This window comes from Vibrio sp. 1457 (genome assembly GCF_033340195.1).
GTDB classification, from domain to species: Bacteria; Pseudomonadota; Gammaproteobacteria; order Enterobacterales; family Vibrionaceae; genus Vibrio; species Vibrio alginolyticus.
In genome coordinates this window covers 1-57,671 of the sequence record NZ_JAWOWA010000024.1, presented here as the reverse complement: position 1 = coordinate 57,671, position 57,671 = coordinate 1, and the positions used below count along the sequence as shown (strand labels likewise).

51 protein-coding genes (1 of these 51 running past the window's edge) are annotated in these 57,671 nt (G+C 46.3%); 17 read left to right on the top strand and 34 right to left on the bottom strand.

What is annotated here, in order from left to right:
• The 7 genes from prmA to R7Z41_RS19790 all read right to left on the bottom strand — a co-directional run.
• Positions 1–156, bottom strand: partial view of a 50S ribosomal protein L11 methyltransferase gene (gene prmA, locus R7Z41_RS19820; RefSeq protein ID WP_053307401.1) — the 5' portion only. Its footprint begins 732 nt before the window's first position; the window shows 156 of its 888 coding nt (coding positions 1–156); it begins with the start codon at positions 154–156; its stop codon lies beyond the left edge, outside the window.
• Positions 157–321: 165 nt separating this feature from the next.
• Positions 322–1,665, bottom strand: coding sequence for an acetyl-CoA carboxylase biotin carboxylase subunit (gene accC / locus R7Z41_RS19815; protein ID WP_005382509.1), 1,344 nt, complete (start codon positions 1,663–1,665; stop codon positions 322–324).
• A 14-nt stretch (positions 1,666–1,679) separates the two neighbouring features.
• Positions 1,680–2,141 carry an acetyl-CoA carboxylase biotin carboxyl carrier protein gene (accB, locus tag R7Z41_RS19810; protein ID WP_005386355.1) on the bottom strand — a complete coding sequence of 154 codons (462 nt, stop codon included), beginning with the start codon at positions 2,139–2,141 and terminating at the stop codon, positions 1,680–1,682.
• A gap of 61 nt (positions 2,142–2,202) precedes the next feature.
• On the bottom strand, positions 2,203–2,652 hold the full coding sequence (aroQ, locus tag R7Z41_RS19805; RefSeq protein WP_005382360.1) for a type II 3-dehydroquinate dehydratase: 450 nt from the start codon (positions 2,650–2,652) through the stop codon (positions 2,203–2,205).
• A gap of 303 nt (positions 2,653–2,955) precedes the next feature.
• A complete protein-coding gene (gene acs, locus R7Z41_RS19800; protein ID WP_005386359.1) occupies positions 2,956–4,908 on the bottom strand; it encodes an acetate--CoA ligase in 1,953 nt (650 codons plus the stop codon).
• 237 nt (positions 4,909–5,145) lie between these two features.
• Positions 5,146–5,775, bottom strand: coding sequence for a 3'-5' exonuclease (locus R7Z41_RS19795; RefSeq protein WP_025768818.1), 630 nt, complete (start codon positions 5,773–5,775; stop codon positions 5,146–5,148).
• Between the two features lie 33 nt (positions 5,776–5,808).
• The gene (locus tag R7Z41_RS19790; RefSeq protein ID WP_318136404.1) at positions 5,809–7,635 is read right to left on the bottom strand and encodes a DUF294 nucleotidyltransferase-like domain-containing protein; all 1,827 of its coding nucleotides are present in this window, start codon (positions 7,633–7,635) and stop codon (positions 5,809–5,811) included.
• Positions 7,636–7,868: 233 nt separating this feature from the next.
• Here R7Z41_RS19790 and R7Z41_RS19785 point away from each other — a divergent pair, with 233 nt between their 5' ends.
• Complete coding sequence (locus R7Z41_RS19785; RefSeq protein ID WP_005382367.1) at positions 7,869–9,056, top strand: 3-phenylpropionate MFS transporter; 1,188 nt, start codon at positions 7,869–7,871, stop codon at positions 9,054–9,056.
• A gap of 135 nt (positions 9,057–9,191) precedes the next feature.
• The gene (locus R7Z41_RS19780; protein WP_225478105.1) at positions 9,192–12,623 is read left to right on the top strand and encodes a PAS-domain containing protein; all 3,432 of its coding nucleotides are present in this window, start codon (positions 9,192–9,194) and stop codon (positions 12,621–12,623) included.
• A gap of 90 nt (positions 12,624–12,713) precedes the next feature.
• Here the strand turns inward: R7Z41_RS19780 and R7Z41_RS19775 are convergent, their stop codons facing one another.
• The 5 genes from R7Z41_RS19775 to R7Z41_RS19755 all read right to left on the bottom strand — a co-directional run bounded on the left by R7Z41_RS19775 (position 12,714) and on the right by R7Z41_RS19755 (position 17,288).
• Positions 12,714–14,099, bottom strand: coding sequence for a class II fumarate hydratase (locus tag R7Z41_RS19775; RefSeq protein WP_225478104.1), 1,386 nt, complete (start codon positions 14,097–14,099; stop codon positions 12,714–12,716).
• A 17-nt stretch (positions 14,100–14,116) separates the two neighbouring features.
• The gene (locus R7Z41_RS19770; protein WP_005382370.1) at positions 14,117–14,494 is read right to left on the bottom strand and encodes a hypothetical protein; all 378 of its coding nucleotides are present in this window, start codon (positions 14,492–14,494) and stop codon (positions 14,117–14,119) included.
• Positions 14,495–14,693: 199 nt separating this feature from the next.
• Positions 14,694–15,176 carry a hypothetical protein gene (locus tag R7Z41_RS19765; RefSeq protein WP_005382371.1) on the bottom strand — a complete coding sequence of 161 codons (483 nt, stop codon included), beginning with the start codon at positions 15,174–15,176 and terminating at the stop codon, positions 14,694–14,696.
• A gap of 108 nt (positions 15,177–15,284) precedes the next feature.
• Positions 15,285–17,012 carry a sodium:solute symporter family protein gene (locus R7Z41_RS19760; protein WP_005382372.1) on the bottom strand — a complete coding sequence of 576 codons (1,728 nt, stop codon included), beginning with the start codon at positions 17,010–17,012 and terminating at the stop codon, positions 15,285–15,287.
• 12 nt (positions 17,013–17,024) lie between these two features.
• Positions 17,025–17,288 (bottom strand): DUF4212 domain-containing protein, encoded by a 264-nt coding sequence (locus R7Z41_RS19755; RefSeq protein WP_005382373.1) that lies wholly within the window; start codon positions 17,286–17,288, stop codon positions 17,025–17,027.
• Positions 17,289–17,808: 520 nt separating this feature from the next.
• Between R7Z41_RS19755 and R7Z41_RS19750 the strand changes: the two genes are divergently transcribed.
• Entirely contained in the window at positions 17,809–19,560 is a 1,752-nt protein-coding gene (locus tag R7Z41_RS19750; RefSeq protein ID WP_005382374.1) for a potassium/proton antiporter, read from the top strand.
• Here R7Z41_RS19750 and R7Z41_RS19745 read toward each other — a convergent pair.
• From R7Z41_RS19745 to aspA, 4 genes are all read right to left on the bottom strand, one after another.
• Positions 19,557–20,186, bottom strand: coding sequence for a response regulator (locus R7Z41_RS19745; protein ID WP_005382375.1), 630 nt, complete (start codon positions 20,184–20,186; stop codon positions 19,557–19,559). The genes R7Z41_RS19750 and R7Z41_RS19745 overlap by 4 nt on opposite strands.
• A 194-nt stretch (positions 20,187–20,380) precedes the next feature.
• Entirely contained in the window at positions 20,381–22,213 is a 1,833-nt protein-coding gene (locus R7Z41_RS19740) for a protein-disulfide reductase DsbD (protein ID WP_138940505.1), read from the bottom strand.
• A 161-nt stretch (positions 22,214–22,374) separates the two neighbouring features.
• The gene (locus R7Z41_RS19735; protein ID WP_005382378.1) at positions 22,375–23,682 is read right to left on the bottom strand and encodes an anaerobic C4-dicarboxylate transporter; all 1,308 of its coding nucleotides are present in this window, start codon (positions 23,680–23,682) and stop codon (positions 22,375–22,377) included.
• A 176-nt stretch (positions 23,683–23,858) separates the two neighbouring features.
• Positions 23,859–25,310 carry an aspartate ammonia-lyase gene (gene aspA / locus R7Z41_RS19730; RefSeq protein WP_005382379.1) on the bottom strand — a complete coding sequence of 484 codons (1,452 nt, stop codon included), beginning with the start codon at positions 25,308–25,310 and terminating at the stop codon, positions 23,859–23,861.
• 431 nt (positions 25,311–25,741) lie between these two features.
• Between aspA and R7Z41_RS19725 the strand changes: the two genes are divergently transcribed.
• Positions 25,742–26,260, top strand: a complete 519-nt coding sequence (locus R7Z41_RS19725; RefSeq protein WP_033907286.1) for an FxsA family protein — start codon at positions 25,742–25,744, stop codon at positions 26,258–26,260.
• A 70-nt stretch (positions 26,261–26,330) separates the two neighbouring features.
• On the opposite strand, the gene trmL is transcribed toward R7Z41_RS19725, so the two are convergent.
• The 4 genes from trmL to R7Z41_RS19705 all read right to left on the bottom strand — a co-directional run bounded on the left by trmL (position 26,331) and on the right by R7Z41_RS19705 (position 29,813).
• Positions 26,331–26,810, bottom strand: a complete 480-nt coding sequence (trmL, locus tag R7Z41_RS19720) for a tRNA (uridine(34)/cytosine(34)/5-carboxymethylaminomethyluridine(34)-2'-O)-methyltransferase TrmL (RefSeq protein WP_025768811.1) — start codon at positions 26,808–26,810, stop codon at positions 26,331–26,333.
• Between the two features lie 136 nt (positions 26,811–26,946).
• On the bottom strand, positions 26,947–27,555 hold the full coding sequence (locus R7Z41_RS19715; RefSeq protein ID WP_005382382.1) for a superoxide dismutase: 609 nt from the start codon (positions 27,553–27,555) through the stop codon (positions 26,947–26,949).
• A gap of 174 nt (positions 27,556–27,729) precedes the next feature.
• Complete coding sequence (cpxA, locus tag R7Z41_RS19710) at positions 27,730–29,124, bottom strand: envelope stress sensor histidine kinase CpxA (RefSeq protein ID WP_054579327.1); 1,395 nt, start codon at positions 29,122–29,124, stop codon at positions 27,730–27,732.
• Positions 29,124–29,813, bottom strand: coding sequence for a response regulator (locus tag R7Z41_RS19705; protein ID WP_005382384.1), 690 nt, complete (start codon positions 29,811–29,813; stop codon positions 29,124–29,126). The genes cpxA and R7Z41_RS19705 overlap by 1 nt, the downstream gene beginning before the upstream one ends.
• Positions 29,814–30,003: 190 nt before the next feature.
• Here R7Z41_RS19705 and R7Z41_RS19700 point away from each other — a divergent pair, with 190 nt between their 5' ends.
• The 3 genes from R7Z41_RS19700 (at position 30,004) to pfkA (ending at position 32,782) form a co-directional block, all read left to right on the top strand.
• Complete coding sequence (locus tag R7Z41_RS19700) at positions 30,004–30,516, top strand: CpxP family protein (protein WP_206971024.1); 513 nt, start codon at positions 30,004–30,006, stop codon at positions 30,514–30,516.
• A gap of 111 nt (positions 30,517–30,627) precedes the next feature.
• Positions 30,628–31,536, top strand: coding sequence for a CDF family cation-efflux transporter FieF (fieF, locus tag R7Z41_RS19695; RefSeq protein WP_053350704.1), 909 nt, complete (start codon positions 30,628–30,630; stop codon positions 31,534–31,536).
• A 283-nt stretch (positions 31,537–31,819) separates the two neighbouring features.
• A complete protein-coding gene (gene pfkA / locus R7Z41_RS19690; RefSeq protein ID WP_005381521.1) occupies positions 31,820–32,782 on the top strand; it encodes a 6-phosphofructokinase in 963 nt (320 codons plus the stop codon).
• Positions 32,783–32,872: 90 nt separating this feature from the next.
• Here the strand turns inward: pfkA and R7Z41_RS19685 are convergent, their stop codons facing one another.
• The gene (locus R7Z41_RS19685; protein WP_017821828.1) at positions 32,873–34,255 is read right to left on the bottom strand and encodes an MATE family efflux transporter; all 1,383 of its coding nucleotides are present in this window, start codon (positions 34,253–34,255) and stop codon (positions 32,873–32,875) included.
• 240 nt (positions 34,256–34,495) lie between these two features.
• Here R7Z41_RS19685 and R7Z41_RS19680 point away from each other — a divergent pair, with 240 nt between their 5' ends.
• From R7Z41_RS19680 to R7Z41_RS19670, 3 genes are all read left to right on the top strand, one after another.
• Entirely contained in the window at positions 34,496–34,786 is a 291-nt protein-coding gene (locus tag R7Z41_RS19680; protein ID WP_005381516.1) for a co-chaperone GroES, read from the top strand.
• Between the two features lie 77 nt (positions 34,787–34,863).
• The gene (groL, locus tag R7Z41_RS19675) at positions 34,864–36,501 is read left to right on the top strand and encodes a chaperonin GroEL (RefSeq protein ID WP_042523711.1); all 1,638 of its coding nucleotides are present in this window, start codon (positions 34,864–34,866) and stop codon (positions 36,499–36,501) included.
• A 314-nt stretch (positions 36,502–36,815) separates the two neighbouring features.
• Complete coding sequence (locus tag R7Z41_RS19670; protein ID WP_005381507.1) at positions 36,816–37,379, top strand: VC2662 family protein; 564 nt, start codon at positions 36,816–36,818, stop codon at positions 37,377–37,379.
• Between the two features lie 100 nt (positions 37,380–37,479).
• Here R7Z41_RS19670 and R7Z41_RS19665 read toward each other — a convergent pair whose 3' ends face one another.
• On the bottom strand, positions 37,480–37,977 hold the full coding sequence (locus R7Z41_RS19665; protein WP_005381504.1) for an MgtC/SapB family protein: 498 nt from the start codon (positions 37,975–37,977) through the stop codon (positions 37,480–37,482).
• Positions 37,978–38,072: 95 nt separating this feature from the next.
• Entirely contained in the window at positions 38,073–39,095 is a 1,023-nt protein-coding gene (gene epmB, locus R7Z41_RS19660; protein WP_065274938.1) for an EF-P beta-lysylation protein EpmB, read from the bottom strand.
• A gap of 32 nt (positions 39,096–39,127) precedes the next feature.
• On the opposite strand from epmB, the gene efp reads away from it, so the two are divergent.
• Both efp and R7Z41_RS19650 read left to right on the top strand, forming a co-directional pair.
• Positions 39,128–39,694, top strand: coding sequence for an elongation factor P (gene efp, locus R7Z41_RS19655; protein ID WP_005381500.1), 567 nt, complete (start codon positions 39,128–39,130; stop codon positions 39,692–39,694).
• Between the two features lie 266 nt (positions 39,695–39,960).
• Entirely contained in the window at positions 39,961–41,364 is a 1,404-nt protein-coding gene (locus R7Z41_RS19650) for an SPFH domain-containing protein (protein ID WP_005386397.1), read from the top strand.
• Between the two features lie 102 nt (positions 41,365–41,466).
• On the opposite strand, the gene frdD is transcribed toward R7Z41_RS19650, so the two are convergent.
• Genes frdD through frdA form a run of 4 tightly spaced genes read right to left on the bottom strand, consistent with a single transcriptional unit; the run spans position 41,467 to position 44,799 of the window.
• Entirely contained in the window at positions 41,467–41,844 is a 378-nt protein-coding gene (gene frdD, locus R7Z41_RS19645; RefSeq protein WP_225478102.1) for a fumarate reductase subunit FrdD, read from the bottom strand.
• Positions 41,845–41,855: 11 nt separating this feature from the next.
• The gene (gene frdC, locus R7Z41_RS19640; protein WP_005381491.1) at positions 41,856–42,239 is read right to left on the bottom strand and encodes a fumarate reductase subunit FrdC; all 384 of its coding nucleotides are present in this window, start codon (positions 42,237–42,239) and stop codon (positions 41,856–41,858) included.
• Positions 42,240–42,241: 2 nt separating this feature from the next.
• Entirely contained in the window at positions 42,242–43,000 is a 759-nt protein-coding gene (locus R7Z41_RS19635) for a succinate dehydrogenase/fumarate reductase iron-sulfur subunit (protein ID WP_005381489.1), read from the bottom strand.
• Positions 43,000–44,799 (bottom strand): fumarate reductase (quinol) flavoprotein subunit, encoded by a 1,800-nt coding sequence (gene frdA, locus R7Z41_RS19630; protein WP_115386347.1) that lies wholly within the window; start codon positions 44,797–44,799, stop codon positions 43,000–43,002. Before frdA ends, R7Z41_RS19635 begins: the two co-directional genes overlap by 1 nt.
• 435 nt (positions 44,800–45,234) lie before the next feature.
• Here frdA and epmA point away from each other — a divergent pair, with 435 nt between their 5' ends.
• From epmA to R7Z41_RS19610, 4 genes are all read left to right on the top strand, one after another.
• A complete protein-coding gene (gene epmA, locus R7Z41_RS19625; protein WP_005381485.1) occupies positions 45,235–46,206 on the top strand; it encodes an elongation factor P--(R)-beta-lysine ligase in 972 nt (323 codons plus the stop codon).
• 9 nt (positions 46,207–46,215) lie between these two features.
• The gene (locus R7Z41_RS19620; RefSeq protein ID WP_017635567.1) at positions 46,216–46,590 is read left to right on the top strand and encodes a VanZ family protein; all 375 of its coding nucleotides are present in this window, start codon (positions 46,216–46,218) and stop codon (positions 46,588–46,590) included.
• 21 nt (positions 46,591–46,611) lie between these two features.
• On the top strand, positions 46,612–47,247 hold the full coding sequence (locus R7Z41_RS19615; protein ID WP_005381480.1) for a TetR/AcrR family transcriptional regulator: 636 nt from the start codon (positions 46,612–46,614) through the stop codon (positions 47,245–47,247).
• 144 nt (positions 47,248–47,391) lie between these two features.
• A complete protein-coding gene (locus tag R7Z41_RS19610) occupies positions 47,392–48,348 on the top strand; it encodes a DHH family phosphoesterase (protein ID WP_206954764.1) in 957 nt (318 codons plus the stop codon).
• 73 nt (positions 48,349–48,421) lie between these two features.
• Here the strand turns inward: R7Z41_RS19610 and R7Z41_RS19605 are convergent, their stop codons facing one another.
• From R7Z41_RS19605 to R7Z41_RS19585, 5 genes are all read right to left on the bottom strand, one after another.
• Positions 48,422–49,567, bottom strand: coding sequence for a murein hydrolase activator EnvC family protein (locus tag R7Z41_RS19605; protein WP_005381476.1), 1,146 nt, complete (start codon positions 49,565–49,567; stop codon positions 48,422–48,424).
• A 27-nt stretch (positions 49,568–49,594) separates the two neighbouring features.
• Positions 49,595–50,416, bottom strand: coding sequence for a serine O-acetyltransferase (gene cysE / locus R7Z41_RS19600; protein WP_005381475.1), 822 nt, complete (start codon positions 50,414–50,416; stop codon positions 49,595–49,597).
• 78 nt (positions 50,417–50,494) lie between these two features.
• A complete protein-coding gene (gpsA, locus tag R7Z41_RS19595) occupies positions 50,495–51,532 on the bottom strand; it encodes an NAD(P)H-dependent glycerol-3-phosphate dehydrogenase (RefSeq protein ID WP_005381474.1) in 1,038 nt (345 codons plus the stop codon).
• 195 nt (positions 51,533–51,727) lie between these two features.
• Positions 51,728–52,192 (bottom strand): protein-export chaperone SecB, encoded by a 465-nt coding sequence (secB, locus tag R7Z41_RS19590; RefSeq protein WP_005386410.1) that lies wholly within the window; start codon positions 52,190–52,192, stop codon positions 51,728–51,730.
• A 225-nt stretch (positions 52,193–52,417) separates the two neighbouring features.
• Positions 52,418–52,852, bottom strand: a complete 435-nt coding sequence (locus tag R7Z41_RS19585) for a rhodanese-like domain-containing protein (protein ID WP_005386415.1) — start codon at positions 52,850–52,852, stop codon at positions 52,418–52,420.
• A 547-nt stretch (positions 52,853–53,399) separates the two neighbouring features.
• Between R7Z41_RS19585 and gpmM the strand changes: the two genes are divergently transcribed.
• Positions 53,400–54,932: a 2,3-bisphosphoglycerate-independent phosphoglycerate mutase gene (gene gpmM / locus R7Z41_RS19580; protein WP_005381471.1), complete on the top strand. Its 1,533-nt coding sequence runs from the start codon at positions 53,400–53,402 to the stop codon at positions 54,930–54,932.
• Between the two features lie 82 nt (positions 54,933–55,014).
• Here gpmM and R7Z41_RS19575 read toward each other — a convergent pair whose 3' ends face one another.
• Both R7Z41_RS19575 and R7Z41_RS19570 read right to left on the bottom strand, forming a co-directional pair.
• On the bottom strand, positions 55,015–55,902 hold the full coding sequence (locus R7Z41_RS19575; RefSeq protein WP_005381469.1) for a DMT family transporter: 888 nt from the start codon (positions 55,900–55,902) through the stop codon (positions 55,015–55,017).
• A 132-nt stretch (positions 55,903–56,034) separates the two neighbouring features.
• Complete coding sequence (locus R7Z41_RS19570) at positions 56,035–57,450, bottom strand: SLC13 family permease (RefSeq protein WP_206971026.1); 1,416 nt, start codon at positions 57,448–57,450, stop codon at positions 56,035–56,037.
• Positions 57,451–57,671 lie beyond the last annotated feature (221 nt).

The window sequence follows — 57,671 nt, the reverse complement described above, 5'->3', positions numbered from 1 at the left end:
CCATAAGCGAGTTTCGCCAGGTAGAGGTTCGAATACAGGTGTATCCTGCGCGTCTAAGAATGTAACAGACAGCGCGCCAGTCTCTTCCATTAGCATATCGCCGATTTGCTCAGCGTTTTCATTGGTCGCGTTGAGTTTGATTTGAATCCAAGGCATTGGTTTTTGCTCTTAAAGTGAATGAAGTGGCGCAGAGTTTACCAGAACTCTACGATTTGTTTGAGTATATACCCAAATAAGCCGATTTATATGTTGAGCCGTTCGCGTACATATAAAACAAAAATGCCCACGGGAGTGGGCATTTTTTAAGACGTTTGCTTAGGTTTATTGTAAGCCAAGCTTCTTCTCTAGGTAGTGGATGTTTGCACCACCGTGTTGGAAGTTTTCGTCATTCATAATGGAGAATTGCAGTGGCACGTTAGTTTTGATGCCTTCGATGATCATCTCACCCAGTGCGTTCTTCATACGTGCAATCGCTACATCACGGTTCTCACCGTAAGTGATCAGTTTACCAATCATTGAATCGTAATGAGGTGGTACTGTGTAGCCTGTGTAGATATGAGATTCCCAACGTACACCCATACCGCCAGGAGCGTGGAAACGCTCGATCTTACCCGGGGATGGTAGGAAGCGCTCAGGGTCTTCTGCGTTGATACGACACTCAATCGCATGGCCACGGATCTTAATATCATCTTGAGTGAATGACAGAGGCTGACCCGCTGCAACGCGAAGCTGTTCTTTGATTAGGTCGATGCCAGTAACCATCTCTGTTACTGGGTGCTCTACCTGAATACGAGTGTTCATTTCGATGAAGTAGAACTCACCGTTCTCGTATAGGAATTCAAACGTACCTGCGCCGCGGTAACCGATCTCGATACATGCACGAGTACAGCGTTCACCGATGTACTTACGCATTTCTTCGGTGATACCAGGTGCTGGAGCTTCTTCCACTACTTTTTGGTGACGACGTTGCATTGAACAGTCACGCTCACCAAGGTGGATTGCGCCGCCTTGACCGTCAGCAATAACCTGAACTTCAACGTGACGAGGGTTTTCTAGGAATTTCTCCATGTAAACCATGTCATTGTTGAACGCCGCTTTTGCTTCAGCACGTGTCATTGCAATAGCTTGGATAAGGTCTTTCTCTGCGCGAACAACACGCATACCACGACCGCCGCCGCCGCCAGATGCTTTGATGATTACTGGGTAACCAATGCGCTTAGCAAATGCTTTGTTTTTCTCTTCGTCATTGTCTAGAGGGCCGTCAGAACCCGGTACACAAGGAACGCCTGCTTTCTTCATTGCATTGATAGCAGATACTTTATCGCCCATTAGGCGGATAGTGTCTGCCTTTGGGCCAACGAAGATGAAACCACTGCGCTCAACTTGCTCTGCGAAGTCTGCGTTCTCAGACAGGAAGCCGTAACCTGGGTGGATAGCCACAGCACCAGTCACTTCTGCTGCAGAAATGATGCGTGGAATGTTTAGGTAGCTGTCGATACCACGAGCAGGGCCGATACATACGGTTTCGTCTGCGAGTAGTACGTGCTTAAGATCGCGATCCGCTGTTGAGTGAACAGCGACGGTCTTAATACCTAATTCTTTACAAGCGCGAAGAATACGAAGTGCAATTTCACCTCGGTTCGCGATGACTACTTTGTCTAGCATAAGGCAAGCCCCGCTTATTCGATTACAACAAGAGGTTGGTCGAATTCAACTGGTTGGCCGTCTTCAGCTAGGATTGCTGTAACAACGCCAGATTTGTCCGCTTCGATTTGGTTCATCATTTTCATTGCTTCAACAATACATAGAGTATCGCCAGCATTTACTTTCTGACCCACTTCTACGAATGCTTTAGAGTCTGGGCTTGGAGAGCGGTAGAAAGTACCAACCATTGGAGAAAGAACTTGGTGACCTGCAGGTGTTGCTGCTGGAGCTTCTGCTGCTGGCGCTTCCGCTACTGGTGCCGCTGCTACTGGAGCAGGTGCCGCCGCTGGAGCTGCTGCGTAGTGAATTGGTGCTTGAGGAGCTGCAGTGCCATGACGGCTGATGCGCACTGACTCTTCACCTTCAGAGATCTCTAGCTCAGCAATGCCAGACTCTTCAACTAACTCAATTAGCTTCTTGATTTTACGAATATCCATCTTTTCTTTCTCTTTTATCTTGTGATTAAGACAACCCTCGTAGGGTTGCAGAGTGTTAGGGTTACTTTGCCTGTAGCTTATTGATCGCTGCAGACAGAGCAAATTCATAACCTTGTGCGCCTAAACCGCAAATCACACCCTCTGCTTTATCTGACAGATAAGAGTGATGACGGAATGGTTCACGTGCATGCACATTTGATAAGTGCACCTCAATAAATGGGATGGCGACGCCAAGTAATGCATCTCGCAGCGCCACACTAGTATGAGTGAAAGCCGCTGGATTGATGATGATGAAGTCAATCTTGCCATAGGCAGCGTGAATGGCTTCAATCAGTTCGTACTCACGATTTGATTGTAGGTGTTCCAGTTCTACCCCAGCGTTATGGGCTTGCTCTGTAAGAGTATCCACAACTTGAGCTAAGGTACTGTGACCATAGTGTGTCGGTTCGCGCAGACCCAATAGATTAAGATTTGGTCCGTTTAGAACAAGAATCCGTGACTTTGCAGACATTGTGTTGCTATCTTCCCTTATCGTGAGTGGAACGTTTATATTCCCAAATATACGATAGTTCAGCACGATTTTTTTGTTAAAACCGAGCAAATTTTAAAAAATCGACCAAGATTATAGCTAATTCATAGCAATTAGCAGCAATTTACTGGTCTAATCTCCTAATAGCCACTCTCGTTTCTGTAACCAAGTTAACAAAAACAACATAATTGCCATATTTTTTGTGTGGCCAATTTGTGCACTAAAGCAAAAAACCGCCATGAGTGATGGCGGTTTTTAAAGTGCTTTTAAAACAGTTGGTTGAATTTATGCCAATTCTGCTTTCTCTGCGATAAGTTTATCTACAACGCTCGGATCGGCAAGCGTTGATGTGTCTCCGAGGTTGCTGGTATCACCCGTTGCAATTTTACGCAGGATTCGACGCATGATCTTACCAGAACGAGTCTTCGGTAAGGAATCCGTCCAGTGCAGTACATCTGGTGTTGCAATTGGACCAATCTCTTTACGCACCCAATCTTTCACTTCTTTGTGTAGCTCTGCTGACGGGAATTCACCATCGTTCAAGGTAATGTAAGCGTAGATAGCTTGGCCTTTGATATCATGCGGAATGCCCACAATAGCGGCCTCAGCAATTTTATGATGTGCGACAAGAGCCGATTCTATTTCAGCGGTACCCATGCGGTGACCCGACACGTTTAGTACGTCATCAACACGGCCCGTGATCCAGTAGTAACCGTCTTCGTCACGACGAGCTCCATCACTAGTAAAGTACATTCCCTTGAAGGTTGAGAAGTAGGTCTGTTCAAAGCGTTCGTGGTCGCCATAAACAGTACGCATCTGACCTGGCCATGAATCAAGGATCACCAAGTTACCTTCTGCTGCGGTTTCTTCAATGATGTTGCCCATGTTATCAACCAGTGCAGGTTGGACTCCGAAGAATGGTCGAGTTGCTGAGCCTGGTTTTAAGTCTGTTGCGCCTGGTAGTGGTGCAATTAAGATACCGCCGGTCTCTGTTTGCCACCAAGTATCAACGATAGGCGAGCTCTCGTTACCAATCGTTTTGTAGTACCACTCCCACGCTTCAGGGTTGATAGGCTCACCTACTGAACCCATCACACGTAAGCTTGAACGAGATGTCCCTGCTACCGCTTCGTTACCTTTTGCCATTAGTGCACGAATAGCGGTTGGCGCAGTGTAGAGAATGTTCACTTGGTGCTTATCAACCACTTCACTCATACGAGCCGTGCTTGGGTAGTTTGGAACACCTTCAAACAGAATGGTTTTGGCCCCGTTCGCTAGTGGACCATAAATTAGGTAAGTATGGCCCGTAATCCAGCCCACATCCGCGGTACACCAGAAGGTTTCACCTGGTTGATAATCGAAGACATATTTAAAGGTCATTGCCGCGTAGACGAGGTAACCGCCTGTAGTATGTAGTACGCCTTTAGGTTTACCTGTCGAGCCAGATGTGTAGAGGATGAACAGCGGGTCTTCGGCTTTCATCTCTTCTGGTGGGCAAACGTCAGAAACGTTGGCTGTTGCTTCGTGCCACCAAACATCACGGTGTTCATGCCATTCAACATCACCACCTGTACGTTTAAGCACGACGACTTTATTGATGGTTTTTACGTCTGGGTTGGTTAGTGCTTCATCCACGTTCTTTTTCAGTGGAACAGCGCGTCCGCCACGTACGCCTTCGTCTGCGGTGATCACGACTTTAGCGTCAGAGTCGATGATACGGCCGGATAGTGCTTCTGGTGAGAAACCGCCAAATACTACGGTGTGAACCGCACCAATACGGGTACAAGCGAGCATAGCCACTGCAGCTTCTGGCACCATTGGCATGTATAGACACACCACGTCGCCCTTGCGTACGCCTTGCTCTTTCAATGCGTTGGAGAATTTACACACTTCTTTGTGCAGTTCGTTGAAAGTGAGTGTTTTGTCGTCGGCTGGATCATCGCCTTCCCAAATGATGGCGACGTCATCCCCGTGTTCTGCAAGATGACGGTCAATACAGTTAGCCGAGACGTTCAGTGTGCCATCTTCAAACCAGCGAATATCAACATGGCCAGTGTCGAAAGAAGTGCTTTTTACTTTGGTGAAAGGTTTGATCCAATCAACGATTTTGCCGTGTTCGTTCCAGAAGCCCTCTGGATCGGTTACCGACTGCTGATACATGGCTAAGTAAGTATCATTATCCGCGTGTGTATGAGTTTTAATATTTTCTTTTACCGGATAAACGTGGGCTTCGCTCATGGCTTCTCTCCTTGTGCCTTATTTCTCGGCCTTACACCAATCTAGATAAGATTTTGAATATATTTTTGTAGGGCTGTTTTTTGGTTCTAAATAACTTGGTCGTGGTAATGACGACGTTGTGCTTATAACTGTCAGTCACCGCGCGTATTTCCACAATTAGACTTTAGGATGAGAGTGATAGAAGCGCCGGGAAATCGCTGAAACAAAAGTATTTCTGGGAGCTAGGTCAACTGATTTTTATGTATACGGTGCGGTTAGGTTGGGTAAATCGCCTTTCGTTAAGCGGACAAAGACCAAAGCGGCAGAAATCGCGTCTTGCAAGGCGTCGTGTTTGTCTTGGATAGGAAGTTCGAGGTGTTTACAAATGGCATCCAGACTTAAGTCGAAATAGGCATTCGGCAAATGTCGTTCCAACTTATCGTGATAAATCTGACTGACCTCGATGAGTGGGTTAGGAAGTGGGAAGCCAAGTTGCCTCAGACAAGCAAGGTCTAAGATCTTTTTATCGTAACGAATGTGATAGCCCACAAGTGGTCGGTTGCCGATAAAGTCGAGCAGCTCGAGCAGCGCCTCTTTTTCACTGATGCCATCGACTAAGTCTTGGTGGCGAATTCGATGGATCTTGACCGAGCCAGAGTCGAGCGATTGCGGCGCGCGTAAGCGGACTTCAAATGGTTGACTGGTGATGATGCGGTTGTCGATGATCTTGGTGGCTGCAATAGTCACCAGCTCGGCGCGATTTGGGTCAAGGCTGGTGGTTTCGCAGTCAAGAGAGACGTATTCTGTTTTATCTGGCGTGCAAAACAGCGACTGATAAGGCGAGCCTTTCAATTTGTAGTACCAGTATTTGCGTTGTAACCAGTTCATTGCTTACGCCTCTGTGATTTATGAAAATCAGGGTTAATCACGAATTTGATAATGGAAGCCTAAAAATTGCTTAAATTTCTTCACCACATGTAAGCTGTGGCGAAGCAAATCACGCTCAGTTCTATCCAGTTGTTTAATATCAATGTTATTCAACGCTTCTTGCTTTTTGAGTTGCTGATTAAGGCGAAGTTTAAAAAACAATTTCAGTGCTTCGTTGAGATTATCTGCCGTTTCGGATTCTAAGATGCGCTTATTTCTCAGAGCTTCAATGCGCTCAAACGTGTTCTTCTCTTCAATGGCATATTCCAAAGACAAGGTGCGAATGCCGTGTACAATTGGGAAAATACCGCCGCGTTTAATGTCCAATCCGTCTTTAGCACTTTTTACGTTGCCAAACAGAGTTAGGGGCACAGAAAACTGCAAGGCAGGGCGAGTAAAGTCAGACAATATCAACATGCGATCTTTCATTGTGTCACGAAGATGCGCCGCAATTGGAGCCAGCAGCTCGCAATTCCCAGCAACAGCATGGGCGTCACTGAAAATGGCTAAGTCCATGATTTGTTGTGGTTCGGCTTTAGCTATCCAGTGGTTTAGGGTGCTTATCCATTCTTGCTGTGTTTTGACCCATTTCGGGTTGTTAACCATCACTTTACCAGGGCAAAGTGGATAACCGAGCTGTTGTAGGGTGTGTGTGAAGGATTGCATCACTTGTTCGCAATGAGGCCATTCCAGACCATCTTGAATAATCAGGGCATTGTCTTGATCGGTTTTGAGAATTTGCTCTCCTCGGCCTTCAGAGCCGAGTACGATCAAGCAACAATGGTCGTGCAAGGCTGGTGGTATTACTAACTCGAACGCTTTCTCGATAATTTGCTCGTTTACGGCTGAGATCAGCTCCATGATGAAGCGAGTGCGGATGCCGTTTTTCAATAAGCTCTCGACCAATTGACGTTGGCGGTTTGAGGCCAAAGCGAGCTCTTCCACGCTGTTTGCTCGAGCAATACTGAGCGTTAACACGTGAGAGTGGGTTGAGAACGCGCTAAGAATTTGGGTCATATCCAGCATGCCGACGGCTCTGTTGCCTTCACATACCATGAGGCGTTTCATTCTGTTTCTGGTCATTGTGATCATGGCGTTGAATAGAAAGTCACCATCATCAACGTGATAAACAGGAAAGCTCGCGATCTCACCCACTGGTGTGTCGAGCGCGCAACCATCCAACATCACAGAATGCAGCATATTAGTACGAGTCACTATTGCGTACGGGTGGGCTGATGGCCATTTTTCCAATCGTGGATCATCGCCATGGAGTTGAACCAATGCAGCGTCAATCCCATTTTCTTTTAAGGAACGTGTTACCTCGTTAATTGGTGTATTTGGTTCAAGGATCATCGGTGGGTGATAAATGCTGCGGTCAACTTTAGTGAGAATAAACTCCGCTAAGTTTTGCTGTTGATGGGCCGCTTCGATGAGCTCTTGCCGTTTCGATAAATTGTTATCGAAATAGGCTGCAAACTGGCCATTTTCGTTGTAAAGGGCAAGGAAAATTTCTTTCGGCAGTAGGTAAGAGAGCGTGTCCTCAAGCGCGATGTAGTGATGACGTACCTTGTCTTCAAGTAACGAGCGTACATCGAACATATCGTCGTTGGCATAATGTGCGAACACTTCCTGTTGATCGTTGGAGCGCTCTTCTACCGCGCCTTTGATCAGAATATGTAAGTGGGGGTTCTTCTGTCCGCAGGATAAAATAACATCTCGAGCTCGATAGTAGGCGACGTCCAGAGACGATCGCAGTCGCGTTTGTTGTGCTTCAGTTAAGCGATCGAACGGTGGAGATTGCATGTTAAATTTGTCAGGCATGAGAACACCCAATAATGATGGAAGGAACACTCTCTAAGTCTGACAAATTTCTTACCGGAAGCCAGACGACTTTGGTCTAAATTACGATGTTTTCGCTTGAAGATGCCAAATGTCGCAAAGTTAGTATTCCATCGAGGAAACGATAAGTTTCTTATTCTTCCCTTTTTATAATACGCATGGCGATCCATAATTCCCGGCTCGAACGTTGGTGTTCCCGTTTTAGGATATTAGTAATGTTGAAACCTTCTCCGTATGGCTGGATTTCCCAGTACTTTCTCGGATTCTTCTTTGCGTATGGCGTGTATCTGCCATTTTGGTCACTTTGGTTTAAGGATCAGGGCGTATCTTCGACAGATATCGGTTTGCTGGTCGGGTTAGGCCTTGCGACACGTTGTGTTGCCAATATCGTGATCACCCCACGAGTACACAAAGTCGAACATCTTATGCCTGCTTTACGTTGGTTGAGTTTCGCTGCCCTCCTTTTTGTTGGATTTCACTTTTTTACGGGTGGTAGCTTTTGGTTAATGGCACTAGCGACAGTGTTGTTCAATCTTTGTTGTGGACCGATTATTCCGTTGTCGGACGCGATGGCAAATTACTACGCTCGCCTGAAAATGCTCGATTATGGCCGCACGCGGCTATGGGGTTCGATCGCCTTTATCGCAGGCTCGACGGCAGTGGGCTACCTGGTGGCTGAATTTGGCTCCGATATGATCTTGTACACTGCGATGTTCGGCGTGTTTATCTCGTTGCTGTTTGCTATGCGACCGACTAACCCAATGCCTGTAACGCACGGTGGGCAAAGCGCAGAACGTCCAAAGCTGACCGCTCTTTTGACCGACAAGCCGATACTAAAATTCTTAGTGTTGGTGTCACTAATTCAGGGCAGTCATGCGGCTTACTACGGCTTTAGTGCGATTCACTGGAAGGCCGCTGGTCACTCGGAAGATGTCATTGGCTACTTATGGAGCTTGGGGGTGGCCGCAGAAGTGGCAGTGTTTGCACTGAGTAAGCGTTTATTCGTAGGTTGGTCAATACGCGCGCTGTTTATTGCTGCTGCCGTTGGTGTAATGATGCGTTGGGGTATTACGGCGTCGACAACATCAATTATTGCTTTGGTGATTGTTCAACTATTGCATGGTGTGACTTTCGCTACCGCACACATTGCCGCGATCCAATATATCCAAAACTCCGAAGAAAATAAGATCGTAGCGTTGCAAGCGTTGTATAACGCGATTCCGTTGGGCGCATTTATCGCGTTAATGACCGTATTGAGTGGCTGGGGTTATGAGCACTGGGGACCGCTTGTGTTCTGGGGCATGGCCGCGATGGGGTTATTGGCTCTGTTCATCAAGCTTGATTCGCAAGACCCACATCAGGTGGTTGATGTATCAGACAAGCCACTTGAAACACAGAATTAGACTTATGTAACAAAGGTTAAAAACTAAGCTTTGTCTCCGTTATCAAAGCAGTGTTAAATGAAACCTCTCCCTCATGGAGAGGTTTTTTTATTCTCTTGCTTTAAAAGTAGCAAGAAAGGCAAGAAAGGATATCGGATGCAAGGATGGCTGGTGGTTCCCGTTTCTTTAGCGTATTTGGGAGCTTTATTTATCATCGCGTGGTACGGCGACATTCAGAAAAGGTGGCTAGCGCGCTGGCGGCCTTGGATTTATAGCCTTTCCATTGCGGTGTACTGTACATCATGGACCTTCTACGGCACGGTCGGGCAGGCCAGCAGTAATCCTTGGTCTTTCTTGCCCATCTATATTGCTCCCATTTTAGTGTTTACCATCGGATGGCGCGTTTTAGCTCGGCTTATTTTGATTGCTAAACGGGAACACATCACGTCGATTGCTGACTTTATCGGAGCACGCTACGGTAAATCCCAAGGTTTGGCCGTGGTTGTTACGCTCATAGCGGTTGCGGGAATTTTGCCGTACATCGCTTTACAGCTGCGTGGTATCACTATGGGGCTTGAAATTATTGCACCAGAGCTGGCTACTGATTTTGGTTATCAAAACGATAGCGTGTCGTGGTTTGTTGTGGTCGCATTGGCGATTTTTACGATGCTATTCGGTACCCGCCACATTGATAACACGGAACACCATCGTGGGATGATGATGGCAATTGCCTTCGAATCCATTATCAAACTGCTGGCTTTTTTAGTGGTCGGTGTCTTCATTGTTTGGTTGGCGATGAACACCGAGAGTTTGAGCTTACTTGATGTTGCCGCGCAGACGTATCAGTCACCAAATATCCCGACTATATTGATTCATACTGTACTGACCATGCTGGCGATCGTTTGCCTTCCGCGACAATTCCATACGATGGTGGTGGAAAATGAACGTGCTCAAGATTTGCACGTGGCTCGTTGGTTGTTCCCCATTTATCTGATCTTAATGGGGATTTTTGTTTTACCTATTGCGTGGGTAGGGCAAGGCCTCTTGAGTGGCGCTTCGCCTGATACTTATGTCATAAGTGTGCCGATGTCGGTCGGGGCGAGTGAAATCGCCTTGCTTGCGTTTCTAGGCGGTACTTCAGCGGCAAGCGGCATGGTTATCGTATCGACGATTGCCTTAGCGATCATGGTCTCGAATGACTTGGTTATGCCATTGCTATTGCGTCGCATGCGACTGACGCAGCGTAACCACCACCATTTTTCTGAATTATTACTGCGGATCCGCCGTGGTTTGATTTTAGTTTTGTTGATTGGCGCGTGGTGTTTCTATCAAGCGTTGGACACCATTCATTCACTTTCTGCTATCGGCTTTCTCTCGTTCGCGGCTATCACGCAATTCGCTCCTGCGCTGGTTGGCGGTATGTATTGGCGTCAAGGGAATAAGAAAGGTGTGTATGTTGGCCTCGCGGTGGGTTTTGCTACCTGGTTGATTGCGTTAATGAGCCAAACAGACATGCTTGCCGGAGACGCCAGTAATAACTTCCTGATCTGGTTGATTACACCACCAGAGGTATTGGCTAGTTTTGATATCGCGATTTCAGATTGGGGGATGATCCTCAGCGTGGTCGCTAATGCAGTGTGTTTTGTTGTGGTTTCTATGGCTACCCGACCAAGCCTAAGTGAGCGCTTACAATCGGCATCATTCGTTGGTACACCGTTGCCTGAAAGCGAAAATATGAGTCTGTACCAGAGCCGCGTTACGGTTGCAGAACTGGAAATGCTAGCGTCCAGATTTGTAGGACGAACGCGAGTTAAAGCGGCGTTTCAAGCCTACTGGAGCCAGCAACGAGAAGAGTTGATGCCGAATCAGCAAGCGCCATCTTCTCTGATTCGGCATACGGAGCGTGTGCTAGCAGGGGTATTTGGAGCATCTTCTGCTAAGTTAGTGCTTACTTCTGCTCTGCAAGGAAGAAACATGCAGCTTGAAGAGGTGGCGACTATCGTCGATGAAGCCTCTGAACTGTACGATTTTAGTCGGGGTTTACTCCAAGGCGCGATTGAGCATATTGGACAAGGTATTGCGGTCGTCGATAAGCAACTACGCTTGGTAGCGTGGAACCAACGCTATTTAGAACTCTTTGAATTTCCGCCAGGCCTGATTCAAGTAGGTCGACCGATTGCGGATGTGATTCGGCACAATGCAGAGCAGGGGTTGTGTGGCCCTGGTGACCCTGATGACCACGTTCGTCGCCGTGTTTATCACCTTGAGCAAGGGACTCGGCACACCTCTTCTCGGGTTCGTCCCGATGGTCGCGTGATAGAGGTGCAAGGTAACCCAATGCCAGGTGGTGGCTTTGTGATGAGCTTTACCGACATCACCGTATTCCGTGATGCAGAGCAAGCACTGAAAGACGCCAACGAGACATTGGAAGAAAGGGTACGTCTGCGGACTCGAGAATTAGAACAACTTAACAAGCAGCTGGTGGAAGCGACGCAGCGCTCGGATTTGGAATCGAAGTCCAAATCACGGTTCTTGGCGGCAGTAAGCCATGACTTGATGCAACCGCTCAACGCGGCGCGTCTATTCGCATCTTCACTATCGGAAGTCGCCAAAGACAGCGAAGCCAAAAAGCTGTCAGCACACATTGAAAGTGCTTTAGAGGCTGCCGAAGACTTAATTGGAGATTTGCTGGATATCTCGCGTTTGGAATCGGGCAAGTTGGAAGTCAACGTGCATGGCTTTGCGTTAAATGATGTGTTATCGAATTTGAATGCTGAGTTTAGTGCGTTAGCCAAACAGCAAGGTATAGAGTTCACGATGATTCCGTCCTCACTCATGGTTAAGTCGGATCCCAAACTGCTGCGCCGTGTGGTGCAAAACTTCCTGACCAATGCGTTTCGTTATAACCCGAATGGCAAAGTCGCACTCGGTGTTCGCCGCGTAAAAGGGCGAGTGCGTATTGATGTATGGGATAATGGAGTGGGGATTGAAGAAGAGAAGCAGCAAGAGATTTTTGAAGAGTTTAATCGCGGAACTCAAGTTCGTTCCGACCAAGGCCTCGGACTTGGTTTGGCGATTTCGAAAGGAATTGCTCAGGTACTTGGGCATGAAATTTCGATGCGCTCTTGGGTTGGAAAAGGCAGTGTTTTTTCCATCACCCTAGATAAAGCTGATCATGTTCAGCCTCATCCAGTTCACGTGGCGATGAATAAGCAATCTGAACTCGGTCATCTGAGAATCCTTTGTGTCGATAATGAGCCTGACATTCTAGTCGGCATGGAAAACTTACTTTCCCGATGGGGTTGCGATACACGAGTTGCGATTGATTTAGTTGAAAGTCTACAAGCGCTTGAGGATGGTTGGATTCCGGATGTAATTTTCTCCGATTACCGACTTGATGATGGTCGTACTGGTTTAGAAGTGTTACAGCAATGCCGCCTGAGATTAGGCCACAGCTTTGAAGGCGTCATCATCAGTGCAGATCGTACCGATGATATGCTTGATGGCATCAAAGCAAATGGGTTCAGCTTTATTGCTAAGCCAGTTAAGCCGCTTAAGCTGCGTTCGGTGCTCAATCGAGTCGCTTAGGATTGGAGTGTTTGAAAAATCGCTATAAAAGAGACCTCCGAATGGAGGTCTCGATGTTTGTAATCTTAGTTGATAGGCTGAGTTTGCCGTTTATTCTGCGACGCCGCCTTGGGTCAGTTTGGCTGGATTAAGCAATCGCTCTAGTGTGGCTCTATCCAAATCAGTTTCTTCTTCCGCGACATCAATAATCGCGCGTCCCTGTTTGTAGGCTTTTTTCGCGACTTCTGCCGCTTTTAGGTAACCAATGACTGGGTTGAGAGCCGTGACCAAAATTGGGTTTTTGGCGAGTGCAACATCCAAGTTATCTTGGCGAACTTCAAACGTCGCAATGGCTTTGTCAGCTAAAGCGGTTGCGCTGTTAGAGAGTAACTCGATGCTCTCCAATACGTTATGAGTAATAACTGGCAGCATGACGTTAAGCTGGAAGTTGCCCGCTTGGCCTGCGACGGTAATGGTGGTGTCATTACCAATGACTTGCGCTGATGCCATAGCTGCGGCTTCTGGGATCACAGGATTTACTTTGCCAGGCATGATGGAAGAACCCGGTTGCAAGCCTTGTAATTCAATTTCACCTAAACCAGCCAATGGACCTGAATTCATCCAACGAAGATCGTTTGCGATCTTCATGATAGCAACTGCTGCTGTTTTGAGCTGTCCCGACAGAGCGACGATCGCATCTTGACTGCTTAAATTGAAAAAGAAGTTATCACTGGCCGTGAACTGAATACGAGTTGACTGGGTTAGGTTGCTAGCGAATAAGTCTGCAAAGCGTGGATCGGCATTGATCCCCGTTCCAACCGCCGTACCACCTTGGGCTAAGGCTTTTACAGCAGGAAGTGTTTGTTCAATCGCTTGTTTTGCATGCTCGATTTGGAACTGCCAACCGCCAAGTTCTTGAGCAAAGGTAATTGGCATCGCGTCCATTAAGTGGGTGCGACCGGTTTTTACAACATCTTTCAATGCTTGTTGCTTAGACTCTAGTGTTTGGCTTAGGTGTGACAGGGCCGGGAAGAGCTGTTTTTCAATGGCTAATGCTGCGCTAACTTGAATGGCCGTTGGTACCACATCGTTGCTGCTTTGTCCCATATTGACGTGATCATTAGGGCTGACAGTGCCGCCTAGATGCTGGGAGGCCAGTGTTGCAATTACTTCATTCGCATTCATATTTGAGCTAGTACCTGATCCGGTTTGAAATACGTCAATTGGGAATTGCTCAATATGATTGCCTTCGATAATTGCTTGAGCTGCGTCAGCAATCGCGTTGGCAATATCTCCCTCAAGCAGCCCTAGCTGTGCGTTGGTGAGTGCCGCAGTCTGCTTGATGTGTGCTAACGCTTTGATAAAACCAGATGGCATTTTATGTTGACTGAATGAGAAGTTATCGACGGCGCGTTGAGTCTGAGCTTGGTAGAGAGCATCTGCAGGGACCGTTACTTCGCCCATACTGTCAGTTTCTATGCGGAATTCGGTGCTCATGGTAGGGATCCTTTTGGTTAATCGAGTGAGATTTGAATCAGGCGTAATTGTTGTTGTAGTGCGAGAAATTTCACGTCGCCTTGTTCAAACTGGTAGTAATAGCGTTTGAGGCAGAATAATGGCGTATGGATAGAATCGAGACAGACACGACGGAAGATGCGACTGCGAGTTGAGTCTTGAATTGCGTCTAGTAAATGGAAATAAACCTGACGTAAAAACAGCTCACACAACAATAGATTTTCTTCATCGGCATCGTGTTCATAACAGGAAGACAACACCATGCCCCAATGAATATAGTCATGAATCACGTCTGGCTCAAAGCCATGTGGTGCGGCGAGAAGGAATCTATCTTGGGCTTTAAAAAATGCATTAAAGATGTCCCGTTTGTTGTCCATAACCACCTCTCATTAAATGTAATGATAATTATTATCAATTAACTTGTGAGTTGGCAACCCTTTTTAGAGTAAGAGGTTGTTGAAGAAAGACTTACGGAAACAAAAGCCGACGCAAAGGCGTCGGCTGAGTAGGAATTCATTTATGCTGAGTGAAACTAAGTCACTGTCGTTTGAATACCGGTGAATTAGCTTGTCGCCGTTATTCAGTAAATAAGGTTTCGTACTTCACAAATGCGGTTTGTGTTTCACCATAATATAGTGTGCCGCCTGATTGAATGACGACTCTTAACCAGCTTTCTGCAGATGCAGGCTTTGGTAAGGTGATGTACCAGCTTTGGCCTGCTTGATCTGCGGGCTTCATATCAATCGGTTGAGCGTTTTTCTCTTTGTCACTCACAATAGAAACTTTAACCCCTTCAAGTGGGTAAGCGGCGTTGAGTGACAATTCTAAGTTATTTTTAGTGAGTTTTTCAGAGCGAAATTTCACTTTAAAATCGCCATTTTCCATATCACACAGACCACTGGTGTAACGACAATTAGACTTACTCGCGAGTTTGTAAGTTTCCCCTTCTTGCGCCGCGTGGGGTTTCTCGCTGAGGGCCATATCGGTACCGAAGTAAGCGATCAAAGAGAGAACTGGCGCAATCAGTAGAGCGAGAATAAAGTGCTTGTTTTTGAACATCTTGGCTTCCTTGCAACGACATACTGCGAATATGGTAACTGAAAAGTGAGAATAAAAAAGCCCCGGACGGCTGGTTCCAAACGGGGCTTTTGTGGTTTTGATTAGTTTTTAGTGATCCACTGCACTACCAGCACCTACTGGCACGCGAACGTGTTCGACTAGGTCTTTTACTTCTTGTGGCGTTTCTGCTGTTACTTTGGAGACAGCGAATGCGACGATGAAGTTAAATAGTGCGCCAATAGCACCAAACGCGTTTGGCTCAATGCCCAGGAACCAGTTTGTTCCCCAGCTTTCTAGATATTTCCAATCAGCAACGAAAAGGATGCCTTTGTGTTGGAATACGTAGAACAGCGTAATACTGATACCCGCAATCATACCGGCGATTGCGCCTTCTTTGTTGATGCTCTTGCTGAAGATGCCCATCATCAATGCAGGGAAGATGGATGAAGCGGCAAGACCAAAGGCGAGTGCTACCGTACCTGCGGCAAATCCAGGCGGATTTAAACCGAGATAGCCTGCGGCTGCTATCGCTACTGCCATTGATATTCGACTAGCAAGTAGCTCTTTTTTCTCGGATATGTTCGGATTGATAACCCCTTTGATTAAGTCATGGGAAATAGCTGAAGAAATGGCGAGTAGTAAACCTGCTGCGGTAGATAGTGCAGCTGCAAGACCACCTGCTGCCACAAGTGCAATCACCCAGTTTGGTAGTTTAGCGATCTCTGGGTTAGCCAATACCATGATGTCGTTATCAACGCGCAGTTCGTTGGTGGACGCATCTGAAGTGTATTGGATATTGCCATCGCCATTTTTATCGTCAAAACCGAGTAGTCCAGTTGTTTCCCAGTTTTTGAACCACGCAGGACGCTCGTCATACGCTAGGTGCTGACCCGGAGCTGGATTTACCGTATTCATTAGGTTGAGACGAGCCATCGCTGATACCGCTGGTGCAGTAGTGTAAAGGATTGCGATGAAGATCAGAGCCCAGCCTGCTGATGTACGTGCGTCGCGAACCTTCGGCACGGTAAAGAAACGGATAATTACGTGTGGTAGTCCGGCAGTACCAATCATCAGTGACATGGTGTAGACAAACATATTAAGTGTGTCGCCACGTACTTGGGTCGTGTATTCACTGAATCCGAGTTCGGTCACCACTTGGTCAAGCCGATCGAGTAGATAGACATCGGTACCAGCCATGGTACTCCCTAGACCAATTTGTGGGATTGGGTTACCAGTGAGTTGCAGAGAGATAAAGATTGCAGGGATAGTGTAAGCAAGAATGAGTACGCAATATTGAGCAATCTGCGTGTAAGTGATGCCTTTCATGCCGCCAAGAACCGCGTACATGAAAACGATACACATACCAATTAATAGGCCAGTGGAGTAATCCACTTCTAAGAAGCGACCAAACGCAACGCCCACGCCTTTCATCTGACCGATAACATAAGTCACTGATGCGATGATAAGACAAACAACCGCTACGATACGTGCTGTGTTGGAGTAAAAGCGTTCACCAACAAACTCTGGCACCGTAAACTTACCAAATTTGCGTAGGTAAGGCGCTAGCAACAGCGCAAGCAGAACGTAGCCACCAGTCCAACCCATTAGAAATACTGAGCCGCCATAGCCCATGAAGGCAATTAAGCCTGCCATTGAGATAAACGACGCTGCGGACATCCAATCGGCTGCGGTTGCCATACCGTTTGCAATCGGGTTTACACCGCCACCAGCAACATAAAACTCTTTGGTTGAGCCGGCGCGAGCCCAAATAGCAATCCCGATGTACAGGATGAACGTGGCGCCAACGACCAGGTAGGTAATAGTTTTCAAATCCATCTGAGTGACTCCTTATTCGTCCACGCCGAATTCACGGTCAATTTGGCGCATCTTCCATGCGTAATAGAAAATAATTCCTAGGAAGGCATAGATGGAGCCTTGTTGAGCAAACCAGAAACCGAGTTTGTAACCGCCTAGTTGAAATTGATTTAGTACGTCGACAAATAAAATGCCGCAGCCGAAAGACACGACGAACCAGATGACCATTAGGCCGATCATGAGCTTCACGTTTTTGTCCCAATAGGCTTTGGCTCTTTCTTCGCTTTCAAATGCCATTGCCGTCTCCTTACGATTGGTATTGTTGTTAATGAAATGTTTCAATATGTACATTAGCAAGGTGTTGGCAATAACTCTTTTCAACTTTAGTCGGGGTGTTAAAAATGAAGAACCCCCATATTATGGGCTTTTGCAGCGAACAAAGGGGTAAAACGTTATGTTAATAAACTGTTAAGTTAGCCAAAGGTCTAAAGGTTGATTGGATAAACAGGCATGATTAAGACGGGCCATTAATCTTTTCTTCATTGAATTTGGAGATGCTGTGTAAGTATTGGTGGTGATCTTGTGGCTCTTAAAGAGAGAAGGCGTAGATAAGAAAGCTCACAAGTAATTTATTTACATAAAGTTTTCGCATCAAATCACCGTTTTAACGCACAATAAAGTAATATAGCTGAGTCATTCTCGTACAACCTCGCATTTTGAGACGGTGTAAAGGGGAGGCAGATTAGGGCATTACCTCATTAACGAAGTAGCCTTGCTCATCACAATTATTATCGTTTTTCATTAAGGGAGGGTGAGAATGGACGCAGACACCATTAACAGTTTTTTTCTAATAGGTGCGTTGTTAATCGCACTTAGCGTTCTTTTAAGCCCAGTGTCTTCTAAGTTGGGAATCCCAATTCTTTTGGTATTTTTAGCCGTTGGAATGCTAGCGGGGGAAGACGGCTTAGGCGGCATTTTATTCGATAACTTTTCGATCGCTTATTTGGTTAGTAACCTCGCATTAGCCATCATTTTGCTTGATGGTGGGATGAGAACGCGGGTCGCCAGCTTTAGGGTTGCGTTATGGCCCTCGGTCTCTTTGGCGACATTTGGCGTTGCGATCACCACCATTTTAACCGGGCTGATGGCAACGTGGTTATTCGACTTAGATTTATTGCAAGGCATATTGGTTGGTGCGATTGTTGGTTCCACCGATGCTGCCGCGGTCTTCTCTCTACTCAAAGGTCGTAGCCTGAACGAACGTGTTGGTTCAACGCTGGAAATTGAATCCGGCACCAATGACCCTATGGCGGTGTTTCTGACCGTAACTCTGATTGCTATTTTAGCGAACCCTGGCGCAGATTTAAGTGCGGGCTTTTTGGCGTTCAGTTTTCTTAAGCAGTTTGGTATTGGCGCGTTACTTGGCTTCGCTGGTGGCTGGATCTTATGGAAAGTTATCAATCGCAATCAATTACCAGATGGGCTGTATTCTATTTTAACGGTCAGTGGTGGCTTGCTTATTTTTGCTTTATCTAACACTTTGGGTGGCAGTGGTATTTTGTCGATTTACCTTGTTGGTCTTTTATTAGGTAACCGTCCAACACGCAGCCGCCACTCTATTCTTCATGTTTTAGATGGTATGACGTGGCTAGCTCAAATTGGTATGTTCTTGGTGCTTGGTTTGTTGGTTACACCATCCAATTTACTCTCTATTGCGTTGCCAGGTCTTGCGCTTGCTTTCGGGATGATTTTGTTTGCCCGACCAATCTCAGTTTGGATTGGTTTACTGCCATTCAAGAGTTTCACGCCACGTGAAAAGTGGTTTGTCTCTTGGGTAGGACTGCGTGGTGCTGTACCTATCATCCTCGCGGTATTTCCGATGATGGCAGGGTTGCCAGATGCTCAACTGTACTTCAATTTGGCATTCTTTGTAGTAATGGTGTCTTTGATAGTACAAGGGGGCACGTTGACTAAGGCGATGTCTCTTGCAAAGGTCGAGCTACCTTCTAAGCCTGAGCCAATTTCGCGTACGGGTGTAGAGATTTACCCGACCAGTGAGTGGGAGCTGTTTATCTATAGACTTAAAGCAGATAAATGGTGCATTGGTGAGCCATTACGTAGTCTTTCGATGCCGGAAGGAACGCGTATCGCCGCTGTATTTCGCAGTAAAGAGCTATTGCACCCATCCGGCAGTACGCGTCTTGAGGAAGATGATACCTTGTGTGTATTAGCACAAGAAAAGGATTTAGATGCACTGAGCTTACTGTTTAGTGAAGCCCCAGAGAAAGCGTCGCTAGCGCGATTCTTCGGTGACTTCTTCCTCGATATTGAAGTGAAGCTTGCCGATATTGCCGTGATGTATGGTTTGAATCTGGGGGATGAACCGCTGGATAAAAGTTTGAGAAACCTTGTCGAAGAGCAATTAGGTAGCACGCCAGTATTGGGAGACCATTTCGAGTGGCAAGGTTTGCATTGGATCGTCGCTGATGTTGTTGATCAGCAGGTCACTAAAGTCGGTATCCGATTGCCAAACGAAAAAAGTAAGTCTGACGATAAGACGTCAATCTAGTCGCTCATTTCCGTCAGCATAATCACGGCTTGCGTGCGGTTCTTTACACCGAGCTTACGGAAAATCGCTGTCATGTGCGCTTTTATGGTGGCTTCTGAAACATTCAATTCGTAAGCGATTTGCTTGTTCAGCAAGCCATCGGACAACATTCCCAACACTTTATATTGCTGCGGTGTTAGCGCAGCAATCTTTTCCGCTAAGTCATTACATGCCGCGTTATTGGTGATCAACCCTTCAGGGAAGTATGGGTCGCCATTCAGCACTTGATTGAGCGCGTTCACTAATTCGCGCATGTCGCTGGACTTGGGAATAAAACCAAATGCACCATGGCTTTTCACCTGCGTCACGATCGCCGGCTCTTCACTCGCTGAAACGACGACGATAGGTAAATCTGGATGCTCTGCTCGCAAATGAATCAAGCCAGACATACCATTTGCTCCTGGCATTTTGAGGTCCAATAGCACTAAATCTGGCTCTTCCTCTCGTTCTAACAAAGCCAGAAGTGCGTCGAGTGAGTCCGCTTCCAGCAAATTTGCACCACTAATAGCCATGTGGATAGATTGAAACAAGGCATTCCGGAAGAGTGGGTGATCATCTGCAATAATGATGGTGTAGGTCGAATCCATGACGTTAAACACTTTTGACTATTTCGTTAAATTTATTATTGTCCAGCTTTGAGAGAGTGGACAATATTTATTCGCTAAAAGTCTGAACCAAATCGACTTTTATTAGGAAAATTGCATATAAACGCAATGTTCTTATTCAAATCTGAGCAATAAAAAACGCCAGTGGACATCACTGGCGTTTGAATATCTGGTTATCAGAACTGCTTGATATGCTCTAAGAAAGGCTCGGCTTGCATAAAGCCCGTCAAACGAGCGTTTGAAACGTGTTCGCCACTGGCATCCCAAAACTCAATTGTTGGTAAACCAAGTACATTCATGTGCTTCAGTAGTTCGATGTCTTGCACTTGGTTTTTGGTCACGTCCGCTTGCAGAAGAACGAAGTCTTGCAGTTTTGCTTCGACGCTTGGGTCATGGAAGGTGTACTTTTCAAACTCTTTACATGCTACACACCAATCGGCGTAGAAATCGAGCATGACGGGTTTACCTGCCGCTTTCGCAAGTGCCAGTTGTTCTTCAAGCTCCGCCACGTTAGCAATGCGAGTAAAGCTAACAGTGGCTTGCTGAGTTTGTGTTGTGTTGTTGCCAAACCAGTAATTTAAGATAGGTTGTGCTGAGGCTAGCAAACCTAAGACGGCGATTATGCCCACGGCACTTTGTTTCCAGCCACCAAACTCTAGACTGTTTTTGATGTGGTATAGCCAACCAAAAGCAGCAATACCCAGTGCTGACCACAGAATCGTTGACCACATTTCTGGCATGATGCGTTCTAGTAAGAAGATAGGTGCGGCAAGCAGAATAAAGCCGAAGAGTGTTTTCACACGGTCCATCCAACCACCTGCTTTTGGTAGCAGTTTGTTGCCGAAGACTGCAACAAGAATAAGCGGAATACCCATGCCCATCGCCAGCGCGTATAACGCGATACCACCCGTCAGCAAATCGCCGCTTTGTGCCACGTAAAGTAGCGCACCAGACAGAGGTGCCGTGGTACAAGGAGAACAAACCAGTCCAGAAATCGCCCCCATGGCGAATACGCCTGCACTGCTGCCACCCTGTTGCTTATTACTTAAGTTATTCAACCATGTTTGAACGCTGCTTGGTAGCTGTAATGAGTACAGACCAAACATAGACAAAGCGAGTGCGATGAACAGTACGCTCAAGCCAATCAGCACATAAGGGTGTTGCATTGCCGCTTGGAACTGCATACCTGCAGATGCCACCACAAGGCCGAGTAGGGTGTAAGTCAGCGCCATGCCTTGCACGTAGACGAATGACAAGCCTAGCGCACGGCGTTGGCTTAGTTTGCCACTGCCAAGCACTATGCTGGTCAGAATTGGGTACATCGGCAGCACACAAGGTGTAAACGCCAAGCCCACACCAAGCGCTAAGAACAGAAGTGGTGTCCACCAGTTATCAGCAAGGTTGGCTGCAAGGCTATCTTGCTGTGTTACTGGCGCCGATGATGTGTCACCAGACGTAGATGATTGCGCCGCTGGTGGCGTTGCTGTTGGTGCCTGTTCTGCTTTTGATGCAGTTGTCGCCGTTGTTGAATCTGAGTTCGACGAAGTAAACGCGCTGATAGGAATCACGCGAGTTTCTGGCGGGTAACAGAAGCCTGCTTTCGCACAACCTTGGTATTGCACCACCACGCGCGCACCGTCTTGCCAATCATGCATTGGTACATTAACGAAGAGAGGTTGAGTATAGATATGCACGTCACCAAAGAATTCATCTTTATGCGGTGTGCCGTCTTCCATTTGCAGTTCGCCTAGCGATACTTTCTCACCAGCTACAGACAAGCGCTCTTGATATAGGTAGTACCCGTCACGTACCTGCCAATCGAGCATCAATTTGTCATCTTGCTGGTAGAAGTTAAATGGAAACGCCTGATCAACCGGAACAAAGCTGTCGCTGCTGCTACCAAAACTGTTGTTCTGGCTATTGTTAAACTGGTCTTTGCCAAATAAAGCTAAAGACGGAGTGGAAAAGGTAATGAGCCCTAAGAGTAAAACGGAAAGTAATGCGCGCATAAAAGAGTCAATTCATCTTAGATAATTGCCGTTAGTGTAACTCAATCAGACCCGGAGGCGAGTCAATAAGTTTCATGAAAATGAAGATTTATTGAGCATAAATCAAGACAACAGGCAATAAAAAAGGGAGCCGAAGCTCCCCGAGTAAGACTCTGTTTCTACTAGATCAGTAGACCACCGAATGCGAAGCCAAGTGCTACCGCAGAAGCGATGGTTACCACACCAGGTACAAAGAATGGGTGGTTGAATACGTACTTACCGATACGAGTTGAACCCGTGTCGTCCATCTCAACCGCTGCTAGAAGCGTTGGGTAAGTTGGCAGCACGAATAGCGCACTTACTGCTGCGAAAGATGCAACTGCGGTAAGTGGTGCGACACCGATTGCTAGTGCTGCTGGCATCAGCGCAACAGTGGTTGCACCTTGTGAGTAAAGCAGCATTGAAGCGAAGAATAGAACGAGTGCTAGCATCCATGGGTAGTCTGCTAGTAGCGCACCAGCCACTTCTTTGATGCCGTCAACGTGCGCGTTAACGAACGTAGAACCTAGCCATGCCACACCAAGAACACACACACACGCTGTCATACCAGAGCGGAATGTTGCTGCTGCTGGGATTTTGCCAGCATCGATTTTACAGCTCATTACGATAGCTGCCGCAGCTGCTAGCATTACCGTCATGATAGCTTCGTTACGACCTAGAGCAGGGTTCTCGATAAGGCCAACAGAGCCAGAAATTGCTGCTGCGTAACACACGACAAATGCGATTGCGCCTAGGAAGATGAATGTTGCTTTCTTCGCTGTTGGTAGGATTTCGCGTTTTGCTTCTGTATTTAGCTTGATTAAGCCTTTTTCTAGACGCTCTTGGTATTCAGCATCGTCTTTTAGCTCACAGCCCATGAAGTTCGCCACGAACGCACCGATCATGCACGCGATGAACGTCGTTGGGATACAGATTGCTAGTAGTGTTAGGTAGTCAACGCCAAATGGGTGCAGCATTGCCGCGAACGCTACAACAGCCGCTGAGATTGGTGATGCGGTGATAGCGATTTGCGATGCTACGACCGCGATAGACAGTGGACGAGAAGGGCGCACGCCTTGGCCTTTCGCTACTTCTGCAATCACTGGCAAAGTAGAGAATGCCGTGTGGCCAGTACCCGCCATTAATGTCATTAGGTAAGTTACGATAGGCGCATAAAAGGTGATGCGCTCAGGATGCTTGCGCAAAAAGTTTTCAGCAACTTGCACCATCCAGTCTAAACCACCCGCTACCTGCATTGCTGCGATAGCGGTGATTACAGACATGATGATCAAAATTACGTCAACGGGAATGTAAGCTTGGCTTGTTGGTACGCCCAAGATCAAAGACAACGCAATGACCCCAGCACCACCGGCAAAACCAATGCCGATACCACCGATTCTTGCCCCCAAATAGATGAAGAGCAGAACCACGAAGAGTTCGACCATGACCATATTGATACCTCTTTAGTTTTTTATTTGATTCTGATTTTTTGAACACTCAGGAACAGGAGTAAATGCTCAGAGAATGAGAACCTAGTGGTTTAGCGGCAATAAAAGCATATAAAAAATGTGGTTAACCGTATGAGAGCCTAAAAAAGGGGCCTGAGTGGCCCCCTTCGGATTCGTTATTACTCGTAACGTTTTGCTTTGTAAGTAGGATGCATGAAGTTTTCTACTGACAAGATTTCATCAAGCTCCTCTGCTGTAAGCAGACCGCGCTCTAGCACGACTTCACGAACACTCTTACCAGTTTCTGCACAAATCTTACCTACGATGTCACCTTCGTGGTGGCCGATGTATGGGTTTAGGTAAGTGACGATACCGATAGAGTTGTAAACGTAGTTTTCGCAAACTTCTTTGTTCACAGTGATGCCGTCGATACATTTATCACGTAGGTTCACACACGCGTTGTGTAGTAGAGAGATAGACTCAAACACACTTTGTGCGATCACAGGTTCCATAACGTTTAGCTGTAGCTGACCGCCTTCTGCTGCGAAAGAAACCGTGTTGTCGTTACCGAGAACTTTGAAGCAAACTTGGTTTACTACTTCTGGGATAACTGGGTTTACTTTAGCTGGCATGATTGAAGAGCCTGCTTGCATTTCAGGTAGGTTCAATTCATTTAGACCCGCACGAGGACCAGAAGAAAGTAGACGAAGGTCGTTACAGATCTTCGATAGTTTCACTGCTAGGCGTTTTAGCGCGCCGTGAGTCATTACGTATGCACCACAGTCAGACGTTGCTTCGATAAGGTCTTCTGCTGCAACAACGTCAAGGCCTGTTACTTCCGCTAGGTGTTTTACTGCAAGCGCTTGGTAGCCAGTTGGTGTATTTAGACCAGTACCGATTGCGGTTGCGCCTAGGTTGATTTCTAGGAGGAGTTTAGATGTGTAATCTAGAGCACGAATCTCTTCGTTTAGTGTTACCGCCCACGCATGGAACTCTTGACCGACTGTCATTGGTACTGCGTCTTGAAGCTGAGTACGGCCCATTTTCAGTACATCTTTAAACTCAACGGCTTTAAGTTCGAATGCGCCTTTTAGGTACTCAATTGCTTCCATTAGCTTGTGTACGCTGTTGTATACCGCAATACGGAAACCTGTTGGGTACGCACAGTTGGTTGATTGGCTCTTGTTTACATGGTCATTTGGGTTAACAAATTCGTATTGGCCTTTCTCTTTACCCATCAACTCAAGCGCAACGTTTGCGATCACTTCGTTCGTGTTCATGTTAACTGAAGTGCCTGCACCGCCTTGGAATACGTCTGATGGGAACTGATCCATACACTTGCCAGTTTCTAGGATCAAATCACACGCTTCGATGATGTAGTTTGCAACGTCTTTTGGAATAGCGCCAAGTTCTTTGTTTGCTAACGCTGCTGCTTTTTTGGTCATTACCATGCCGCGTACAAATTCTGGTACGTCAGAGATGGTCATATTAGAGATGTTGAAGTTCTCGATCGCACGTAGCGTATGAATACCGTAGTACGCATCTGCAGGGACATGACGTTGACCTAATAGATCTTCTTCAATACGAGTGGCTGGGTTTGCTGTTTTTGGAGCATCAGATAGGGTAGCCATAGCAGGATCCTTAGATGATAATTCTGATAATAAAGTTATTTATTAGCCATTTCTGCAATCTAGAATCCATTCATCAGAATTTTTGGCTGGAAAATCCGTCCTGACTTATGTGGCACATGATACTGCACCTAGCGCATAAAAATAGTAACTAGATCACCTTTTTCGTTTTTCATGAGTCAATAATTTGCAAAGTATGAACGGGTTATTAATAACCCTTTATGGGTACTCGATTTTCCTCGACAAACATGAGTTTTTAGAGTTCGAAATTAGCACTTTAAAAGCACGAAAAAATCGGTATGCAATTGAATGAAACGCGCTCCCGCTACTTTGTCTAAAAGAGAAGGAGACCAGTATGAACACGCTTTTTTACAACGATTCGTTTGAGCTTAGTCTGCTTTTACCATTACACTGAATTAAACAAAGGAGGGCGTGTGTTTCCTATCTTATTATTAGCGTTTATTTTTGTTCCGATCATTGAAATCGGCTTATTTATTCAGGTGGGCGGCTTTTTAGGTTTATGGCCGACCATTGCACTAGTCTTAATCACGGCATTTGTTGGTGCATCGTTGGTTCGTAGCCAAGGTATACAAACACTGATGTCAGTACAGGGGCGTCTTGAACAAGGTGAAATTCCAGCCCAGCAAATTTTTGAAGGCGTAATGCTCGCGGTGGCTGGCGTGCTACTGTTAACCCCGGGCTTTATGACCGATGCCCTTGGTATGTTGGTGTTGCTTCCTGCGCCACGCGCCGCGATAGCTAAATACTTGATGAGCAAAATGGTGGTGAAAACCATGCATGGCGGTGGCTTCCAAGGTGGTTTCTCTAACCAGGGGCCATTTGAGCAAGACCCGTTCCGTCGTGACCCATTTGATTCCCAGTCAGATAATGGCAATACCTTCGAAGGGGAATACGAGCGTAAAGACGATGATGATCGCAACAAGCTCAACTGATTGAGTTAGACAGTAAAGAAAATAAAAGGGCGCACCAATCGCCCTTTTCTGTATTTGGAATTCGTGCTGCTTACAATGCGCCTTCAAAGCCCATTTGACGCCATGCTTCAAAAGCAATGATCGCAACGGCATTCGAAAGGTTTAGGCTGCGCGCATCTGGCATCATTGGAATGCGAATACGCTGCTCCATTGGCAAGCTATCGATGATTTCAGCAGGCAAACCACGAGTTTCTGGACCAAACATCAAAACATCACCCGTTTGGTATTGTGCATCAACGTGGTGACCTGTGGTTTTGGTGGTGCAGGCAAACAATCGGTAGTTACCTTGCTTCTCTTTCTCTAAATATTCTAAGAACGCTTGATAGTTTTTATGACGCGTTACGCGAGCTAAATCATGGTAATCCAAACCAGCGCGGCGGACTTTTTTCTCTTCAAGATCGAAACCCAGAGGTTCAATTAAGTGAAGGTTTGCACCGCAGTTGGCGCATAGTCGAATGATGTTGCCGGTGTTCGGCGCGATTTCTGGTTCGTATAAAGCGATATCAAACATGGTATTGAAATAGAGTTGGTCAAAGAGAGGGGCAGTATATACCCAAGTCACCGAAATATGCGAGATTCAGCAAGATTGACCTGGGTATGAAAGCAGGCATTAGCGCGGATGTTAATACCGTAAGTAGCGATGCTCTTTATAAGAGAGCGTGAGCATAGTTTTCTTCAACTGCTCGCCAGTTGACGACGTTCCACCACGCATCAATATATTCTGGGCGACGGTTTTGGTAGCTGATGTAATACGCGTGCTCCCACACGTCTAATGCGAGGATTGGTTCACCGCGCACATCCACTACATCCATCAGAGGGTTGTCTTGATTACTGGTGGACGTAATGTGAATCTCACCATCTTTTACGATCAGCCATGCAAAGCCAGACCCAAAGGTATTGATGGCAGCTTGGGCAAACGCCTCTTTAAATTGCGCAAAGCTACCAAATTTATCGTTAATTGCTTGAGCAAGCGCGCCTTGAGGCTCTCCGCCACCGTTTGGTGACATGCAATTCCAATAAATGATGTGGTTGTAATAGCCGCCACCATTATTACGTACTGCTGGACTGAGCTTAGAGATATTGTCAAAGATCTCGTCTAATGACTGAGTTTCGAGCTCGCTCCCTTCAACGGCATTTACAAACTTATCAAAGTACGTCTTGTGGTGTTTGCTGTAATGCACTTCCATGGTTTTCGCGTCGATGTACGGTTCTAGTGAATCGTACGGGTAAGGCAGAGCGGGAAATGTATGTGACATAGTAAATCCTCCTTAATTGGAAAATTCACTTTAATGCTAACGATAATTATTATCAACTTTGATCTTTGTAAGGGTATTCTAAGAAGCCTCACCAATTTCTAAAGTGAGGGTGGGGCTGTGAATCACTCACTCTAGAAATATGGTGCGAATTATTGTTAGTTCATCAAATTGAGACTAACAATTGATCGGTAAGGTGATACTCATACGCAATCCGCCTAACGGACTTCGGCTGGCTGCGATCGTGCCACTGTGCTGGCGAATGGCACTTTCGGTAATGGTTAGGCCGAGACCTGTGCCGCCAGAGTGGCGATCGCGTGCCGTGGAAACGCGATAGAACGGGCGAAAAATCGCGGCCAGTTCCTCTTCTGGTACACCTTCTCCATTATCGTCAACCGTGATACGAAGCGTATCGTCATCGGCTTTGATGTCGATTTGTACCTCGTCTTTTCCGTAGTAAATGGCGTTACGAACGATATTTTCCACCGCACTCATCAGCAGTTTAGGGTTACCGGAAATATTGCGCTTAGGTAATTCTGAATAGTGTAGCTGTTTGCCCATTTGCTCTGCTTCAAACTGCGCATCTTTAATGATTTCTTCCCATAAACTTTCTAGTGGCTGTGTTTCGCGAGTCATATGACTGTTCGCCTGCATGCGAGAAAGCTCTAATAGTTCGCTGATCATCTGTTCCAAGCGCTGCGCTTCGGTATCGATACGAGTCAGTTCTGGGCTTTCGCCTTGTTTACGCGTCGCTAATGCGCTTGCCATGCGCAGACGAGTTAAAGGTGAGCGCAGCTCGTGAGAGATATCGGATAGCAAACGTTGTTGTCCTGAAATCATTTGATTAACCGCTTCGACCATCTGGTTGAAGCTGCTGCCTGCTTGACGAAATTCCGCCGTACCTTTTTCTAAATTTGGGTCTGTGACAAATTCACCTTTCGCCACACGTTGAGCAGCGGCTTCAAGACGACGTGCAGGCTGACTCAAAGCCCAAGCAAGCCATAACAGCAATGGTGTACTAACCAGCATGACCGCAAGCAAGAGCTGGAATGGGTGATCAAACAGACGCAGGAGTAGAGGTGGTGGCTCATTCCACTTGAAGCCCACGTACATCAAGATATCGGAACCTGCCAAAGTGATAGGAATTGGGCCCGCAATCATGTATCGACCATACAGCTTCTGCTTTGGATTATTGTAATCTTCGATACTGGTGACAAAGTTTTGCATGGCACGCAATTGAAAATTGCTGCGTTTTTCTGTCGTAAGAACATTACCGCTGTAGTCAGAAAAAAACACCCTCGGGCGAGGGTCGTGCTTGCCGTGGCGGTTGCCCTCGATACGAAAAAGTATGCGGCCTAAATCAGTTTGCTGGCTGTATTTTTGTTGGATTGAGTCACGCGTTTCTACCATACGTTTGTAGTGTTCTTCTGGAATATCGCGAGCTTTGCGTGGGTCCAAATGTGGCAGTGATAGCACGGCTATCAATACTAATAACATGGTGAACCAAAAAATGGCAAAGATGCGTCCATACAGGCTATTGATGTTTGGCAGTTTGATGCGTGATAGGTGCATTAATCCTCCTCAAGCAGCATGTAGCCACGACCACGCAGGGTTTTAATTCGCGGCTTGCCATTGCTTTGATCTGGTAATTTTTTACGTAAGTTCGAGACATGCATATCGATGGCGCGATCAAAAGCAGCGAGTCGTTTACCAAGCACATCTAAGCTCAGTGTCTCTTTGGTCAGCACTTGTCCTGGGTTTTGTACGAAGTGGGTGAGTAGCGCAAACTCGGTTGCTGTGAGGTCGAGTAGCTGTTGCTCACAATACGCTTCTTGCTTACCGGGATAGAGGCGGATTTCTTGATACTCAATGCAATCGCTGTTTTTGGTATTTTTTTGTGTGCTGCTAGTGCGGCGTAAAATCGCACGGATACGCGCCAACAGCTCTCGGTCACTAAAAGGTTTTGGTAAATAATCATCCGCGCCCAGTTCCAAGCCGATCACGCGATCAATTTCTTCCCCTTTAGCGGTCAGCATCAAGACGGGAGTTTCCCAATTTTCACGTAAGCGTTTCAGCGTTTCCATGCCATTGAGTTTTGGCATCATGACATCCAACAAAATCAAATCAATCTTATCATTGATCGCGGCTAAGCCGGCTTCACCGTCATTTGCTTCGCTGACGTCAAACCCTTCGAAACTGAGTACTTCTTTTAATAAGCTGGTTAGCTCGATATCGTCATCGATTAAAAGAATGTTTGCCATGGGGGCACCTATAGTAAGTTACCGATAGCCTAATATTACATTGGAATGATGCGCAACGAAGAGGAGAAAAATCACTCTTTACGATTCTTTACGCTCCCTATACGTCGCTTTACCTAGCGGGTCGTATTCTATACTCAAGCGCTGTGAGAACAGCTCAGAAGAACCACTCACCTGTGTAAGGAATCGTATTATGAAGTCTGCAAAAAAACTTGTGTTAGCTGCTGTTGTTCTACCTCTTACTCTTGGCGCCGCAAGCGCATTCGCTTACGGTGGTAAAAACCATCATAAAGGTCCTCGTGACGAATGCGGCATGGGTATGGACCGAGGTGTCATGCGTCAACTAGACCTGACTGATGCACAAAAAGATCAGCTAAAAGAAATGCGTGAAGCAAACAAAGCAGAAATGAAAGCAAAATTCGCTGATGGCAAAGAGGCACGTATGGCTGAGCGTCAAGCGCATCACGCAAAAGTACAATCGCTTTTGCTGGCGGATAACTTTGATGAAGCTCAAGCTAGCGAATTAGCAAAAGAGATGGTTGAGCGCCAAACGGAACGTCGCGTGCAAATGCTAGAAAGAAAGCACCAAATGCTTAGCGTATTAACATCTGAGCAGAAAGCGAAATTTGTTGAGCTACAAAATGAACGTATGCAAGAGTGTGGCGACAGAATGCACAAGCGCATGGAAAAGTCGCGCAATAATTAAGTCATGAATTGATGTTATATAAAGAGGCAGCCATTGGTTGCCTCTTTTTGATCTGGTTATTTCATGGTCATTCAATATACTCAACGTATGGTTTTAGTTAACTCTTTGATTATGAAACAGCAATACGCACGTTTAGTTACGACCGCCGCTTGGACTGCAACCATTGTGGCGACGCTTCTTCTGATAGTAAAAGTCATCACGTGGTGGGTAACCGGCTCAGTGAGCTTATTGGCGTCATTGATTGACTCCATGTTAGATATCGCGGCTTCGGTTGTGAATCTTGTGGTGGTTCGTTACGCCTTACAACCGGCAGACCGCGAACATGCGTTTGGACATGGTAAAGCTGAGTCCTTAGCGGCCCTAGCCCAAGCAATGTTTATTTCGGGCTCGGCAGTATTTTTGATTCTTAACGGGATTGACCGATTTTTCCGCCCGCATGCTTTACACGCACCGGAGTTAGGTGTGTATGTATCGCTGTTTGCGATTGTGGTCACACTTGGCTTGGTGATGTTCCAAAAACATGTGGTTCGCGTGACGGGGAGCCAAGCAATAGCGGCGGATTCTCTGCATTATCAGACTGACTTGTATATGAATGCTGCGATCATGGTTGCTCTGGGGCTCAGTTATTTTGGAGTGACTCAAGCGGATGCTGTGTTTGCGATTGGTATTGGTGTCTTCATTCTTTATAGCGCTTTCAAAATGGTCAGCGAAGCGATTCAAACCTTACTTGATAGAAAGTTGCCCGATGAAGAACTTGAGCAAATTAACCAAGCTTGTTTGAGCGTAAAAGGGGTATTGGGCGTGCATCAGTTACGCACGCGAATGTCCGGACCGACGCGCTTTATACAGTTGCATTTAGAGCTAGACGATAACTTACGATTAATTGAGGCGCATTACATCGCTGATAAAGTGGAAGATAATTTATTGGCTCTGTTTCCTGATGCGGACGTATTGATCCATCAAGATCCATTGTCTGTCGTTTTCGGACCTGAGAAAGAGCAGAAAGCGCAAGATTGGTAGGCTTGAAAAATCCATCAGTGCCCGACGACAAACAGGTACTTATTGACTATCTTTCCATCAATACTTATTAAGATTCGTGATCCTGATATGAATCAACAAAGTTTCATAGAGAAACTGTAATACTCTTACATAAGTAGAAAAGTTACATAAAAAAGTGCGTTTTCATTGGTAATCCTGTAGAGGAAATGTAACATAACGCACAGTTCTGGATTATGCAGGTTGCTTGGTAACAAGGGGCCTAAAAGAAAATTAAATAATTGATTGCCAAAGATCGAGGGTGAGCATGATTAAGAAGATCGGTGTTTTAACAAGTGGCGGTGACGCACCTGGTATGAACGCTGCGATACGCGGCGTAGTACGTACAGCACTATCCGAAGGATTGGAAGTATTCGGTGTGTACGACGGCTACCTAGGCCTATACGAAGGCCGCATCGAGAAGCTAGATCGTTCTAGCGTTTCAGATGTGATCAACAAAGGTGGTACGTTCCTAGGTTCTGCACGTTTCCCTGAGTTTAAACAAGTGGAAGTTCGTGAAAAAGCGATTGAGAACCTGAAAAAACATGGTATCGATGCACTAGTGGTAATCGGTGGTGATGGTTCGTACATGGGTGCGAAGAAACTGACTGAAATGGGTTACCCATGTATCGGTCTTCCGGGCACAATCGACAACGATATCGCAGGTACTGATTACACTGTGGGCTACCTAAGTGCACTAAACACCGTTATCGATGCAATCGACCGTCTACGTGATACTTCTTCATCTCACCAACGCATTTCAATTGTAGAAATCATGGGCCGTCACTGTGGTGATTTGACTCTGATGTCTGCAATTGCGGGCGGTTGTGAATACATCATCACTCCGGAAACTGGTCTAGACAAAGACAAGCTGATCAGCAACATCCAAGATGGTATCGCTAAAGGTAAGAAACACGCGATCATCGCGCTTACTGAGCTAATGATGGATGCTAATGAACTAGCACGTGACATCGAAGCCGCGACAGGTCGTGAAACTCGTGCAACAGTACTTGGTCACATCCAACGTGGTGGTCGTCCAACTGCATTTGACCGCGTACTAGCATCTCGTATGGGTAACTACGCTGTTCACCTATTGATCGAAGGTCATGGTGGTCGTTGTGTAGGTATCGTGAAAGAGCAACTTGTTCACCACGATATCATCGACGCAATCGAAAACATGAAGCGTCCAGTACGCAACGATCTATACAAAGTTGCTGAAGAGTTGTTCTAAGCAAGCTTGAAATAGATAAACAAAACCGCGGCTTTCCGCGGTTTTTTTGTATTTGAGAATCAACAAAAAGAAACTAGCGATAGACGAGTGTTAAGACACGCTGCTCTGCTCTATGAGCGTTAATTTTCGCTCGCGCAGCGCAAACAAGTAGCCCAGTAGCCCACCCAACGTATTCCCAACCGCGATACCGATAAACAAGCCTTCAATGCTGTAGATTTGGCTCCCGATCCACGCCGATGGCAAGGTAAAAATGAACAGCCGCATAAAGCTCCACTGGAATGCACGCAATGGCTTGTGCATCGCATTCAAACCACTGACTAACATCATCACGATGCCTTGGAAGCCATAACTAAATGGCACCACCAGTAAATAATGCCAAAGCAGGTTTTTCACCGCATCTTCCTGAGAAAACAGCGCAGCCAGAGGAATGCTCAGTGGCACCATCATCAAGAAGATAAACCCTTGGAATACCACTGCAAAACGCATGCTAATAAATAAACCGGAAAAGGCTCGTTGCGGTTGTTTGGCTCCTAAATTTTGTGCCATAAACGGTGTGAGGGCAGAGGTCAGCGACATCAATACTAAAATCAATATAGACTCAATACGCTGCGCTGCGCCGTAAGCAGCAACCGCCGCCGTACCGTGGTTGGATAACAGCATCATCAGAATGGCACCGGACAACGGATTCATCGCGTTTGATAGCGCTGCAGGGGTACCAATTTTTAGTGTCTGTTGCCAGTCTTGTTTCAGCAAAGCCCATTGGGGTTGAGCAAGCAATTTTTCCCGTTTAATTAGCACATAGAATGAGCCACACAAAGCACCTAACCAGCTAAAGGCACTTGCTATGGCTGCGCCTTGAATGCCAAGTTCCGGAAAAGGGCCATAACCGAAAATCAACAATGGATCGAGCATGCCATTAATCAAACCAGCCAACATCATGACTTTTGCTGGTGTTTTTGTGTCGCCAGTAGCTCGGATAGCACTGTTGCCCGCCATTGGGATCACTAGCAGAGGAATGGTGAGATACCAGACCTGCATATATTGCTCAATAAGAGGGATGAGATCATCAGACGCACCAAGAAAACGAAACAATGGCGCAATGGTGGTAAAGCCAATAGAAGACGCGATAGCCACAAGTAACACGGCTAATAACAAACCGTGGGTGGTGAACCGAGCAGCTTGTGGTGCATGACCTTGCCCAAGCAAGCGACCAATATTGGTCGATAGTCCCATGCCAATCCCCATCGTAATGCAGTTAACCGCAAAGGTGACAGGGAAGGTATAGCTGATAGCTGCTAGCGCTTGAGTGCCAAGCAACGAGATAAAAAACGTGTCCACCAAGTTAAACATCAAAATTGCGATCATGCCCATGGTCATGGGTACGGTCATTTTCCGCAGCGTTTCAGGAATGGGTGCGGTCAACAAACCATGCTTATCGGTCGCTTGGGGTTCCAGCTTGTTATTTTCCTGCATGTGTGACAACTATCTGGTGAGCAAACTGCAAGGATACAAGAAAGCGAGATGCCGAGCGAGTGAGCATTTCTAACGCAAACCGTTGCCTAGTTGTTCGTTATTTTAACTAAGTCACAAAAATTTTGTGCCACCCCCTTGGGATCGCTGCTTCGACCCCTTATATAGGGATCACGTGTCTGGGGCTACAGTCCCTAAGGACAATTATCAAATAAACATGGAAATTTTCAGGAGAGACGACCGATGAACATTCGTCCATTACATGACCGAGTTATCGTTGAACGTAAAGAAGTTGAATCTAAGTCTGCTGGTGGCATCGTTCTGACTGGTTCTGCTGCAGAAAAATCGACTCGCGGTGTTGTTCTAGCTGTGGGTAAAGGCCGCATCCTAGAAAACGGCACCGTACTGCCACTAGACGTTAAAGTCGGTGATACCGTTATCTTCGCTGAAGGTTACGGTACAAAAACTGAAAAAATCGACGGTAAAGAAGTGCTTGTCATGTCTGAAAACGACATCATGGCGATCGTTGAATAATAGCAATCATTGAGTGATTTTTTGCTCAGATTCAATTACGAAATTACACACAAAGAATTTTAGAAAGGAAATCAAAGATGGCTGCTAAAGACGTTAAATTTGGTAATGACGCACGAGTTAAAATGCTGGAAGGTGTAAACGTTCTGGCTGACGCAGTAAAAGTAACACTGGGTCCTAAAGGACGTAATGTCGTTCTAGACAAATCTTTTGGTGCACCAACTATCACTAAAGATGGTGTATCAGTAGCGCGTGAAATCGAGCTGGAAGATAAATTCCAGAACATGGGCGCACAAATGGTTAAAGAAGTTGCGTCTAAAGCAAACGACGCAGCGGGTGACGGTACAACAACAGCAACGGTACTAGCGCAATCTATCGTTAACGAAGGTCTAAAAGCAGTCGCAGCGGGCATGAACCCAATGGATCTTAAGCGTGGTATCGACAAAGCTGTTGCCGCGGCAGTTGAGCAACTAAAAGAGCTTTCTGTTGAATGTAACGACACAAAAGCGATCGCGCAGGTTGGTACTATCTCTGCAAACTCAGACGCAAGCGTAGGTAATATCATTGCAGAAGCAATGGAGCGTGTGGGTCGTGATGGCGTTATCACGGTTGAAGAAGGTCAGGCGCTACAAGACGAGTTAGACGTAGTAGAAGGTATGCAGTTCGACCGCGGTTACCTGTCTCCTTACTTCATCAACAACCAAGAATCAGGCAGTGTTGATCTAGAAAACCCATTCATTCTTCTAGTAGACAAGAAGATCTCAAACATTCGTGAGCTTCTTCCAACGCTAGAAGCTGTCGCGAAAGCATCTCGTCCACTGCTTATCATTGCAGAAGATGTAGAAGGCGAAGCGCTAGCAACATTGGTTGTGAACAACATGCGTGGCATCGTAAAAGTTGCAGCTGTGAAAGCACCTGGCTTCGGTGACCGCCGTAAAGCAATGCTACAAGACATCGCTATCCTAACTGGCGGTACTGTGATTTCTGAAGAGATCGGTCTAGAGCTAGAAAAAGTTGCACTAGAAGATCTAGGTCAAGCGAAGCGTGTTTCTATCACGAAGGAAAACACGACTATCATCGATGGTATCGGTGAAGAAGAGATGATCTCAGGCCGTGTTGCTCAGATTCGTCAACAAATCGAAGACGCAACTTCAGACTACGACAAAGAGAAACTACAAGAGCGCGTAGCTAAACTGGCTGGCGGTGTTGCAGTAATCAAAGTCGGTGCAGCGACTGAAGTTGAAATGAAAGAGAAGAAAGACCGTGTAGAAGATGCGCTAGCCGCAACTCGCGCAGCGGTTGAAGAAGGTGTTGTTGCTGGTGGTGGTGTTGCACTTATCCGCGCGGCATCTAAGATTGCTCACCTAACGGGTGACAACGAAGAACAAAACGTTGGTATCCGCGTTGCACTACGTGCAATGGAAGCGCCAATCCGTCAAATCACGAAGAACGCAGGTGAGGAAGACTCAGTTGTTGCGAACAACGTGAAAGCGGGTGAAGGTAGCTACGGCTACAACGCGGCAACAGGCGAATACGGCGACATGCTAGAAATGGGTATCCTAGATCCAACTAAAGTTACTCGTTCTGCACTACAATTCGCAGCATCGGTTGCAGGTCTGATGATCACAACTGAAGCGATGGTTACTGACCTACCGCAAAAAGACGCGCCAGCGATGCCTGACATGGGTGGCATGGGCGGTATGGGCGGCATGATGTAAGCCAGCTTATCTCATCGCTCTAAGGAAGCCCTTATAGCGGAAAGATAACCGACCAAACCTTTAAAAGTCGAGGCAGATGCCTCGACTTTTTTATGCGCGTCCTCTGAGAAACATGACGTTCTGGTGTGGCTTATCATGAGATTTTTGAGCGTAAAAAGTGCCATTTCAGAAGTAAAAAATCGAAGAGAAATATTTTTTCTTTTGAGTCAGATGGTTAAATCTGACCTATTGCTAACACTTTTTGAACGGGGACAGAGCAAAATCTGAACACTACACTATGTTGTAAATTGTTGCTTCCCATCATGGAGATGAAAATGAAAAAGCTTATGACGTCATTGGCGGTTGCAGCCGCTATCGCATCACCTGTTGCTTTTGCCGACAGTACACCTGTGATGTTCTCTACTATCGATAACACAAACGCACCTTCTAATTCTTCAGTTGGTGGTGTTCGTTTAGCTGTGTTGCATGGACAGGTAAATGAGGTTAAAGGTGTCGACTTTTCACTGCTTGGTATGTCAGAAACGGATCGTACGACAGGTGTGAACTTCGGTCTGTTTTTTGGCGCAGCAAAAGTAAATCAAGAAATGAAAGGCGCGTCTTTAGGCTTAGTTAACTGGAACCAAGGTCAGACGACGGGTGTTAACTTGGGTGCTGTTAACATTACGAACAACGTAAAAGGCTTGAACTGGAGCGCGGTGAACTATTCTGAAGGCTACACCATGGCGGATGTGGGCTTAGCGAGTATCTCTAAGAAGTCTAATTTCCAGTTTGGTTTCTTCAACATGACCGATCAAATCGATGGCGTGCAAATTGGTCTTTTGAACTGTGCGGATAACGGTTTCTTCAAGTGTTTCCCACTCATCAACTTTGCTAAGTAATCCCTGAGAAAGTCAGAATCTTTATATACAGAAAGCCCTCGATGTTCGTCGAGGGCTCTTTAATTACTGATGAGATGAAGTGAGTTTCTCGGGGCGTTAACTATTTAATTAATCGTGATGAAGTTTTGCGTTGTTGAATTCTTTGATGAACACCGCGGCGTAATGCTTTGATGTGGTTTTCTGCTTTATCCACACCTAACAACACGGTTAATGTCAGGAGAGTAATAACCACCGACTGCGTTAAATAACCCAAACCTATCATCAAACCTAAACCTGCTAGCACCCATATTACAGCCGCGGATGTTACGCCATGGATTTTTCCATCAAGTGTCATCATAACGCCAGCGCCTAAGAAGCCGACGCCAGTAATGATCTGACCAAGCACTCGTGCTTGATCAAGTGTATTTGGCGATAACGACACTGCCATCGACATAAACAGGTAGGTGCCTGAAATAATTAATATTGCTGTGCGAATGCCAACCGGTTTACCACGAGTTTGGCGCTCTATACCGATCATGAGCCCATTAATGGCGCAGCATAGTAGGGCAGGCCAACTGAATGGGCCAAGATCGAAAATTTGTTCGAATGCTGTATGCATCTTGACCTCCAAAAGTGCGGAGTATGCATAGACTTACCGTGCAAAGCGAACAAAAATAATCAATCTAGACGACAAATTTAATTGAGCGTCAGAGCTTACTCTAAATGCAAATCCAACGGCGTTTTACTTGGCCTGCCACCAATTTCTCGTGTGAGTTTTGGTACCAGATAACCCGATACACGCGTGATGAGTCCGCGCATAATAGCTTTCGCTTCTTCGTCCGAAATAAAATAGTGCGCTGCGCCTTGCACCTTATCAAGAACGTGGAGGTAATAAGGCAAGATACCCGCGTCAAATAAGGCCTCACTTAACGCCACTTGAGCTTCTACCGAATCATTCACGCCTTTCAGCAGAACGCCTTGGTTTAGAAGCGTAACGCCCGCTCTTTTGAGCTTGAACATCTGTTCAGCAAATTCGTCATTGATTTCGTTGGCATGGTTGATGTGAGTGACGAGGATGATTTGTAACCTTGATGCTTGCAGCAGTTGGCATAGTTCATCAGTGACTCGAGCTGGAATCACCACAGGTAAACGGCTATGAATACGCAGACGTTTGATGTGAGGAATATGAGCAATGTGCTCTAAAAGCCAATAAATCTCATCGTCTTTTGCCATTAATGGATCACCACCTGAGAAGATGACTTCGTTCAACTCTGGTTGTTGTGCCATGTACTCTAAGCACTTGGTCCAGGCTTGTTTCCCGCTTTTGTTCTCTTGATAAGGGAAGTGACGACGAAAACAGTAACGGCAATTTACCGCGCAGCCACCTTTGACAATCATCAGGGCGCGGTTGCGATACTTGTGTAGCAGGCCAGGGACTTCATTGTCCTGCTCTTCCAATGGATCATTGGAGTAACCCGGATGCACCTCAAATTCGTCGCTCAGTGGTAAAACCTGACGTAAAAGAGGGTCTTTAGGGTTGCCTTTCTCCATCCTATCGACAAAACTTTGCGGTACACGCTGTGCAAACAGCTTGCGCGCGGCAAACCCGTCTTGCCACGGTGAAGGATCAATTTCCAGTATTTCGAGCAATTTTGCAGGATCAGAGATCCCATTCGCCAACTGTTTGAGCCAGTTTTGCTCAACAGATTCGACTTTTCGGGTTATTATGTGCGGCATTGAATTTAGCTCTAAGAATGTAAGAGGAAAAAATGGCTACAGTTAGCACCAATGAATTTAAAGGCGGTCTTAAGTTAATGCTTGATAACGAGCCTTGTGTAATTCTGGAAAACGAATACGTTAAACCAGGTAAAGGCCAAGCGTTCAACCGTGTTAAAATTCGTAAACTTCTTTCTGGTAAAGTGCTAGAGAAAACATTCAAGTCTGGTGACACTTGTGAAGTGGCAGACGTAATGGATATCGACCTAGATTATCTATATTCAGACGGCGAATTCTACCACTTTATGAACAGTGAAACGTTTGAACAGATCGCAGCGGATGCAAAAGCGGTAGGTGAAAACGCTAAGTGGTTGGTAGAAAACAACACTTGTATGATCACTCTTTGGAACGGTAACCCAATTACTGTTACTCCACCAAACTTCGTTGAGCTAGAAGTTGTAGACACAGACCCAGGCCTGAAAGGTGATACTCAAGGTACTGGCGGTAAACCAGCGACGCTATCAACTGGCGCTGTTGTTCGTGTTCCTCTGTTCATCTCAATTGGTGAAGTGATTCGCGTAGATACTCGTACTGCTGAATACGTAGGTCGTGTGAAGTAAGCACTTTATATGATTGTTAGAAAGGTCGCTTCGGCGGCCTTTTTTATTGCCTGTGATTCTTCTCTTTTAATCCCTCTGCGTAAAACATCGATATCCTCCGCAAATTTTTGAGGATTTTGTATTATTCGTAAAAATCTTATTTATTCCATGAATCTGTCGATTATTCCTTAATGTAACATTTTGATACATTAGTACTTGTCGCTGAGTTGCATAGCAATCTGATTTTTATCGATTTAACTCAGTAACAATCCAAAAAGGAGAACAAAATGGAAAGCAGAGGTTTAGGAAGGGGTTTAAAGGTGGAAGAAAGACGTCAGTTACTACATAAAGGATTAAAAGCAGCCGTATTTGGCGTACCGCTGTTGGCAATAGGCTTAACGATTAATAGCTCGGTGCTGATGACCGATGCGGGTTACAGCTACGTGCATCAGAATAATATTACTGGTGAGTTGGATGTGTTTACTGAACCTGGCATTCATTTTCGCATGCCATTTCTGTCCAAAATCACCAAGTATGACCAAGTGATCACCGTGTCATTCGGTAACAGCAAGGGCGAAGATTTTTATCAACGCCTTGATGCGATTCAGGTTCGATTTGCCGACACCTATATTGGTCAGATCCCCGTAACATTCCGCTTTAAGCTCAGTAATGACCCTGAAGCGGTGAAGAAGATGCACAAAGAGTTCCGCAACAACAGTAACTTGATCGATGCGCTGCTTGTAAAGAACGCACGTAACGTAACGGTGATTACCGCAACCCAATACACGGGTGAAGAGTTTTTCCAAGGTGGTTTGAACCAATTCAAATCGAAACTTGGCGATCAGTTACGAGAGGGGATTTATCTAACAGAGCGACGTCAGGTTGAAGTGGAAGAGTTGGATCTTGCGCCTGTTGGGGCGAATCAAGCCAATCCGAACCAATTACAGCGCACCAATCAACTGGTTTGGAAAACCGTGCCTGTCGTAGACAAAACCGGGCAACCGATTCGTCAAGACAATCCGTTACAACAATACGGTATTCAAGTGACGCAGGTGACCATTGGTGACCCACAGCCCGAAAAGCAATTAGATCAGCTATTGGCAGATAAAAAGCGTTTAGTGGCGGATCGTATTCGCGCGATTCAGGAACAAGAAACGTCGAAAGCACAGGCAGAGACCGAGCAGTTACGCAAAGAGATTCAACGAACACGTGAGGTGCAAGACGCCCAGCGTGGTAAAGAACTCGCAATTATTGCTCAACAAAAAGAAGTGGAAGTGGCGCGTCAGATTGCAGAGCGTGAAATCGTTGAAGTGGAAAAAACCAAACGACTTGCTGAGGTCGAGAAGGAGAAAGAGCTAGCTATCGCAGAGGCTAACTTAGCGATTCAAAAAGCGAACGCACTTTCTGCTGAGTTTGAAGCGAAAGCGATATTAGCGAAAGGTCGCGCAGAATCTGAAGTCCTAAAAGGTAAGTATGCGGCGTTAGGAGCAAACCGTGAAGTTTACTTGGCAGAATTGAATCGAGACGTAGCGAACTCGCTGTACAACAATTTGCAAAACTTCCAAGTTCAGATGCCACAAAATTACATTGGTGGAAGTGACGAAACGGGCTTGAAAACAAACCTAGATGTGATTACTGGCTTTGGTGCTCTGGGTCTTATGGACCAGACAAAGAAGGTCGCACAGCAATAAGATCATGGGTGGTCAAAAGCTTAAAAAGCAAAAAGATCATAGGTAACCCAAAGCAATAAAAAGCTGGCATTTAGCCAGCTTTTTCTTTTTTTGGTCAGTCTCTTAAATCATGAAGATAAAGATAACTGCTAGTGTAGTGATGAGGCCTGCAAATGCATAGCATGCAATTTTACCAATCACACCAGTGTGGAACTTAAGGTCGTGCATGCCGTGGTGTACACGGTGCATTGCATGCCACATTGGCAATGCTAGCGTGCCAATGATGAATAGCGCACCGATGATGCTGGTTGCGAATGCAGAGACACGCTCGTAGCTCATCGCTTCTGCATCAATCACGCCTAGTGGGACCAAGATACCTAGCACAAGAACAGTGATTGGCGTGATCATCGCGAACCAAGTACCACCTGCGCCAAACAGACCCCACCAGATTGGCTCATCAGAACGTTTTGGTGATGTGTTTACACTATAATTCGGTTTCATTGCTCAGCTCCTTACACCACGATGAGAACGATCAGTGAGATGAACGCAACCGCGGCCCACTGAGTCAATACGATGATCTTCTTGTCCACTGGTTTGCCTTTCAAACGAATTGGCATTACTTGTGGCATCATGCTGAAGAAAGTTTGAGCGTGGAATAGGCTACCGAGTAGTGCAACGATGTTGATTGCGACTACGATTGGGTTCGCCATGAACGCTAACCAACCTTGCCATGCTTCAGGACCTTTCACCAAGCAACCTAAACCGAAAGTTAGGAACAGAGTGAATAGAATTAACGGAAGCACCGTAGCTTCACGTAGCATGTAGAAGCGGTAGAAAGGATGGTTCTTCCACCAAGTGCGTTTTACTTCACGAACGTAAGGTTTACGATTGCTCATCCTTATGCCTCCACTTTCTTTGGTGAACCATCAGGTTTCAACATAGCAATCACGAAGTCCATAGAAGACTCCACTTTGCCTTGGTTTACTGCCGCTGCTGGGTCAACGTTCTTCGGACAAACTTCAGAACAGTAACCAACAAACGTACAACCCCAAGCACCGTTTTCACCGTTGATAAGCTTCATGCGCTCATCTTTACCGTTGTCACGGCTGTCTAGGTTGTAGCGGTGGGCTAGCGTTAGTGCAGCAGGACCGATGAACTCTGGGTTAAGACCAAACTGAGGACATGCGGCATAGCACAGACCACAGTTGATACAGCCAGCGAACTGCTTGTATTTCGCCATCTGTTCTGGCGTTTGCAAGTTCGTACCGTCTTCTGGTTTACGATCGTTACCAATGATGTATGGTTTGATTGCTTCTAGGCGCTCGATGAATGGCGTCATATCAACAATCAAGTCTTTCTCGATTGGGAAGTTCGCTAGAGGCTCGATAGTCACGCCGTCTGGGTAGTCACGTAGGAAGCTCTTACAAGCAAGTTTCGGTACGTTGTTCACCATGATGCCGCAAGAACCACAGATCGCCATACGGCAAGACCAACGGTAAGACAGATCTTTGTCTAGGTGATCTTTGATGTAGCCAAGTGCGTCAAGCACAGACATGGTTTCATCGAATGGTACTTCGAATGTTTGCTTGTATGGTTCTGCATCTTTTTCTGGGTCGTAACGCAGGATGTCTACTTTTTGAATGCGATTTGCTGACATTATGCTTGCTCCTCTGCGTTCTTCTCTTCAGCCGCGGCTTTTTCTGCTGCTTCACCGTATAGACGAGCTTTTGGTTGTGACTTAGTGATGGTCACATTGCTGTAATCGATACTTGGTGCTGACTCTGGCTTGTAGAAAGCAAGTGAGTGTTTTAGGAAGTTTACGTCATCACGTTCTGTACAACCGTCGTCTAGACGCTGGTGCGCGCCGCGCGATTCTTTACGTAGAATCGCAGAGTGAACCATCGCTTCTGCGACTTCTAGGCCGTAACCCACTTCGATTGCGTATAGAAGGTCTGTGTTGAACACTTTACCTTTGTCTTTGATGCTGATGCGTTTGTAGCGTTCTTTCAACTCAGTGATTTTGTCGATAGTCGCTTGCATCAAATCTTCTTGGCGGTAGATACCACAACCCGCTTCCATGGTGTGACCCATTTCCGTGCGGATTTCTGCCCAGTTTTCGTCGCCTTCTTGGTTCATTAGGTTAGCGATGCGTTCTTCAACCGCTTTTACTTGCGCGTCAATTGCCGCGTCGTTCCAGCCTTTGAATTCTGCCGCACGTTTCACGGCGTTTTCACCTGCTACGCGGCCAAATACCACGAACTCAGCCAGTGAGTTTGAACCTAGACGGTTTGCACCGTGAAGACCAACAGACGCACATTCACCCACCGCGAATAGGCCTTTAATGCGAGTTTCACAACCGCCGTCCGTTTCAATACCACCCATGGTGTAGTGAACGGTTGGACGAATTGGAATTGGCTCTTTTGCAGGGTCCACGTTTACATAAGCTTTTGCTAGCTCACAGATGAACGGTAGACGTTCTTGTAGGTACTCTTCACCAAGATGGCGAAGGTCTAGGTGCACCACGTCACCCAGTGGGTGTTTGATGGTGTTGCCTTTCTGTTGTTCGTGCCAGAAAGCTTGAGAAACTTTGTCACGAGGACCCAGTTCCATGTATTTGTTCTTCGGTTGGCCAACTGGAGTTTCAGGGCCCATGCCGTAATCTTGTAGGTAACGATAGCCGTTCTTGTTAACGATGATACCGCCTTCACCACGGCAACCTTCCGTCATCAGGATACCTGTGCCAGGAAGACCGGTTGGGTGGTATTGAACGAATTCCATATCACGTAGAGGAACGCCGTGACGGTACGCCATTGCCATACCATCGCCCGTTACGATACCGCCGTTGGTGTTACAGTGGTAAACACGGCCCGCGCCACCTGTTGCTAGAACAACAGATTTTGCTTTGATAGTAACAAGCTCGCCTTCAGACATGTGAATAGCAATCAGACCTTGAACTTCGCCTTCATCAACAAGCAGATCCACCACAAAGTACTCATCAAAACGTTTGATGTTGCTGTACTTCATTGATGTCTGGAATAGCGTATGAAGCATGTGGAAGCCAGTTTTGTCTGCAGCGAACCAAGTACGTTCAACCTTCATACCACCAAAGCGGCGTACGTTGACTTCACCGTTCTCTTTACGACTCCATGGGCAACCCCATTGCTCCATTTGGATCATTTCGCGAGTCGCGTTCTCTACAAAGTATTCAACAACATCCTGTTCACATAGCCAGTCACCACCGCCAACAGTGTCGTTGAAGTGGTTGTCTAAGCTATCTTCATCCTTGATAACTGCTGCTGAGCCACCCTCTGCAGCGACCGTGTGGGAGCGCATTGGATAAACTTTAGAAATCAGAGCGACTTCTAAGTCTGGGTTTGCTTCAGCCGCTGCAATAGCAGTACGAAGACCAGCGCCGCCTGCGCCGATGACTGCGATATCTGTGGTGATAATTTGCACAGTTATCCTCCAGTGTGTGATTGCGGAAATCCGCTTGTTATTGTCATTACGAGGCGCTCCTTAAAAAGAACTCCCCAAAAGTAGTAGGGTTAGTGTAGATGAGCCACATGGCAGAAAAATTGATGTAATTGGGTTTTTGCTTCGGTAATGCACTTAAGGGCATAGAATTTATAGGTTATGTGACTGCTATCACGGCATCGAGGTTTTGGCCCTCAAGCATTAACATTAGGGATGTTAAACCTGTGTTGCGCGACATTAACCGCATGGATAATAGGATTTTAACTGAGTGTTTTTTGTGCTGCGGCACGAGTAATGCTTGCCTCAAATTGGCGAGCACATTAGTAAAAAGAAGAAGGGATATTCCTCTCTTCTTGAAGAGTAAAAAGCATGTAGAATGAGGCTTTCCTCGCTGAATTAAAGTTTGAGAGACTTGTTATGCAAACCAACTGGCAACCTACTGCTTCCATTGACCAACTTCGTCAACGTGCGACGTTAATCGCGTCGATTCGACAATTCTTCGCTGACCGACAGGTGATGGAAGTCGATACGCCAGCCATGAGTCACGCAACCGTGACTGACATCCATTTGCATACTTTCCAAACCGAGTTTGTTGGCCCAGGCTATGCCGATGGCAGTAAGCTGTTTTTTATGACCAGCCCAGAATTCCATATGAAGCGCCTTTTGGCTGCGGGCAGCGGTTGTATTTATCAAATCAACAAAGCATTTCGTAATGAAGAGAATGGTCGCTACCACAACCCTGAATTCACGATGTTGGAGTGGTATCGCGTTGGCTTTGACCATCATAAATTGATGGATGAAATGGATGACCTGTTGCAGCTGGTATTGAAGTGTGGCGCAGCGCAGCGCATGACGTATCAGCAAGCCTTCATTGATGTGTTGGGTGTGTGTCCACTGGAAGGCTCGATGACTGAGCTGAAAGCGGCGGCAAGCAAGCTGGGTTTGAGTGACATTGCTGAGCCAGAAGAAGATCGCGATACGCTGCTGCAACTACTATTTAGCGTGGGAGTAGAAAACAAAATTGGTCAGGACGTGCCGGCTTTTGTGTACGACTTCCCTGCATCACAGGCGGCGCTTGCGAAAATCAATCCTCAAGATCATCGCGTCGCGGATCGTTTTGAAGTGTACTTTAAGGGGATAGAGCTGGCGAACGGATTTCATGAACTGGATAACCCGAAAGAGCAATTAGCGCGCTTTGAACAAGATAACGCAAAGCGTATCGAAATGGGTTTAAAACCACAGCCGATCGATTATCATCTGATCTCTGCACTGGAAGCAGGGTTGCCAGATTGTGCAGGGGTCGCGTTGGGTATCGATCGTTTGATCATGCTGGCGCTAGGCTGTGACCACATTGATCAAGTGACGGCCTTTCCATTTCCAATTGCATAAGGACGTCCAATGAACCTGACGGCTGCACGTTTCGTCATCTTTAGCTACGCCATATTGATCGCTTTTTTATCTCTGAGTTCAGGTGAACTGCAAGACTGGGGCAATATCGCGTATCTCGACAAAATGCAGCACGCTATGGCGTACAGCGGCTTTGCGTTTTTAGGTTGTTTTTGTGTGTGGCGTTGGCGTCAACGTTGGGCGGTGGCGATTAGTATTTTGCTATTCAGCGCCGTTATTGAGTGGTTGCAAGGGTATGTAGGGCGACAAACTTCTTGGTTAGACCTTGTCGCCAACTCAACTGGCATCTTAACTGGTCTGTTATGTTACCGTATTTGGAGCCTCTATCGACCTAGGTTGGTGAAGTCGCTATACTCGATTCGTTAATGAAGAGGGAACACGATAACAATGAAAACGCGCGACAAAATCGTCTACGCGGCACTGGAGTTGTTCAACCAACATGGTGAGCGAAACATCACCACCAATCACATTGCCGATCACATCGAAATTAGCCCTGGTAATCTGTATTACCACTTCCGCAATAAGCAAGAAATCGTTCGTGAGATCTTTGCGCTTTATTCAGCAGAACTTTTAGAAAGATTTACCCCTATTCAAGGTTCGCAAGAGAGCCTGACTATGCTGAAGAGCTACCTAGACTCTATTTTTACCTTGATGTGGAAATACCGCTTTTTCTACGCAAACTTACCAGAAATCTTGTCACGAGATGAACAGCTACACGAACAGTACATCGATGTGCAAGAGAAGCTGCAAGCGAACCTCATTGCTATTATGCAAGAGTTCGTAACGATGAAGCTGTTGAATGTCGATCAACAACAGTTGAAGTCACTGGTATGTACATTGCACTTGATTGCGTGTAGTTGGTTGGCGTATCAATCTGCGATGGCTTCAAAAACCAACATTACTGAGCAAATGGTGAAGCAAGGGATGTTGCAGATGCTTAATGTCGTTAAGCCATTAGCAACTGAGCAGGGCTTAGAGCAGCTACTGTTATTAGAAGATGCGGTTAGCAATCTACACAGTTAAACGTCAAACTGCTTAATATTTCGAGAGTCACTCTCATTTTCGAGTCGTGGCTCGAGTTGACTTGTCAAATATGCCACGCACAATAGTCCCATACGCTAAAAACCCTTGCAGGGATAAGATTCTCGATAAAGGAACTATCGCCCCATGAATTACGACATTTTTAATGGTGATGCTGATGGCATCATTGCTCTTCTACAATTGCGTTTGGCTGATCCTGTCGATGCCCAGTTAATAACCGGTGTAAAGCGCGACATCAAGCTGGTGGAAAAAGTAGATGTGCAAGCGGGTGATGAGCTGACTGTGTTAGACATTTCGATGGAAAAGAACATGGCAGGTCTAGAGCAAGCTTTGGCTCAAGGCGCGCACGTCTTTTACGCCGATCATCACAAAGCGGGCGACATTCCTCAGCATGGTAATTTGGATGCGCACATCGATCTCGATGCCAACATGTGCACGGCGTTGATTGTCGATAAGTTGCTTGATGGGCGTTTTCATGACTGGGCGATTACGGCGGCTTATGGCGATAACATGATTGCTAAAGCCGATGAGTTAGCGAATAACGCGGGCTTGTCGCAGCAACAGAAAGAGCAGCTAAAAGAGCTGGGTACTTTAATTAACTACAACGGCTACGGATCGAAAGTCGAAGATTTACACTTTCACCCTGCGGAGCTGTACCGAGCTTTGCTGAAGTACACATCACCATTTGAAGCTATTGAAGATACGGCCTCGCCATACTACCAATTGCAATCGGCTTACCAACAAGACATGGAGGCGGCTCTCGCAGTGCCTGCCATGCATGAGAGCGGTAAGCTGAAGTTGTTTGAGTTACCAAACACGGCGGCATCACGCCGAATCAGTGGTGTTTATGGCAACTGGCTAGCAAACCAAACCCCTGATTCTGCGCATGCGGTACTTACTGAAAATGCAGATGGGACTTATACGGTTTCACTCCGTGCCCCATTAAACAATAAACAAGGTGCCGTTGCCGTGTGTGGTCAGTTCCCGACAGGTGGGGGGCGAGAGGCGGCGGCAGGAATCAACGCGTTAAGCAAAGATGATGTGAATGCTTTTATTGATGCGGTAGAAACCTACTACGCATAGCGTTTTCCAAAACATGAATACAACAAAGGAGCCGAGTGGCTCCTTTTTTATGACAAGTCAATAAGTCAGATAATCAGCGCTTTAACCAAGATTTCGGATTCTGCGCTTCACTATTACGACGAATTTCAAAGTACAGCGATGGTCTGTCTTGACCACCTGTATCACCCGCGAGAGCAATCACTTCGCCGGCGGTGACTCGATCGCCTTCTTTTTTAGTTAACGCTTGGTTGTAACCATAGAGGGTCATGTCACCTTTTCCGTGGTCGAGCAGTACCACTAAACCGTATCCGCGCAGATACTCAGCAAATACGACAGTACCAGGATAAACGGCTTTCACTTGTTGACCATAGTTGGCAGACAGCACCATGCCCTTCCAGTTTACCTGCCCGGTTTGTCGCGTACCAAAGTTGTGTAACACACTGCCTTTGAGTGGCCAAGGCAACTTACCGCGCTGTTTGCCGAGTCCGTCCATTGGCACCGCATTACGCTTCGCTGCTTTGGCGATCTCTGCTTTTAAACGGGTTTCGTTGCGTTGCAGCTCGGCTAAGTAGCGTTTGTCATTCTTGATACTGCTCTGAATTTTATTCAGGGTTTGCTTACGCTTGGATTGTGTACTCGCTAGCGCTGTACGTTTTTCGGATTGCTGCTTGAGCAGAGTCTCGATTTGCTCTTTTTCTAGCTCGAGCTGGTTTTTGTTGTGCGCTAATTCTTGGGTTATTTTGGTGATCGCATCAATCACTTCAGCACGTGCTTTAGCTAAATGCTGGAAGTATTGGCTCATGCGGTCTTCTTCCACACCTTGATTTAACAAGTGACCATTGGCCTTCGCTCGCTCGGTTACGTAATACGTTTGCAGCAGCTGTTTGAGTTCTTCTTCTTGCTCTTGACGCTGTGCTTCTTGCAAGGCAATTTTCTCTTCCAGGTTTTCTATGTTTTTGTCTGCTTGTGCGAGGTTAGACTTGGTTTGTCGTATTTCACGCTCAAGCTTAGAAATACCAAGCTCTTGATCTTTTAGTGACTTCTGTAACTCATTGAGCTGCTTTTCTTGGGAAGAGAGCGATTTGCGCTGACGGCTTATCTCACTGGATACGCCTTTGAGCTCTTGCTGACTCACAGCAGAGGAGGTAATGGGATAAGTGGCAGATAAAGCACAAGTTAATAAAATAGCCGAGCGTAGAACAGGGTGATTTTGTTTTCGCACTTGAGAGTTACCTACCACGTTGTTGTCAAAAAGGTTTGTTGACGATTAAATACCATCTCCATGGATAAAGCTTTGCGACTTGCCGTTAAAGCCTTGATCCATATCGAGAGAGGGTTTGTCCGTTTTTGGACGTCCGACGATTTTTGCAGGCACGCCAGCCACCGTTGTGTGAGGAGGCACGGCTTGCAATACCACAGAGCAAGATCCGATTTTCGCGCCTTCACCGACTTCGATATTGCCAAGAATCTTTGCACCAGCTCCGATCATCACACCCTCGCGAATTTTCGGGTGACGATCACCGCATTCTTTACCAGTACCACCAAGGGTGACATCTTGCAGTATAGACACGTCGTTTTCGACCACGGCAGTTTCACCAATCACGATGCCTGTTGCATGGTCGAGCATGATACCACTACCAATGCGCGCTGCAGGGTGAATATCGACCTGACATGCTACCGAAATCTGATTTTGTAGGTAAGTCGCAAGAGCGTGACGACCTTGCTTCCACAGCCAGTTTGCTACTCGGTAGCCTTGCAGTGCGTGATAGCCTTTTAGGTACAGCAATGGCATTGAATACATTGAAACAGCAGGGTCGCGATTGACCGTGGCACAAATATCACAAGCCGCACCGTCAGTGATGGTTGGATCAGCCGCAAAGGCTTCTTCAACCACTTCACGCACAGCCATCGCTGGCATGGAAGCGGTGTTCAATTTGTTAGCCAGAATATAACTCAGAGCGGCACACAAACTTTCATGCTTGATAATGGTGGCATGATAGAAGCTTGCCAGCATAGGCTCTTGTTCTGACATTTCACGGGCTTCTGAGACAATTTTGTTCCAGACTTTTTGTTTTTCGCAGTGTTTCATTCTCAATATCCAGAGTGGTTCTTCCGTGACCCGACAACTTCAATTTTTCTCAGATGAGCTGCAAAGGGCGGTAGATTGCTACTTTCCTTCGGCTTTTTTGTCACGAGCAAGTAAATCTTGCGCTGCTAAGCGCGCATCTTTTCCTTGATACAATACTTGATAAATTTGATCAACTATCGGCATCTCAACACCCATACGTTGAGAAAGTAGCCATACTTCTTTTGTATTGCGGTAACCTTCAACCACTTGACCAATTTCTTCTTGAGCCGTATCAACGTCTTTACCTTGGCCTAATGCCAAGCCAAAGCGTCGGTTACGTGATTGGTTATCGGTACATGTCAGGACAAGATCGCCTAAACCCGCCATGCCCATAAAGGTTTCTGGCTGTGCACCCAGCGCAGCACCAAGGCGACTCATTTCAGCCAAGCCACGAGTAATTAATGCAGTACGGGCATTGGCGCCAAAACCGATACCATCAGACATACCCGCACCAATCGCAATAACGTTTTTCACAGCGCCACCCAATTGCATACCAATAAAGTCACTATTGGCATATACGCGGAAGGTTTTGCTACAGTGGATTTTTTCTTGTAGATCCGCAACAAATTCAGAATCTGGAGACGCAACAGAGATTGCAGTCGGCATACCCATTGCGAGCTCTTTCGCAAACGTTGGGCCAGACAATACTGCTAGTGAGTAGTTTTCACCGATAATGTCATAAGCGACGTCTTTCAGCAGGCGCCCCGTTTCAGGTTCAAGCCCTTTGGTTGCCCAACAGATGCGAGAGTCTTCGCGCAAGAATGGTTTACAGCTGTTTAGCACGATGCCAAAGACATGGCTTGGAACCACAACCAACAAATCTCGGCTTGCTTGAACGGCTTTTTCTAAATCCGATTCAATGATCAAGCTTTCAGGGAAATCAACACCTGGTAAGAAGGCATGGTTAGCTCGGTCTGCTTCTAGGCGAGCCATGTGCTCTGGCTCGTGTCCCCAAAGGACAACGTTCGCGCCGTTACGAGCGAGTGAGATTGCCAAAGAGGTGCCGTATGAGCCTGCGCCAATCACAGTCATTGCGATGTCTTTACCGTAAGCATTGTTTGTATTTGCTTGTGTCATGCTACCGCCTAATTGTCTTGCTACTAGTAGAATCTAGTTCCTAATCGTCAAATTTTACGCCTTCTGGCGATTAGGAACTAGGAACTTTTGTCAGAAATAAAAAATGCACATTGCATCGGATGGTAGACGCTCTGTGCATTTTATTTGAGTCGGTGACGTCAGCACTGTGGCTATTCGTCACTTATAAAACGTGAATTACGCTTCAGCTTCGCCTTGTTGAGCTTGCTGTTGTAGGTAGTTCATGAATAGCGCGTCAAAGTTTACTGGCGCTAGGTTCAGTTGAGGGAACGTACCTTTAACGACTAGGCTTGAGATAGTTTCACGAGCGTATGGGAATAGGATGTTCGGGCAGAATGCGCCTAGGCAATGTGCAAGTTGACCAGCTTCCATTTGTTCAGCAGTGAAGATACCACCTTGTTGAACTTCACATAGGAACGCAGTCTCTTCTTCGTTCTTCACAGTAACGGTTAGACGTAGAACAACTTCGTAAACGCCTTCACCAAGCTCACGGCTTTGAGTGTCTAGGTCTAGTTTAACGTCTGGGTTCCACTCTTTCTGGAAAATTACTGGAGAGTTCGGCGCTTCAAAAGAAACGTCTTTTAGGAAGATGCGTTGAATTGCGAAGTTTTGTTGTGCGTCTTGAGGTGCTGCTTCAGCCATTTTTTAATCCTTAAATCAATATTTGTTGAGCCTAGAAACGTCTAAGCTCAGAAAACTGGTATGTCCTGAGACTAACTGAGCCAATCTACCTTGACTAGATGAAGCGTGTATTACGTGCAAAGCGTCACAACTTAGTGCTCCAACTGCTTTCAATTTGCTCAGTTTTTTGTCCGCGAGGCTTGGTAAAAGCGCGTTTAAACGCGAACTTTCGTTCTTGCCACGTTCCTACTTTTTACCGCGAACTAACGGCAGGTTCGCTTCGTTCCACGCAATCAAACCATTTTTTAGTAGGCTCACGTTTTCGAAGCCAGCTTTTACTAATAGGTTTGCGCTTTCTTGAGCGGTCTGTCCTGTCTTGCATACCACAATGATTGGGTCTGATTTGTGGTTTTCAAGGCTACCCAAGTTACCCGCTTTGATGTCTGACGGTAAAATGTGAAGTGAGTCGGTGATATGACCTTTTTTGAACTCGTCCTTGGTACGGATATCCACTACAACGCCGTTTTCACGGTTCATAAGATGAGTCAGTTGGTTTACGTTGATTTCTTTGTATGCGGCTGTCGCTGACTTCACGATGTTCATGATAAAGGCGACAAGAAGACCTACCCAAACCAAAGATAGAATCATGTTCTGTTGGAAAAATTCAATGTACTCTTGCATGTCTTGAGCTCTTACGCTGTTGGCGGAAAAATAAAGCAGGAGTATAGCGAGGTTACGGCTCTTAGGCGAGAGGGTTAAAATTTTCTAACGAATAATTGAGATCTCTATAAACCCTTTATGCCCTTACTATCCGTACATTTCGCTCTGGTAGCTTGATTGCTTTTGCCTATTGGACTTATCGGTTTAAGTGACTTCTGTTTTACTGAGAAAAGAGAACAATAGGTATTAACCCATCTTGTTTGATGTTGCTTTAAATTAGCGCTGTTTCAAGTGCAAAAATAAGAATGAGAAGCGTAAGAAAACCGAACTTAGACTGGGGTGTACAAAGCGTATTAGAAATGACTATGCTTGTGGAACACGATTGTCGGCACTGACTCGTTGTTCGCTTAACTTGTAAGATAGCAACAATAAATCGCAAACATTATTTGATCTTAACCTACAGTTTTGGTTAAAAAGTGTAGTAAAATTACGCTAGTTTTGTTTCAAGGTTAGATAGGGCAGCGAGGCCCTACGCCAAAAGTTACTTAAATTTGATGAGGTCATCACTATGTCAGCTAAGAAGCCACTGGCTCTAGTTATCCTTGACGGTTACGGTTACCGTGAAGACACAGCAAGTAACGCAATTGCGAATGCGAAAACACCAGTAATGGATGCTCTGATTGCGAATAACCCACACACATTAATCTCTGCTTCAGGCATGGATGTTGGCCTTCCTGATGGTCAAATGGGTAACTCTGAAGTTGGTCACACTAACATTGGTGCAGGCCGCGTTGTATACCAAGACCTGACTCGTATCACTAAATCAATTGCTGATGGTGAGTTCGAACAAACGCCTGCGCTAGTTGAAGCAATCGACTCTGCTGTGAAAGCTGAAAAAGCAGTACACATCATGGGCCTGATGTCTCCAGGCGGTGTTCACTCTCACGAAGACCACATTTACGCTGCAGTTGAAATGGCAGCGGCGCGTGGCGCAGAGAAAATCTACCTACACTGCTTCCTAGACGGCCGTGACACACCACCACGTAGTGCTGAAAACTCACTACAACGTTTCCAAGACCTATTTGCGAAACTAGGTAAAGGCCGCGTTGCTTCTCTAGTAGGTCGTTACTACGCAATGGACCGTGACAACAACTGGGATCGCGTCCAAGTTGCTTACGATCTTCTAACTCAAGCTAAAGCTGAGTTCACAGCAGAAACGGCAGTTGCAGGTCTAGAAGCGGCTTACGCTCGTGAAGAAAACGACGAATTCGTTAAAGCAACAGCTATCAAAGCGGAAGGTCAAGAAGACGCAATCATGCAAGATGGTGATGCGGTTATCTTCATGAACTACCGTGCTGACCGTGCACGTCAAATCACTCGTGCATTCGTTCCTGCGTTTGACGGCTTTGAGCGTGCAGTATTCCCAGCAATCAACTTTGTGATGCTGACTCAATACGCGGCTGATATCCCTCTAGCTATCGCATTCCCACCTGCGTCTCTAGAAAACACTTACGGTGAGTGGCTATCTAAACAAGGTCAAACTCAGCTACGTATCTCTGAAACAGAGAAATACGCACACGTGACTTTCTTCTTCAACGGTGGTGTTGAGAACGAATTTGAAGGCGAAGAGCGTCAATTGGTTGCTTCACCAAAAGTTGCAACGTACGACATGCAGCCTGAAATGAGCTCTCCAGAACTAACAGATAAGATGGTTGCGGCTATCAAGTCTGGTAAGTTCGATACCATCATCTGTAACTACCCGAACGCAGATATGGTTGGTCACACTGGCGTTTATGAAGCGGCTGAGAAAGCAATCGAAGCTCTAGATGAAAGTGTGGGTAAAGTGGTTGAAGCAATCAAAGAAGTTGGCGGTCAACTATTGATCACTGCGGACCACGGTAACGCAGAAATGATGATCGACCCTGAAACTGGCGGCATCCACACTGCTCATACTAACCTACCAGTACCTCTAATCTATGTAGGTGACAAAGCGGTTGAATTCAAAGAAGGCGGTAAACTGTCTGACCTTGCACCAACCATGCTTTCTCTAGCTGGTCTAGAAATCCCAGCAGAAATGACGGGTGAAGTACTAGTTAAATAATTAACTAACGGCTCCGAATGACAAAAGCCCGAGTTTAAACTCGGGCTTTTTTGTATCTGGCAGTAAGGGCTGGTCTGTAAGGTTACTGAACCAAAATGCCAGCACCAATCACAGCTAGGGCTGCGCCCAACCATGCAAATCGGTTTGGTCGGCGTTTAGTGTAAATCCAGAGCAGTGGTAGCAACATAATTGGCGTGGTTGAAGATAGAAGTGCAACCATACCTACATTTCCTTCTTGCAGTGCGTATAAGATTAGCGTCATGCCGACGGCCATCGCCAAGAAACCATTAAGGGCAGTAATACCAAATACGCGCCAAGTAATGTGTTGCGTCGAGCGAGCGACTTTGACCCCTAGAACTAACAACATGCTGTGGGCGAAAAAGGCACTGATCATTCGAATAGCAGAAGCCGCAACTGGGTCAATACTGGTTTGCATTACTGGCTTGGCGATAATGCCTCCCAATGCTTGGCACATTGCTGCGGTTAAGCCAAGTCCAATACCTACCCAGATGTTACCTTTAATGTCTTCCAAGACGTTATTCACTTGACCTCTTCGGCCAAAGAATATCGCCATCACCACGCCGCTAAATACCAATGATGCGCCCAGTAGTTCTATTGTGGTCATGACTTCGCTAAATAAGAAGTAGCCCAAGATGGCAGAGAACACGGCGTGGCAAGAGAAGAGTAACCCGGCTTGTCTTGGCCCCATACGATTCAAACACGCGAATAGAGCGGTATCGCCAATAAAAATACCAATCAGTCCTGAGGCCATCATTGGCGTTACATGTTCCCAAGAAACCGTTAACCAGCCGCCAGTTATCCAGGCCATTGTTGATAAGATCACGGCCGTACAGCCCATGCGCCAGCGGCTGTAAGAAAAAGCGCCTAGGTGTTGTGCAGGAATGACCGAAATTAGGCTAGAAACTGCCCACAGAAAAGCGGCGCATAAAGCAAGCCATTCGTAACCCATGATGTGTCGACGTCCTTGTAGAGTAGAGGAGTCTTAATATGCACGAAATTTATGGGATGTAAAAGCCGCTCTGTAAGGGCAGTAGCTGGAGAGCAGCTCCATGACAACACGCTTTTTCATGGAGCTCTTCGATTAAAACAGTACCAAAACTGCGCCATACACGATAAGTAGACCAATCAAACCGAGAATCAGGCCTACTTTCGTCATGTCTTTGCTCTCGATGAGGCCTGTTGAATAAGCCAAAGAGTTTGGTGGTGTGGAAACCGGTAAGATCATGCCAAGTGATGCGGAGAAGGCGACGACAACCAGTAAACCTTGTAGGCCACCAACCGCAATAAGGCTTGGCATTGATGTACCAATAGCGGCAGCAATAGGCATCAATAAGTTTGTTGTTGCGGTATTAGACATAAAGTTCGCCATTAACCAACACACTACCGATAGGGCTAAAACAACGGCAAATGGTGATAGCAGGCTGTAATCAATGGCGTGCGCTAATGCTTCGGCTAAGCCCGTTTTGTCTAAGGCAATACCAATTGCTATACCACCGGCAACCAGCCATAAAACATCCCAGTTAATCAGCTTGAGCTCTTCTTTTCCCATAATGCCCGTTAACGTGAACACTGCTAGTGGGATAATCGCGACAACGTATGTATTCATGCCATGCACTTTCGTTGTCATCCAAAGCACAATGGTTAGTGCAAAAGTGATGTAGACGACGATCGCACGCCAGCTCCTTTTGAATGTACCATCTAGCTTTAGTTTCATTTCTGGTTCGCTAGACGGAAACAGCTTTTGCAACAAGAACCAAGCTACAGTGAGTTGTACCAACACAAAGGGTAGACCCATTGTCATCCACGATAGGAAGTCTATCGCGTTTTCTCCAGTGAGATATTGAAGCGCTATCGCATTAGGTGGCGTGCCTATCGGAGTCGCAATGCCGCCTGTATTCGCGGCAATTGGAATACACAACACCAGTGCTTTAATGCCTAAATCCCCTTTAGGTGCTGAAGCGACGATGGGGCCAAGCAGGGCTAGCATCATCACGGTCGTGGCAGTATTGGACATAAACATTGAAAAAACGGCGGTAATTAACATCAAGCCCAGCATTATGAACTTAGGTTGTGTGCCGAATGGTTTTAATAGCACTCGGGCGAGGTTGTTGTCGAGCTCGTATTTGGAAGCCGCAATCGCGAGAGCAAAACCACCCATAAAAAGAATAATGATCGGTGAAGAGAAGGCCGAGAAAATATCGGTGTAAGCAATTAACTCTCCTAAATCATGCCCCGCTGGTGGATTGCGAAATAGATGCAAACCTTTATCCGATATCATGATCAGTTCAAGAGCGATAATAAGAATGGACGTAGCAAAAACGGGAACCGGCTCGAGAACCCAAAGTAGGGCAGCAAGAAGAAAAATAGCCAACAGGCGATGCTGAATTAAAGTGAGATCGTCAATAGGAATAGCATCGATCGGCATCATCAAAACACCGAGCGGAATTAAAAAGCACACCAGCAATTTCGCCAACGTGTTTACACTCATCTTTGGCATTGGCTGCCCCTCTAAATATTCATTCTAAGCGCAGGATAATTGATTGTGGAATGAGGGTCTTAGAGGCAGGTATGAGTTTGAGAAATAGAGGCTAAATTTCGAACGGAGTTTTGCTTTTTATCAATAAAAAGAGCCCTTAATAAAGGCAATGTAGATCAGATAAGGATCAGTTGACCGATCCTTCTGATGAGAGACAATCGGAAACCTGTTTATAGGTTTCC

Excerpts from the sequence above, each read along its gene's own strand:
- accC (WP_005382509.1), bottom strand. The coding sequence starts at position 1,665 with ATGCTAGACAAAGTAGTCATCGCGAACCGAGGTGAAATTGCACTTCGT.
- accB (WP_005386355.1), bottom strand. The coding sequence starts at position 2,141 with ATGGATATTCGTAAAATCAAGAAGCTAATTGAGTTAGTTGAAGAGTCT.
- aroQ (WP_005382360.1), bottom strand. The coding sequence starts at position 2,652 with ATGTCTGCAAAGTCACGGATTCTTGTTCTAAACGGACCAAATCTTAAT.
- acs (WP_005386359.1), bottom strand. The coding sequence starts at position 4,908 with ATGAGCGAAGCCCACGTTTATCCGGTAAAAGAAAATATTAAAACTCAT.
- R7Z41_RS19795 (WP_025768818.1), bottom strand. The coding sequence starts at position 5,775 with ATGAACTGGTTACAACGCAAATACTGGTACTACAAATTGAAAGGCTCG.
- R7Z41_RS19790 (WP_318136404.1), bottom strand. The coding sequence starts at position 7,635 with ATGCCTGACAAATTTAACATGCAATCTCCACCGTTCGATCGCTTAACT.
- R7Z41_RS19785 (WP_005382367.1), top strand. The coding sequence starts at position 7,869 with ATGTTGAAACCTTCTCCGTATGGCTGGATTTCCCAGTACTTTCTCGGA.
- R7Z41_RS19780 (WP_225478105.1), top strand. The coding sequence starts at position 9,192 with ATGCAAGGATGGCTGGTGGTTCCCGTTTCTTTAGCGTATTTGGGAGCT.
- R7Z41_RS19775 (WP_225478104.1), bottom strand. The coding sequence starts at position 14,099 with ATGAGCACCGAATTCCGCATAGAAACTGACAGTATGGGCGAAGTAACG.
- R7Z41_RS19770 (WP_005382370.1), bottom strand. The coding sequence starts at position 14,494 with ATGGACAACAAACGGGACATCTTTAATGCATTTTTTAAAGCCCAAGAT.
- R7Z41_RS19765 (WP_005382371.1), bottom strand. The coding sequence starts at position 15,176 with ATGTTCAAAAACAAGCACTTTATTCTCGCTCTACTGATTGCGCCAGTT.
- R7Z41_RS19760 (WP_005382372.1), bottom strand. The coding sequence starts at position 17,012 with ATGGATTTGAAAACTATTACCTACCTGGTCGTTGGCGCCACGTTCATC.
- R7Z41_RS19755 (WP_005382373.1), bottom strand. The coding sequence starts at position 17,288 with ATGGCATTTGAAAGCGAAGAAAGAGCCAAAGCCTATTGGGACAAAAAC.
- R7Z41_RS19750 (WP_005382374.1), top strand. The coding sequence starts at position 17,809 with ATGGACGCAGACACCATTAACAGTTTTTTTCTAATAGGTGCGTTGTTA.
- R7Z41_RS19745 (WP_005382375.1), bottom strand. The coding sequence starts at position 20,186 with ATGGATTCGACCTACACCATCATTATTGCAGATGATCACCCACTCTTC.
- R7Z41_RS19740 (WP_138940505.1), bottom strand. The coding sequence starts at position 22,213 with ATGCGCGCATTACTTTCCGTTTTACTCTTAGGGCTCATTACCTTTTCC.
- R7Z41_RS19735 (WP_005382378.1), bottom strand. The coding sequence starts at position 23,682 with ATGGTCATGGTCGAACTCTTCGTGGTTCTGCTCTTCATCTATTTGGGG.
- aspA (WP_005382379.1), bottom strand. The coding sequence starts at position 25,310 with ATGGCTACCCTATCTGATGCTCCAAAAACAGCAAACCCAGCCACTCGT.
- trmL (WP_025768811.1), bottom strand. The coding sequence starts at position 26,810 with ATGTTTGATATCGCTTTATACGAACCAGAAATCGCGCCGAACACCGGC.
- R7Z41_RS19715 (WP_005382382.1), bottom strand. The coding sequence starts at position 27,555 with ATGTCACATACATTTCCCGCTCTGCCTTACCCGTACGATTCACTAGAA.
- cpxA (WP_054579327.1), bottom strand. The coding sequence starts at position 29,124 with ATGCACCTATCACGCATCAAACTGCCAAACATCAATAGCCTGTATGGA.
- R7Z41_RS19705 (WP_005382384.1), bottom strand. The coding sequence starts at position 29,813 with ATGGCAAACATTCTTTTAATCGATGACGATATCGAGCTAACCAGCTTA.
- R7Z41_RS19700 (WP_206971024.1), top strand. The coding sequence starts at position 30,004 with ATGAAGTCTGCAAAAAAACTTGTGTTAGCTGCTGTTGTTCTACCTCTT.
- fieF (WP_053350704.1), top strand. The coding sequence starts at position 30,628 with ATGAAACAGCAATACGCACGTTTAGTTACGACCGCCGCTTGGACTGCA.
- pfkA (WP_005381521.1), top strand. The coding sequence starts at position 31,820 with ATGATTAAGAAGATCGGTGTTTTAACAAGTGGCGGTGACGCACCTGGT.
- R7Z41_RS19685 (WP_017821828.1), bottom strand. The coding sequence starts at position 34,255 with ATGCAGGAAAATAACAAGCTGGAACCCCAAGCGACCGATAAGCATGGT.
- R7Z41_RS19680 (WP_005381516.1), top strand. The coding sequence starts at position 34,496 with ATGAACATTCGTCCATTACATGACCGAGTTATCGTTGAACGTAAAGAA.
- groL (WP_042523711.1), top strand. The coding sequence starts at position 34,864 with ATGGCTGCTAAAGACGTTAAATTTGGTAATGACGCACGAGTTAAAATG.
- R7Z41_RS19670 (WP_005381507.1), top strand. The coding sequence starts at position 36,816 with ATGAAAAAGCTTATGACGTCATTGGCGGTTGCAGCCGCTATCGCATCA.
- R7Z41_RS19665 (WP_005381504.1), bottom strand. The coding sequence starts at position 37,977 with ATGCATACAGCATTCGAACAAATTTTCGATCTTGGCCCATTCAGTTGG.
- epmB (WP_065274938.1), bottom strand. The coding sequence starts at position 39,095 with ATGCCGCACATAATAACCCGAAAAGTCGAATCTGTTGAGCAAAACTGG.
- efp (WP_005381500.1), top strand. The coding sequence starts at position 39,128 with ATGGCTACAGTTAGCACCAATGAATTTAAAGGCGGTCTTAAGTTAATG.
- R7Z41_RS19650 (WP_005386397.1), top strand. The coding sequence starts at position 39,961 with ATGGAAAGCAGAGGTTTAGGAAGGGGTTTAAAGGTGGAAGAAAGACGT.
- frdD (WP_225478102.1), bottom strand. The coding sequence starts at position 41,844 with ATGAAACCGAATTATAGTGTAAACACATCACCAAAACGTTCTGATGAG.
- frdC (WP_005381491.1), bottom strand. The coding sequence starts at position 42,239 with ATGAGCAATCGTAAACCTTACGTTCGTGAAGTAAAACGCACTTGGTGG.
- R7Z41_RS19635 (WP_005381489.1), bottom strand. The coding sequence starts at position 43,000 with ATGTCAGCAAATCGCATTCAAAAAGTAGACATCCTGCGTTACGACCCA.
- epmA (WP_005381485.1), top strand. The coding sequence starts at position 45,235 with ATGCAAACCAACTGGCAACCTACTGCTTCCATTGACCAACTTCGTCAA.
- R7Z41_RS19620 (WP_017635567.1), top strand. The coding sequence starts at position 46,216 with ATGAACCTGACGGCTGCACGTTTCGTCATCTTTAGCTACGCCATATTG.
- R7Z41_RS19615 (WP_005381480.1), top strand. The coding sequence starts at position 46,612 with ATGAAAACGCGCGACAAAATCGTCTACGCGGCACTGGAGTTGTTCAAC.
- R7Z41_RS19610 (WP_206954764.1), top strand. The coding sequence starts at position 47,392 with ATGAATTACGACATTTTTAATGGTGATGCTGATGGCATCATTGCTCTT.
- cysE (WP_005381475.1), bottom strand. The coding sequence starts at position 50,416 with ATGAAACACTGCGAAAAACAAAAAGTCTGGAACAAAATTGTCTCAGAA.
- gpsA (WP_005381474.1), bottom strand. The coding sequence starts at position 51,532 with ATGACACAAGCAAATACAAACAATGCTTACGGTAAAGACATCGCAATG.
- secB (WP_005386410.1), bottom strand. The coding sequence starts at position 52,192 with ATGGCTGAAGCAGCACCTCAAGACGCACAACAAAACTTCGCAATTCAA.
- R7Z41_RS19585 (WP_005386415.1), bottom strand. The coding sequence starts at position 52,852 with ATGCAAGAGTACATTGAATTTTTCCAACAGAACATGATTCTATCTTTG.
- gpmM (WP_005381471.1), top strand. The coding sequence starts at position 53,400 with ATGTCAGCTAAGAAGCCACTGGCTCTAGTTATCCTTGACGGTTACGGT.
- R7Z41_RS19575 (WP_005381469.1), bottom strand. The coding sequence starts at position 55,902 with ATGGGTTACGAATGGCTTGCTTTATGCGCCGCTTTTCTGTGGGCAGTT.
- R7Z41_RS19570 (WP_206971026.1), bottom strand. The coding sequence starts at position 57,450 with ATGCCAAAGATGAGTGTAAACACGTTGGCGAAATTGCTGGTGTGCTTT.